The following is a 57,440-nucleotide window of genomic DNA, read 5'->3' on the forward strand; positions in this document are numbered from 1 at the left end:
GGCGCTTGGTATGAAATTCGATAAAATTTAATTTTAATCTGCACGCTAATTCATTAACTATAAAACTAGCCTTTTTTATGTTTTTTCCCTCTGCACAAACTACGGTTAACACATCACCGTCAACCCTAAGTACAAAGTATGTATCGAATATTTTAACGAACCGTGACACGCCTTTTTCAAGCTCGGTTTTAATTTGTTTAAAATCAGCGGGTGAACCAGCCGCCCGCTTGATTTTGTGAAGCTCTACAAACCTGCAAAATTCAATCATTTTTTAAGTAAGTACAGGGCAACCAGTGCCACCGCGCCGATAATTAAAATTTGATTGTTGTTGCTTTGGCCGAAGTTAATCGAACCACCTGTAAAGCCTATGCTGCTTTTTTGCTCGCCTGTTTGGGCTGCGGCTGAACTCGAACTACTTAAGCCGCCGCCACCCGTTAGACTGGTAAGCCCGCCAAGCATTACTTGGCCGCCTTTTTATCATCACGTAAAAAATCGCGTATGTACTCGGCCGCAATGGCTGCAACAATTGCAACTCCCACGCCTTTTGCAAACGCTTTTAAGCCTTTTGAACTCATGACTTAGCCACCTTTAGAAGTACGCCGACAACCAGTAAGCCACCAAAGGCCATGATTACCTGCTTTTGTGGAAAACCGAAAACCATTGTTTCAGTCGCTTTTGCTTGTGTTGGCTGTGTTTTTGGAACGTCAACAACCACCGCCGCGCCGTTTTCAAGCTCGGTTGTGTTGCTTTGCTCTTCACGCGCTACACCTGCGGCGTTTTTCATTGCCTGAATGCCCTCATATTGAGCGTAAACATTCATTGCATTGCCAAGCGCCGAATTAACAAAGCCGCCAAAATTACCCCACGCCGATTGCGTAGGCTGCCCCTCTGGTAATACCTGCGGCGCTGGTAGCGCCGTGGCATTACTTAAGCCCGATGGTAAATTAAACATAATTCACCCCCTTAGAATGAGCTGTTTGCGTAGCTATCAAAGTAATGAACAACAATTTCGCACTGACCTTCACTTTCACAGTCAATACGTAAGCGCATATCATTGATAGCAGGGTCAAGCATTAGCGCGCCGAAAACATCACCGTCAAGCATTAAATCTACTGCGTGAATATCTGCAATTGGTGTACGGTCGTTTTGTTTTAAAATTTGATTGTGTAGCGTTTTTGGGATGTGTTCTCGCCATTTAACGTTATTTACTAAAAATTCGGCCGATGTAACGCCCGCTTTTTTAATTTCAATCATGGCAATGTAAGCGCCGTTTGGTTTTGGTAGGTTTTCAACTTCATTCACACCCGCTGAAAAGTTGTAGCGGTATGAGCGGCGCTTGAATAACCAGCCCGGTGCGCTCGCTGCTGATTTTTCAGCGTAAGCCTTAATAGCTGGTGCAGTTGCTGCTGCGTCAATATCAAATTTAATTTGTGCAAGCGATAAGCCCGCAGTACCTAAGCCAAAAAAACGTTGCTCAACTAATTGCGGCTGCTTTGAACTTTTAACTTCTGAGCGCACAAAGTGCATAGTTGCTAAACCTGCAACCACTTCTCGGTTGTAGTATTTATTTTCATTAAGCAAGTCTTGCAGTGTTGCGTACTCGGTTAACGTGCGGCCGTTAAGCTCAACTTTTAAATTTTTAATTTGCGATGGTGTTACACCTGAATACTCAAAGTGTATTTTGTCGTATGTAAGGTTTACGGGTAGTGTTAGCGATACCGTACCGCCAGCATCAACACCTGTAATTTTATTTAGTGGGGCAATATTTCGCATTACAACCCCCTTAACCTAAAACAATACGTTTAACAGGACGTGCGGCGCGAACGTTTGTAAGAACGGCCAAAATTGCAAGCGTAACGCCTACAGAGATTAAAACTTTTTTATCTAACATAATTGATTACCCAATTTAAATGAGGGCGTTATTGCCCGTTAAAATTCGATATTCAATAAATCAAGCGTTTCGCTCTACGGTCGAGCGGGTTTCGCTCCCTAGATAGCGAAAAAGAGCGAAATTCGCTCTTTTTTGTTTCTTTATTCTAAAAAATCCTCATATAACATCTCAGTTAAAATGAACTCAGAAACCGCTTTTACCTTTGTTTTTATTCTTGGCCACCCCTTACCCTCGACACTCACGTCACGACCGTAAAAATAGGTTAAATTTCCAAAGCCGTCATTTTTTACCATTACAACAACAAATTCGCATTGTGATTTTTTAATAACGAACTTTATTGAAAAACCATCTACAGCAACTAACTGCTTGAAGTCAAAGCACTCTCTCGTCTTTATTTTTCCCGCTTCATTTTTTATATCGGAAATTACCCTTAATGCTCTCTGCCATTCTTTTGATAATGTCTTTCGTCTATAAACCGTATCGTAGCCCATCAGTCACACCTCAAGTCTTTAAATCGCATTTTAAAGCACTTACCAAAACCAGCTGATGCCTTGCATGTGCTTATATAATACGGCTCGATATTTCCTATTCCGCCGCGTGATTTCACCAAATAATGCAGTCGCTTTTTGTGGTGTTGGCTATTCTTTTTACTTAGTTGAATAACATCATTTAAATCAGCGTCTAACTCTACAGCAATGAGCTTTGCATCGTGCCGTGACTCTTGAGCGCCCAGCACTTTTCGCGGGCTGTTATTCCAAATTGTTTTTGGTACTTCCTGCGAACGCTGAAAAATAGTGTGAAGCACTAGGCCGTATTTTCGCCCACCCGTTGCCATTTCTCCCACTATTGAATTGTCTTTGCCTATTGCGGTTGATAGCTTTGCCAATTCTTCAATAATTACATCTAAGCGCCTGTTTCCGTCTGCGGCCATCCACATTAAACGCCCAAACCAGTGCAATTCTTTTTGCTTTGCTTCAACTGCTTGTTTTTGGCTTAGCGAGTCACTAAATTGCGGCGAATAAGCAACAACAAAACGCTGACCACTTCGCCACGCATCAGCGAAAGCCTGAGCGAATTTTGCTCGCGTTTGGTAGTGATAAACAGGCCGATTATTTAAACCATTAAAAGGGCTTTTTTTGCGTGCATCGAATTTGTAATCGTTATACAAATCAAAAATTGCAACTTGCTCACCCATTAGGCCGTCTATTAATTTTACTGCAGTTGTTTTACCGCCACCCGTGCCCGCCAAATAACAAACGTGTAACGGGTCTAGTTCGTTGTTTTCGTTAATAGCCAATTGTTACCTCCCCGCTTTTATCGTATTGCTTTTCGCTTTTTTGCTCTGATTTTTGGGCGTTTAATTCTTCTTTTGCTGCTTTTATTTGACCTCGAATAGATAACCCCGCCATTGCGAGCACGCCAAGTAACTTCATTTCTTCTTTGTATTTTACAAATAAAGCCTGTACCCACGGCGGCAAATTTGCACCCTTTGCATTTTTCAGCAATACAGGTGCGGCGGCTTCTGCTATTGCAACCCTTGTATCATTATCAATTGTTACAGGGTAATCAAATTGAGACTCAATAAAGCCCGCACCCGTATCAACAAAAAAACCCGCTGCTATTGCGGCGTCTTGCTCGCTCATTTCTTCGCTTTCGGTTTCGTTGGTTTCGCCATCCGTTTCGCTATCGTCACCATTAATAAAGCTATCTAATTCGCTATATCTTCTTTCTGGCTCGCTATCGTCTAAGCCCTGCGATTGCTGCGAGTCCGGCGAATGCGCCGCAGATGAAGAAACCGAACCCATTCGCAGCCCCTCCATTGCTTGTGCTAATACTGTTTTGCTCGTTGTTAATTCGCTTTGCTGGTTCGTTTGGTTCTCTTGTTCTTGCATTTGCTTTCTCCAATTCGGTTGTTTTACTTTCATTGTTAATTCGCTCGATTTCGTATTTTACTTCTGGCGGTATCCACTCACCGCCAGCGCTTAAATTTTGCGGGGCTGGCTCGCTATTTAAAGCGGGTAATTCTGGCGGTTTTTCGCCGATAGCTTTTCGCCATTTCGCTTGTAACTTTTCGCCGCTGCGCTTATCCATTCCGCAGTTTTTACAGTGAAGATATAAATATTTTCTGCCCGTTTTTTGCTGGCGAACTGCGGCAAAGCCACCGCAACCGTCACACTCAACCGCCCCCAAATCTGGATTGTTTGATTTAGTATTCATCATCACCCCCGTTAATTAATTGCTCCAAATTACTTAAGCTTAAAACCTGCTCTACTTGCTCCAAGCGATAATCAATATCAGCCACAAGCTCTATGGCATCATTCAAAATATTTTCAGCGGCGGCTATTTTTTTACCTGCTTGCAGTGGGCTTAACTTACTTGCATCTGCAATTTTTTCTTTAATCACTAATAATTTTTTATTCAAAATCTAATACCCCGTAATTATTTACAGGCTCAAAGCGACTGTAAAAATCACAAAGAGCACTCATTGAATTGTCATAAAATCGCCTTGTTTGTTTTAGCAATTTATTAACTGTGGATTCTTCTGTTTTTTCTTTTTCAACGTCTGCGGTTGTTGAATTTAAAAACGATGTTTTTAGTTGCCAACCTCTCACACCGATAGCCCAATCAATAAAGCCAACAAAGGCCGATTCACTGGCAAACTTGGCAACACCACCGCGTGCGAAATTCCCGTTTAATTCGGTCGATATTTCGCTAATTTTTTCGCTAACGTTTTCTAATTTTTGTTCAAGCTTTTCAACAAATTGCGCCCGCTTTTCGCTAAAGTCTTTTTTATTAACGTTTTTTAGCTTTTCGATAGTGCCTAATGTGTTTTTTAACTCTAATTGCTTGAATAGCTTTCGCTCTTTTTTCGCTTCAAGCCCTTGCATGTATTCTTGTATTAACCCGTACATGTGTTGCGCTTCATGGGTTGCGCAGTTTTCCCAACTTTCAGCGCGTGCGTGCTTTGATATGTTGTATCGGTTGCCGCGTATTTCACCCTGCGAACCCTCGCCACCTTTCACCATATAGCCAAGCGCTTTAAGCAAATAGCTTGCAGCCGCTTTAGCGTTTTTAATTCGCTCGATTGTTACAAAACCCTGCCCCCATAAACTTTCGATACGCGCCGCCCACTCATGAAAAAATACGGGCTCAACATTCCAGCGCATTAAAACGTGCGCGTGGTAGTTTTGTTCGCCAATACATTCAACCTCGTATTTTTCACCGTTAAATTCATATTCCTTTGAACCTAATTTTTTTACTGGCGCTTCAGCTACCCATAAGTAATCGAATACAGGTTTTTTTGTTGCTGATTGCTCGCACTCTATGGCGGTCACTTCCATTTTATTATTGGTAATTGCGCGTTTTTCGCATTGCTCTATGCACTCAACCGCACCCCATGGGTATAGCCTTTCGTTGTCGTGCATCAAATCAGATTCTACGCGGCCACTTGCGCCAACACTTGAAACTTTACCCCATGGATAAAGACGGTCATTTCTGCCAATGCACTCAATAAGCCCATACCTGTATTTTTTCGCTTTTGGGGTTTTTGAAATATCGCCAGTAGCAACAAAACCGCGCTTGTGCATTTTGCCAAGTGAGTCAAAAAAGCGGCTTAATTCTTGGCCTATGGTTGAACGCTCAAACGTGACAGCGGTAAACGGCGCAACTGAAACAATTTCAGGGTGAACCAATTCACCATTTGCCGTGTAAATTGCATTTAATTTTGTGCCCGCTGGGCGTTTTGCTACTTTCTGGTAATGGTTGTTATCAATGCGCCAACGTGCTTTAGCGTCTAGCGTTACAGTGGTAAAACAATTAAACCCACCTTTCACAGCTTGCATGTATAAGCCGCTATCGATAATTTTACCGCGTGCGCGGCTGGTTACTGTTTGAGTTATGCGCTCACCTGTGTTTGCGTCCGGCGCATCACTTGCGCGGGTATTTTGAGTGCAAACAACACGGAAACCATCACACCAATTGCGGCTTTGAAAATGCACCTTTGCGGTTTTATCTGCTTCAAGTGGTTTGCTGGCAAAATGTCCGCGTTCAATTTCTGCGGTTTTTTTCGGGGTGATTTCGCCCGTTTCAAGATTTAAAATCTCGTCACTATCAACACCTAGGCGCTCAGCGCGTTTCTTAGGCGTTAAATTATTAAGGGCATTGCGATATAAACTATCAAGGCGTTGCGCCTTATCAGCCAAAAGAGACTGTTTAGAACGCGGATTATCTTCGCGTTTTGGCTGTGTCGGACTTTTGCGCCTTTTGACAAGCCTATCTTTTTCCGCTTTCGCGGCCGCTTCGCGGATTTGTTTAGAGTGTGACTCGATATACTCAAGCCATGTCAATGACTCTTCAATATCACGCTCGGTTGCTGGCTGAACTGCAAACGCAGAAAAAGCGCCACTTTGGGCGCTTTGAATTGCATCTTCAATAATGCGTTCGGGTATCAATATATTCATATCTGTCCCGCCTTTAAATTTAGCGGTAGATACCCAACACCACAGTTAGTAACAACATGGCTAAGCCTTAAATCTAAAAGCATGTGCTGAGCTTGTAACCCTAGCTTTCTAAGAATATAAAGAAGTTTACACACTACAATAAAACCCATTAAAGGCAGCTCTTCGTTATTCTCGTTAAGTCTGTAAAGCTCGTTGATAGCCTGATACGCAAAGCCAGAAACTAAAAGTTGTTGATTCGTTCTCATAACTGTCCCGCCTTTGAATGATACGCGGCAGCATGTAAGGCATCGTAACGAATAGCAGAATCTGAACACTGATAATTGCGTTCGCGCTCTTGCTGTATTTGAATTTGTTGTTCGCGGCGCATTGCTGCCATTTTATTTTTAAATGCAAGTTTGAGTTGCGCTGCTTTTCCGCGTGCATAGTTCCAGTGCTGCTCATCATCGTGCAGCTCCTGAATATCTTGGTGAAATTGGCTCATAACGGCAACCCCGCAATTCTTGCTCTGCGGTAAATTAATTTTGCAAACACCAGTTCATCACGCCCAATGGCTGAGATAATATTTTGCTTAACACCGCTATTTATATGACTTACTAACCTGCATTGCTCTGTTACGCCTGAGTCTCTAAAAAGCCTTATTTTATGAAATAAAACCTCAAATTTTTTTACTTTTTCGCGCTTAAGTTTAAATAACTCACCACTTTTGAATTGACACATAATTATCCCCTTGGCGAAGGCCTTACAATTTTTTACGTTTTGTTCATGCTTGGTTTTGTGTGCGGCGGTTACTCTTTAAATTAAGTAACCGCCACCCGCCGCCAAGCGAATAAAGCAGTCGTGCGACTGCTTCGTAAGGGATGATAGTCAAGTGCGCATTACTAGGTCAAGTACTCAGGACTAATGCAATAGTGATTGACTACGACTATAATCAAAATACCGACACGCCAAGACGGACACAAAACGTATGAAAATAACCAACTCACTTGAGCTTTTAGAATGGTTTAAGAGCACCGCAGATATTGACTCTGACTATATGGTTAGCAAACTGACTGGTATATCAAAACAAGCAGTTAGCAATGTTAGAACGGGGAAAGGTGAATTTAAGGACTATACTTCACTAAAGCTTTTATTAATCGCAGACCACCCTAAACCATTGGAAACAATGGCCTTATTGGAGGCTTATAAGGCTGAATTTAAAGGTGATAATGACCTCGCTGAAATTTGGCGTAAAAGCGTTGCTTAAGTGATTTTTACCCCCGTCAAAATGTCGTTACTATTATCGGTAAATGTAGGGCCCTTGCGGCCTACATTAAAATCAAAGGCTTACGATTTATATTATGTTAAATAAGATAAGAGTGTACTTTATCAAACCAACTATTGGCAATTAGGTCACTTATAAACACGGTATTTTAGCCCTTTTATCGCATAATATTTATATTCAATAAAATGCTCTACTTTATTAAATATAAAAACTCTGTAATGACATTTTAATTAACCAAACTATTTAGCTCATCAATTAATTGCTTAAGCTGTTTAGTTTCGTCGCTTAGCTTTTGCTGATACTTTTCAACTTTGCCATGCTTACCTTGGCGCTTAGCTTTTTTAAGATCGATTTTATATTCTTCAATTTCTGAATTTGTATCATCTATTTTTTGTTGTAACTCTGCTTTTAATCCATCATTGGTACAATATGCGTTTATGTTATTAAGTGCTTTATTAAGACCTGCAACTTTGTGTGAATTACCTTGGCGTTTTGAAGCTAATAACTCGAGGTTAACTTCACAGGCTTTTTCGCACATCCCGTTAAATCTGCACAATCATCTTTGGCCAATACGACTGTTGAACCGGCTAATAAAAAACTTATTGTAATACCTTTAATAATTGTCATTTTATAATTTTTATTATCTCGCATTGTTCATTATTCCCATTTAATTAGTCGTTAGCGACAAAATACAGATAACAGCCCTTGCAGCTCTTCATTTATAACATGTTGTTTTACAACACCTTGAATAGGAGTATTTGAAGCTGTGTTATTTAAAATACCCACCATTTTAGCGCTTTCTCCAGCACATAAAGCCTTAACACTGTGTACGCCTAATCTTATTGCTAACATACGATCCGCAGCCGATGGGTTTCCGCCGCGCTGTAAGTGCCCTAGCTTGGTTACACGTAAATCTATACTTGGATTTACGGCAGTTATTTTTTCACATACATATTCAACACCATTTTCATCGCCCTCAGATACCACCACGATAAATGCGTGTTCGCTATGATAATCGCTAATCTTTAGCAATAAATCATCGATATCTTTGTCATTTTCAGGGATCAATACTGAATCTGCACCAGAGGTTAAACCGGCATAAGTGCCAATATATCCGGAATCACGCCCCATAACTTCAATAACAAACACCCTATTATGTGATTCTGCAGTATCTCTAATATTATCAATACATTGCATTGATGTGTTTACTGCCGTATCAAATCCTAAGGTGTAATCTGTGCCTGCAATATCGTTATCTATGGTGCCAGGAATGCCAATATAAGGGATATTGGTTATGTGTGATAACCATAAACAGCCTCTAAAAGAGCCATCGCCACCTATGACAATTAAGGCATCAATATTATTATGTTCAATTGTAGCTAAAGCTTGCTGTCTACCTGCCTCCGTTCTAAATCTTTCACTGCGTGCGGTTTTTAAAACGGTACCACCCAAGTGCATACTCTGTTGCAGGTTTTTACAATCAAGTGTCACTAAATCATTATCAATTAAACCCTCATATCCTTTTCGAACTCCTGACACTTTTATGCCTTGTTGTTGAGCGGTTTTTACGATGGCAAATAAAGCGGTGTTCATTCCCGGAGCATCACCTCCAGAGGTAAGCACGGCAATATGATGAATTGGTTGCATCGGTTCACGTCCTTAAAGCAAGCTATACATTAAAATGATAATAGCTGTTTATTGTTAGGCAGTGTTAACTAAGTGCAGTTAAGTTGATCTAGTTATGCGTTATTAAACAATATTTTTCATAACAATAGAGGGAAGTATTTATATTGGCATGCTAACTTGCTATCAACATGCCGTGGTTAACTATTAATGTAGAGCAGCAGTAAACGGTATATTTTTACAAATTTCTGCTTCTATTATTAATAACTCTTCTAAACGATCATCAACTTCTTGTTTATCAAAGTATTCGTAAGCAAGTTCAACAAATAGATTTTTATGTTTTTCTTCAGACTTGGCTATCGCAACATAAAAATCTTTTTCTTTTCCTTCAGGTAAAGCTTCAGCAACTAAAGAAAAACGTTCGTGTCCCCTCGCCTCAATTACACCGCCAACAAGTAGCCTGTCCATTAAAAAACCATCGCGACCATGTCTAAAGTGTGCGCGAATTTGTTTAATGTAAGGGTCTTTTTTATCGTCACCTAAATTAGTATCACGCTCAATGAGTAATTTCAGCACTTGCTTGAAATGAATTAACTCTTCTAAGGCTAAGTCAGTCATGGCTTTAACTAATTTACGCTTATCAGGGTAATGTGAAAGCATAGACATAGCCATGCCCGATGCTTTTTTTTCAGCAGCAGCGTGGTCTTGTAAAAAAGTTTCAAAGTCGGCTAAAACAACTTCGGTCCATTCAAATGGCGTGTGGTATTTTAATTCAAACATATGGATACAACTTATAAAATAATGCGTGGATTTTAGCGTATTTAAAAATAAAAATCTTTGCTCGCGGTTTAAATTTGTCTCTCATAAGGTAAAAATTTATCTATCCGCCCTTTCGCTGTCGATTCAATTTTTAATGGATGTTTTATATCATTCCACGCGGTGACCTTACCCCCCATATTCATTTTTTCAAAACCATTTAACTCAGAGGTAATATTTAAAAAATCACAAAGCTGACTAAAACTGTTAGGGTTGGCAATATCTATCGCTAAAAAATCATCTTCTCGATTACTAAAATAAGCCTTAGCATTATTAATGTGTACGTTATAACAATCAGTTAAATACTGGTCGTTATTTATATTCTCTAGTGAAAAGTCTTTAAATGTATTTAAATAACAGCGCTTTAAATGAATGTTAAAGCCACCATCTGCACGGGTTAAATTAGTGTGCATTCGCTGTAAAAGCTGTCTTATTGATGGTATCCATGCAGTAAGCTCTCGCTCTAAATATATAAATTTTGCGCCAGGATAGTATTTATCTAATACTTTAAAATCGTTAAATATGGGAGTGTCTGCAATTGCGACCGCATTATCAAAACAGGCGGTAGTGTATGCAGTATGAGCAGTTGGTATACCAAAATGTAAAAATGCATTGCATACACTGGTGGTACCGGTTCGCGGTAAGCCAATAATAAATATTTTTTGTTTCATGGGGTTTTACATGTCTTTTTCTGAAAACCAAAGTGAAGTATTATCAAGTGGTGTTAGTAATGGTAAGTTTTTGTTTTCTAATCTAATAATAATCTTATTTTTGATATCTGCGTGCTCAATGGCACTGCGATGATACGCATTAAATAAGCGATCAAACTCGCCATTTTTACGCATGACCGCTAAGCCATTTTCAACAGCATAGGCCAACTCGGGCGTATCTTTACTAAAAAAGAAGTAAATTGCACTTGGGTATTGCAGTATTAACTGAGGAAGAGTTGTAAGTTTTGCATCACCTTTAAAGGTATTTAGCTCCGTTTCAACCTCAAGCAACGAACGAGGAAATACATCGCCCCTGCCTTTAATTAACATATTAAACAAAGAGCTGTATTCAATTGATGTTACTACAGGTAAACCGCTATCTAATAATATTTGTGTATCAGGCCAATCATGTCCCTGTATAAAATGTACTTGTTTGAAATCGCTCAGACTATTCATGCTTGAAAAACTATTGAGCTTATTTTGTGTGGTTACCAATAAGCGCCACCCGTATAAACCTTTAAAAATAGGCACTCTTACGGGCAATAGCTCTTTTTCTCGCTGCTGTGAAGTCATGGTCCATGCAACGTTGACTTCATCATTATGTATAATTTGTTTTAATGAGCGGCTTTGAGGCATAGAAATACTCGATGCTTTTAATGTATATTTTGCGCCGCTGTATTGTAAGGCCGTTCTCAATAAAACTAACGGATAAAGAATTTCATCTTCACCAACTCGCATCGTTTTTGGATAAACATAATTTAAACAATCAATACTTTGATTGCTATTGTCATTTTCTATTGCCCATACAAATGACGCCAACGAAGTGGCAAAACATAAGCTTATAAAAACAATAGCGAATCGCATCTTTATTTATCGACTTAACAATAAAATTAAGGAACTTACAAAAAGAATAGCAAAAGTCATCATCATACTTAATACACGTGCTTTTAGATTGTTAGTACTAATAGCTGAGCCATGAAGTGCACGGCTTATAAATAGCAAACCGCCAAGTGCATGCATATAATGACTTGCTAAGCCTTGATACTCTAATAAGAAGAGTAAAATTAGGCTAATTGGTACATACTCAATAAAATTCCCATGAGCTCGAGTTGCACGTTCAAGCTCAGGATGACTCCCATTACCAAGTGAAATGCCTTCAGACTTGCGTATTTTTACAACATTAATACTCAGGTAAATATAATATAGTGCCAGTAAAGCCGCATAACTCGATATAATCACAGTATTTTTCCATTTAATTTTTAAGCAATAATAACACATAACTTAAGCTGTAAAATCACTTACTTTAGTATCAAATATGCTAGAGTGATTTATAGATTGGTATCGTAATAAGTAAGGATAATATGTATTTAAGAACAAAAATAACCAATAGCTACCGCGAAATAATTAACAGTATTGGGTTTTATCCCTCATTATTATCTGTTGCTTTTTTATTTTTTGCCGTACTGACAATGTCAGTCGAGTACTTAGCCCCCATCGGAAAACTTAAATCACTAATTTCATTTATATTAGTTGATAGCGCAGAAAACGCACGTACCATTTTAAGCACCCTCGCTGGCAGCATTATTTCGTTAACCGTATTTAGTTTTTCTATGGTGATGGTGGTATTAAATTCAGCCAGTGCTAGCTTATCCCCCCGAGTTGTTCCTGGGCTCATTACCCGTAAATCACACCAAATGGTATTAGGGTTTTATTTGGGTAGTATTATTTATTCAATAATAATGCTGATAAATATCAACAAACTCGATAATGGTAATACCGCGATTCCCTCACTTGGCGTATTGTTTGCGCTTGTTTTTGGGTTAATATCTTTAGGATTATTTGTATTTTTTATTCATTCTATTTCAAAAGCAATACAAGTAGATAACGTATTAAATGGCTTGTTTAGGCAAACAAAAAAAGAAATTCAAGACATTATCAATATGCAAGACGAAAACCCCGTTGATAACTTTCCCGAGTTTTCAAACTGGCATTCAATAAACAGTACAACCGAGGGTTACTACAAAGGGGTTCATTCTAATAAATTATGTGCCCTACTAGCAGATGAAAATATTGAGCTGTTTATTACGGTTAAGCAAGGTTATTTTACAGTTAAAGGTTACCCGTTTTTAAAGTGTAATAAGGACATATCTGAGAACGAAGAGTTAATTGAGAAAATTTTAGATTGTTTTATTTTTTATATAGAAGAATACATTAGCGACCATTACCGCTATGGGTTAACACAAATATCAGAAATTGCCGTAAAAGCTATGAGCCCAGGAATAAACGATCCGGGTACTGCCGTTAAATCTATTGATATGCTCAGTATATTATTAATAGAACGACTAAAGATTAATGCAATAAATTATTCATGCTATCAAAAAGATGAGCAACCATTGTTGTACTTTCATGAAACCAGTTTTGATGAACTGCTTCATGATAACTTCACCCCTTTACGCAATTATGCAAAAGCCGATGCCTATGTAATGACTAACGTTATTGAAGCATTTAAAAATATTTTATTTATTGCTAATGAGAATGTGGATGCACGAAACAGTGTGTTTAATTATTTAAATGCCATTGTTGATGATATTAATCAGCACATAGTTAACGAATACGATCGTCAAGAGATTAGTAATATGCTGTATGCCATTGTGCGTATTAGTGAATCACAAGGAAAGCAGTTGGTGGCACGATTTGAGCGCCACCCATCTATAAGCGCTTAATCAATATAATAAATTGCGTAACTTGATGCGCTTATTGTAATTTCACCAGCATGATATGCATCGGGTACATAGTTACTCGGTGCACCATCAGCCATCATTACTTTTTCACTGCGCATGTAAGGTACTGATGGCATATCAAGCGGACTTAAAGACGCACTATATAAGCCTTTCAATTCAACATCAAAATCAGCACTTAACTCTTTTGCCGCTGCTTTAGCTTGTTTAATAGCTAATTTTTGTGCTTTTTTGTGCAGCTCATCATAGTTGCTCGCTAAAAACTGCGTTTGTCTAATTTCATTAATACCGTTATTAACTAAACTTTGTAAAAGCTCAGGGTATTTATTAATCGCTGAGAGTTTAATTGTAAGCGTTCTGGATACTTTAAACCCGGTAAACTCTTGCTTACCTGTTTCGCGGTTATATTGATTATCACGATAGATTGAGATTTGACCAGCATTAATATCTGCATCAGCTACGCCTAGTTTTTTTACTAAACTAATTGCACTGGCCATAGTCGTATCAGTTTGTTTTTTTGCGGCAATTAAGTTTTTATCTATTTCCGTAATACCCACTGTTAATAAAACATGATCTGGCATAGTCGTTACCGATGCTTCACCTTTTACATAGATATGAGGCTCTTCAGGGGCATTAGTTGCATAGGCTGACGTGCTTAGCAAAGCAGCCGTTAAAATCGAAAGTGTTTTCATAGTTCTATCCTTTTAAATTGATTGCCTTAGTTAACACCTTATGTGGTTAATTGCAGATGAACAAGCATAAAAAAACAGGCAAAAGCCTGTTTTTTAGTAATGAAGCATTAAATGCTGCAACGCTTGTAGTTACGATACTTTGGTAACCAGTAGTTTCTGTCGATGGCTGCCCACAGAGCATCATCTGAAATCTCAAGCGCAACGCCCTCTTCAATTGCTTTTTTAGCGACTGCAAATGCAATACGTTTACTTAGTGTTTCAATTTCTGTTAGCGCAGGTAATAAGCTACCTTTGCCCGTATTAGCTAATGGTGATGACTCTGCCAACATTTCACTCGACATTATTAGCATCGCATCGGTAATACGCGTTGCTTTAGCAGCAATTACACCTAAGCCAATACCTGGGAAAATGTAGCTGTTATTACATTGAGGAATTGGGTAAGTAACGCCGTTATAAACAACAGGCTCAAATGGGCTACCTGTAGCTACAATCGCTTTACCATCAGTCCATTTAATAACATCTTTTGGGTAAGCTTCTACCTGTTTAGATGGATTACTTAACGGGAAAATAATAGGTGCTTCACAGTTTGCGTGCATAGCGCGAATAACTTGCTCAGTGAATAAGCCCGGTTGACCTGATACACCAATTAAAATATCTGGTTCTGCACAGTGCATTACATCTAATAATGACGCGTATTCGCCGCTGTAAGTCCAATCGGCTAGGCAGCTCGTTGGTTGCGCTAACATTTGTTGGAAGTCGCGTAAGCCTTCCATGCCATCAGTTAATAAACCAAAACGGTCAACCATAAATACTTGGCTGCGAGCTTGTGCTTCACTGATACCTTCGGCCACCATAGTGCTAACAATTTGTTCAGCAATACCACAGCCTGCAGATCCTGCGCCTACAAACACAACTTTTTGAGTCGAAAGTTTAGCGCCTTTAACACGACACGCTGCTAATAAAGACCCCACAGTAACCGATGCAGTACCTTGAATGTCATCATTAAAGCTACAAATTTCATTACGGTAACGCTTTAATAATGGCATAGCATTTGGTTGTGCAAAGTCTTCAAATTGCAGTAACACGCTTGGCCAACGACGCTTAACCGCTTTAATGAATAAATCTAAAAACTCATCGTACTCATCTTGCGCAATACGCTTATGGCGTGCACCCATGTACATTGGGTCGTTTAATAGTTTTTCGTTATTCGTGCCTACATCAAGCATAACCGGTAATGTATACGCTGGGCTAATACCACCACAGGCGGTATATAAAGAGAGCTTACCAATTGGAATACCCATACCGCCAATACCTTGGTCACCTAAACCTAAAATACGTTCGCCATCGGTAACCACGATAACTTTAACTTTACCTTTAGTGGCATTACGTAAAATATCGTCGATTTGGAAACGATCTTCATAGGAAATAAACAAACCACGTGCACTGCGGTAAATATCAGAAAATTTTTCACAGGCATCACCCACAGTTGGGGTGTAAATAATAGGCATCATTTCTTCAATATGATCACGCACTAAACGATAGTAAAGCGTTTCGTTATTGTCTTGAATAGCGCGTAAATAAATGTGCTTATTTAAATTGTCATTAAAACTTGAGTATTGTTGGTAACAACGCTCAACTTGTTCTTCTATTGTTTCGTAACGAGGAGGAAGTAAACCTGCAAGATTAAAGTTTTCACGTTCTTTTTGGCTAAAAGCACTTCCTTTATTCAATAATGGGGTTTCAATTAGGCCTGGGCCAGAATAAGGAATATAAAGATAATTAGGATCGGTATTTGTAGTCATATTTCCAAGCTTTACTGAATCTTAAATAATGATCTGCCATTATCATTGTTAAAGGCTAAATTGCAATGACATTTAAGCTTGTCAGACCATTGAAAATGTTCAAATACAAGCGCTACTTTAGTATAAAGCCACTCATATTTGGTGAATATGTTAGCTGCCGATTGTGGATTTAAAAATTAAACGCACATTAAACAAACGATTTCTTTTTTAATGGTAACAACACTGACGGCTATTTTTAGATTTGCTAATTTTTTACGTTAGTTAACATGCTATTTTCAATCAAATAGTTATTAACTATTAATCTGTTATATTTAAAACAGCAGGCAGCAAACCTGCTGTTTATTATACATGTTTTAAAATTTAAATGAGGCTTTATTATTACTTAAATCAGATAACGCCATCCCTTCTCTGCGCGGATCGGCGGCGCCATACAAGCGGTTGTTTTTAACTTCTACCGCATGCAGCCCTGAGTTTAAGTCAATGACACGCACATCATGGCCGCGCTTTTTAAGCTTAGGTACAAGCGCTTCAAGTTCAGTACCTTTTTCAAGGCTAGTATAATCATTACGATTAGTTGTACGCGGTAAATTAATGGCCTGTTGTGCATTTAAATCCCAATCTAAAACGCCAATAACAACTTGCGCTACATAATCAATAATACGACTCCCACCAGGAGAACCCACTACTAAACGTAAACTGCCATCTTGGTTAAAAACCATCACCGGAGACATTGAGCTGCGCGGACGTTTATGTGCTTCGACCCTGTTAGCCACCAATTTGCCATTTTTACGTGGCGAAAGTGAAAAATCAGTCAGCTGATTATTTAAAATATAACCATTAACCATCACTGTTGAGCCAAACGCCATTTCAATAGAGCTGGTCATTGAAACAGCGTTTCCTTTGCTATCCACAATTGATACATGCGAGGTAGAGGGCAGCTCAAAAGAATCATCGTTTGCATAGCTTAAGTGATCAACAGGGTTACCTGGCAATGCTTTTTGATCTTTTTCAGTAATTAATTTCGCGCGGGTGGCAATATAGTCTTTATTTAATAATTCTTGAGTAGGTACTTGGGTAAAGTCAGGATCGCCAATATATTTATTACGATCGGCAAACGCAATACGTGACGCTTGGCTAAAGTAATGAATTGCCTCGGCGCTATTGGCTTTAATATTTGCCATGTTTTTGTGTTCAAGCAAGCCTAAAATTTGTAGTACTGAGATACCGCCACTACTAGGCGGCGCCATCGAGCACACATTATACACTCGATATTTTATACAAACGGGTGCACGCTCTTTACTGCTGTAATTAGCAAGATCTTGCTCAGATAATTTACCAGGCGCAATTTTTGACTGCTGTACTGCTTTTACCATAGCTTTGGCATTATCGCCTTTATAAAACGCATCTATCCCTTTTGAAGCAATGTCTTTATATAAATTAGCTAATGGCTGATTTTTTTTAATACTGCCGACTTCAATTACTTTGCCATTAGGAAAAAAATACTCATTAATCACCGGCATACTCATTACGCCTGGGTTTAATTGTCTAACCAGTAAACCATGTAACCGAGGCGATACTTCAAACCCTTGTTCAGCAAGTTTAATCGCAGGTTCAAATAAGCTAGCCCAAGGTAAAGAACCGTACTGTTTATGGGCGCTGGCAAATGCATGTAAAATACCGGGTACGCCTACAGAGCGTCCACCTACAACCGCTTCAATCCATTTTACTGCGTTGCCGTGTTTATTTAAAAACAGGTTTTCATCGGCATTACTCGGCGCGGTTTCACGGCCATCAAAGCTGGTGAGTTTATTATTCGCTTTATTGTAATACATCATAAAGGTACCACCGCCAATACCTGATGATTGCGGCTCAACTAATGTAAGTACTAATTGGGTGGCAATAGCGGCATCAACCGCACTGCCGCCTTGCGCTAAAATGGCTTTACCAGCTTGTGAAGCATACGGGTTAGCGGCGGCTACCATGTACTTATCGCCAGCCACTAATTTCTTATGTACAACACCTGTGGCCGCTTCAGGTTCACGTGTTTCAATTGTGCTAGCGTTTTGTGCAAACAAAGGAAAAGACAAGGCACTTAGAGTCAGTGCGAATAAACAGTTGAGCTTAAAATTCATAATCACTTAATAAACTTAAATTGCATGGAAGATAATTGGCATCTTAAAGTTAAACAGGCACAATATGCAAAAATAAATATAAAAATGATCGCTAAATGCTTAATTTACCTCTTCAGCCGCGCTATGTTTTCCCTCCCTTATGTTTAATCGTATTAAGTACGTTCTTAGCATGGCTGGGGATAAACAACGAACTTGAATTTAATCGTCAACTGATTGAACAAGGCCAACTGTGGCGTTTGTTTACCAGCCAATTTGTACACGCCAATTGGGTGCACTTAGGGCTGAATTGTGCCGGTATAGCGCTTATTTGGTTATTGCATGGTGAGTATACTTCGCCAAGCAGATATAGTTTTAATATTGCCACATTGGCTATGTGGTGTGGCTTAGGTGTTTTTTGGTTTTGTCCCGCAATTACAATTTACACAGGGCTTAGTGCCCTATTGCATGGCGTGATCATTTGGGGAGCCATAAAAGATGTCACTGTTGGACTTAAATCAGGTTATGTGTTGTTTATTGGTGTTTGGGTAAAATTAATTGCAGAGCAAATAAATGGCCCTAGTGCTGATATAGGCGCATTGATCAACTCAACGGTGGCCGTTGATGCTCATTTAATTGGCGCGATTGGCGGCGCATTGTTGGGCGTTCCTTTAATTATTAAATTAATCAGCAAAAATAAAGAATAAAAAAACGCCACATTGTGGCGTTTTTTACTAATTTACCGCTATTTATAGTGTTTCTTTAAACAACTTATAAATACGACGGTATTCGTCTAACCAGCTCGAAGGCTGCACAAAACCATGCGGCTCTACTGGGAAGATTGCTGTTTCAAAGTTTTCTTTCTCAAGTTCTATTAAACGCTGCACTAAACGCACTGAATCTTGAAAGAACACATTATCATCAACCATAGGCGCATTAATTAATAAATGCTTTTTAAGCCCTTCAGCATAGTAAATAGGTGAACTACGCTCATAAGCTATTGGGTCAACATCTGGGTGATTCAAAATGTTAGCGGTATAGCCTGTGTTGTAATGTGCCCAATCAGTCACAGGGCGAAGCGCCGCTCCTGATTGAAACAAATCTGGCGCGGTAAATAACGCCATAAAGGTCATAAATCCACCGTATGAGCCACCATAAGTACCTACCGCTTGGGTATCAACGTTGGCATTTTCAGCCATCCATTTTACGCCGTCAGCTAAATCTTGTGTTTCAGGTGTTCCCATTTGACGGTAAATAGCAGTACGCCAATCACGGCCATAACCTTTAGAAGCACGGTAATCCATATCCATCACTACGTAACCTTCATCGGCAAGTAATGAATGAAACATAAATTCGCGAAAGTAACCAGACCAACCCATGTGTGAATTTTGCAGGTAACCGGCACCGTGGTTAAAAATAACCGCTTTACGGTTTTTACCTGTTTCACCTTCTTGGTAATCAGCCGGGTAATAAACTTTGGCGTATATTGGCTGATCTGTATGGCTTGAAGGCACAGCAACAATTTTAGGCGCCGTGAGTTTTTTAGCTAAGAACGCGTCAGATACCGTGTTAGTTAAACGAGTTGCGGTTGTGTTTGCTTTAGCCTCAGCCACATAAAGCTCAGTGGGTATAGTGATTTTAGAGTGTCTTAATAATAACTTAGACTGATCAGGGCTTAAGGTGTAATCCGTCATGCCGTTTAAGTCTGTTACTTGCTCGCTATCACCTGTTTGTAGATTAACGCGGTATATTTCGTAAAGGCCTGGATGCTCAATATTCGCTTTATAGTAAATAGCGCTATTGTCATCAGTAAGGGTTAAATTAGATACTTCAAATTTACCCATGGTAAGCGCAGTGGCTTTACCATCAAGTGGCTTTTTATAAAGTTGACTATAGCCCGACTCTTCTGATAAGTAATACAAGGTAGTGGAATTATTTAACCAACCAAAGTCGTTAAAGGCATAAGCAATCCACGCATCGTCATGTAAACGATGTTGAGACACAAGTTTGTTATTTTCAAAATCTACAGTGGCTAACCAACGATCTTTGTTATCCCATGCTTCAAGCATAATCGCTACTTGGCTACCATCATCGTTCCAGCTGATGGGTGATTGATTCCAACCCCAATCTGAAATAACGTTTATACCACGAGGTTGTTTTTTAGATTTATAGGTTTTACCTTCACGGGCGAAGTTTTCTTTTTTAACCTCAGCAAGTACATCTTCATCAAAACCAGGTAAAGTATTGAACCCTAATGTGGTTTGGCTTTGATCTGCAAGGTTAATATAAACAAGCTCAGAAGTTTGCTCTTTAGAATCAGCTACGCGGCGGCGAACTTTTTTAGGCTCTATCGTCGCATCATCAGTGATGTAATTAGGCATAATATCGCCTTCACCACGCCATGAGCTTTTTTCTTGTACGACTACAATTAACGCATCGCCATTTGGAGAAAGCTCTGCTTCATCAACCGTGTTGCCATCGCCTAAATAATAATGAGTGTTAGCAATTGAGCTGTTATTAGCTTTTACTTGCTCTTTACGCTCATGCTTATCTTGTTTATTTTTGTGCTGCAGTGCAATGTAATCAATAAGCTTATGTTGCTCTTTGGCAATATAAGTTGATGGTTCTTTTACGCCTTGTGGTTTGTCAGCGAGTTTTAAATTGGCTATTTCGCGGGTTAAACCTGTGGTTAAATCCACTTTGAAAAAGATATTACCCTGACGATACGCTAAGTTACCATCGTTTAAAAACTGTGGTTTTGACTCAGTAGCAGAGCTTTGCGTAATTTGTTTAATTACGCCTGACTTTACGTTTTTGATAAATACGTTACCCTCAAACACATAAGCTTGAAGTGATTTATCGTTAGAAAAAACAGCTTTACTTGAACCAACACGGTGTAATTTTTCTAGTGCCACTTGCTCTGCTGTTTGTGAGTTTACAGCTTGAGTGAATAAATCTCTTAGCTCACTACCTTGCTGCTTACGCGCATAAATAATGGTACTTGAATCTGCACTCCAAAATGCGCTTTGCGGTTGGCGTCCAATCCAATCAGGGTGAGCCATCGCTTGTTCAAGGGTAATTTTTGAATCGCCCAAATCTGCGGGCGTGTTAACAACACTAGCAACGGTGGTATTTGTTTGAATAGATGAGTCAGTAGAAGTTGTAGCGGTTGCTGTACAACCCGCTAACATAACACTTGATGCAACAGCGATTGCAACAAGTGTTTTAGAAGATGAGAATTTAAAAATCATAGTGCTTCTTGACGGTTATTATAATTAACCATATTTAAGCAGAAGCACCTTTATAATTGCAATTATTTAAGATAAACAACGCTGATATCGGGGTGAGTAACCCGTTTATTCAACCGTTAAATCAAGCCAGACTAATCGGTGGTCGCTTGATGCATTTCTATCTTTAATTAAACGATATAATTCGCTTTGTTTTTTCGGCCAAAAAACTCCACCATCTTTTATGGTTAAGCCATAATTTGAAGGGAGTACGTAATCAACGCGTGCTTGCCAATTAGCGGTATAGTTTTTAGCATAAGCTTGCGGGTATTGCTCTTTTGCGCCCTCACTGGTTGGAATAAAACCGGCGTTAATCAATGGGCTTTTAAGTATTTGGTCAGTAGTATTAGTACGCTTTTTATCACCTTCAGGTGCGGCATTTAGATCACCTAAAATCACAAATCGCGATTTTGCTGCAAGCCCACCCTTTTTACCATTATCATCATAAAGGTAACTTTCGTTATTAACGTAATCGGCAATAAGCCTAATTTCATCATGGTTACGAATGCCATTTCTGTCTTCATCGCCATCAAACACAGGCGGTGTTGGATGCGACGCTAACATATGGACTACTTTATCGTTTACTTTTACGGGTATATCCCAAAAAGATTTAGAGCTTAAACGTAAAGCATTCCACTCTTCATCGTTATACCAATTGGTATTGGTTTTTGGGTCAACTGGCATTTTTACATTAGGTAAATCTTTGTGCTTGAAGGTTTGTAATGTTCTGATGTTGTCAAAATCAATCGGGTAGCGAGATAAAAACGCCATTGCGTAATGGCCTTCAAAAAAACCAAAGCCCTGTGCATCACCCATTACCCCAGTTTTTTTGCCGTTATTGTCTAAGTCAAACTCAGTTGCTAAGCCGGTATTAACGGGGGCAATGTAAACGTATGGGTAATCAATTGCTGCTTGATTATTTTGCCCTACATTTAAGTAGTGGCTTTTAAAATACTCAATACCTTGCTCTTTTGGAATGTAGTCAAACTCATTGAGTAGTACTACATCTGGGCGGACGCGCTGGATTATTTCAGCAATATTTTTAATTTGCTGGTGGTTTGAACGCAGTGCATTTACCAGTGCATCACTTTTTACTTGTTCATTTTTAGCGGTGTAATTAGTGGCATCCATACTGACATTAAAGGTTGCTACGCGTAGCGATTCAGCCAATACAGGGCTGCTAGAAAAAACAGCAAATAACACACTACTGATTGCTGTAATACTAAGATTACGTTTCATTATATGAATCCATCTATAATTAATAATAAAATTGTGCTGCTGACTATAACCCACAAAGTAATTGCCATCAAAAATGGCTTTATACCTGCTTGCTTAAGAACCGATAGTGACAAACCACTGCCAATTAAAAACAGTGTAACCACTAATAATTGCTTAGCTGCACTATTAATAAGTTCCCATGTGGATGAAAACGACGGCATATAAGTATTTATTAATGCGGCTAATAAAAAGCCCACAATAAATAAAGGAATACTTGCCTTTTCATCAGAGCGCATAAACACTCCCGCAACCGCTGTATAAGGAATAATCCACATCGCACGGGTCAATTTCACCGTAGTGGCAATACTCAGTGCCACAGCACCATAAGTAGCCGATGCCCCTACTACGCTGCTAGTATCGTGAATGGCTAATGCGGCCCACAAACCAAATTGCTGTTGGGTTAACTCAAAATAATGCCCAATTGCGGGAAATAATAATAATCCCACGCCATTAAGTAAAAATACAATCCCTAAGGCAACAGCGACTTCGTGATCTTTAGCTTTTATAACCGGTGCCATAGCGGCAATGGCGCTGCCACCGCAAATAGCGGTACCAAATGAAATTAGCACGCCTGTATTACGATTAAGCTTAAAAACTTGGGTTAAAATCTCTCCAAACCCGATTATGGCAGTAATACTAACAATTGTTAATACTAAAGAGCTGCGTCCTACCTCAATTACTTCATTAAAATCAACAGCAAAGCCTAAGCCCACAACGGCAAGCTTAAGCATCACTTTACTGGCCTGTTGAGAAAGCTCACTAAACGGGTTGCCTAAGGTAATAGCAAATATAGCGCCTAAAACCAATGCACTTCCAGCACCTAAAAAAGGAGTCATACACAAAGCGAGTAAGAGTATAAATATTGGCTTATGCAATTTAGTGATAATCATCACTTTAAGGCCGAATAAGTTTATTTGTCAGTTTATGTACGACGGGAGCAACAAATATAACTGTAGGAAAAGCAATGCAAAAGGCAAATAACCAGGCTTTAAGCCATATAGCTACAATATTTTCGACCATTCCTACATTAAAAATTGAAATAACAAACGACATAAAGCCTGACATGAAAAGTGCCATAAAAAAAGCGAACACAATAGTACGAAACTTTGGGTGGATCATTGAAAAGAAACCTTTAGAAGGTAAAGCGATAAATTGAATTCAACTTACCGCTTGATTTTTTAACTTATAATAGCGATTTGCTAGTAGCTAATACGCCTGGGTAATCCTGCTCTGGCAAGCATGATGTAAGTTCAGCTAGGCGGTTACCTAATTGCTGTAAACTCTCACCCGAAACATTAATATGCCCCATTTTACGACCGGGCTTAACGCCTTTACCATACCAGTGACTGGTTACATCCGCCGTTTTTAAAACATCAGCAGGGATATGTGCTTGGCCTAATACATTGATCATAGCAGTAGGTTGCTTAATTTGCGTATTACCCAAAGGTAACCCTGCAACAGCACGCATATGGTTTTCAAATTGCGAGCAGTGAGCACCTTGCTGTGTCCAGTGTCCTGAGTTATGCACTCGAGGAGCTATTTCGTTAACTAATAACGTACCCTGTACATCAAAAAACTCTATGGCCAATACACCTACATAATTAAGCTCATTTGCAATACGGGTAAATGCTGAGGTTGCTTGGCTCTCTACTAAGCTATTATCTTTACCGGCTAGTGAAAGCGTTAATACACCATTGGTATGTTGGTTTTCAGTAAGTGGATAAATTGCAACGTTACCCTCTTTGTCGCGCGCGCCAATAATAGAGACTTCACGATCAAACGGGATCATTTTCTCAGCAATAATTGAATGAGGTGCATGCTCTGTACCTGAGGCAATAAAGTCAGCCATTTCAGCCCAAATAGTGTCTATTTCATCATCAGATTTTAAACGCCATTGGCCTTTGCCGTCATACCCAGCTTGGCAGGTTTTTATAACTAACGGCTTACCTAATATTTTAGCTGCTTGTTCAAGATGCGCTTTTTCAGTAATAAGTTGGTATGGTGCACAAGCTACTTCGGTTTTATCTAACAAGGCTTTTTCAAGCGAACGGTCACCACCGGTTTTTATTGCTTGTTTACCTGGATAAAACTTATTGCTATTGCAGCAAAGCGTTAATACATCATCGGGAATATGCTCAAACTCAGCGGTAATCGCATCTGCATCATTGATAGCTTGCTCAAGTGTGGTTGAATACACTTGGTTGGTTAGCGGGTGCACAATTTTTTGGCTGCCAACATCATAAGCAATCACATTTAAATTAAGCGGTGCGCCAGCAAGGCTCATCATTCGCGCAAGCTGCCCAGCACCTAAAATTAATATAGTCATTATTACTCTGCAGGATTTGGGTTAGCTAGAATAGTGTCGGTTTGCTCTTTACGAAACGCTTCAATTTTGGCGAAAATTTCAGGATTTTGACAGCCTAATATTTGTGCAGCCAATAAACCAGCATTAGCTGCACCTGGCTCACCAATAGCCAAAGTGCCTACAGCAACGCCCTTAGGCATCTGGCAAATAGACAATAATGAATCAACACCATTTAATGCTTTTGACTTAACTGGAACGCCTAAAACTGGCAATGATGTAAACGCTGCAGCCATACCCGGTAAGTGAGCCGCCCCACCTGCGCCTGCAATAATTACTTTAATGCCACGCTCGCTTGCTGAACTTGCATAATCAGCAAGTAATTGAGGAGTGCGGTGAGCAGAAACCACTTTAGTTTCATAAGCAATGCCAAATTTTTCTAGCATCAACGCAGCGTGTTCCATGGTTGGCCAATCTGATTTAGAACCCATAATAATGCCAACAGTCATAAATACTCCTCAGTAATGTATTTTAAAAATAGCGGACTTATGTCCGGTTTTATGGCGGGTATTATATACTTAAATACCGCAGTAATGCGACCAGCAGGCAATAAAAAAGCCATGTTAAACATGGCTTTTTTTAAATGCTGAAAATACTTGCTGTTATGCTTCTTTACTCGCCAAGTATTCGCTGTAGTTTCCTCTAAAGTCGATAATTTTACCGTCTTTAATTTCCCAAATACGGGTAGCAACTGATGATACAAACTGACGGTCGTGTGACACAAACATCAAAGTACCTTCATACGCTTCAAGTGCTAAGTTAAGCGCTTCTATAGATTCCATATCCATGTGGTTAGTCGGCTCATCCATTAATAAGATATTTGGTTTATGCATCATGATTTTACCAAACAGCATACGACCTTGCTCACCACCTGAGATAACTTTTACAGATTTTTTAATATCGTTTTGTGAAAACAACATACGACCTAAGAAGCTGCGAACAACTTGCTCGTCATCGCCCTCTTGCTGCCATTGTTCCATCCACTCAAATAAGTTCATGTCTTTTTCAAACTCATCGGCATGGTCTTGCGCATAATAGCCAATATTAGCATTTTCAGACCATTTAAACTCACCGCTTTTAGGCGCTAAACGCCCTGCTAAGGTGTTTAGTAGTGTTGTTTTACCGACACCATTCTCACCAATAATAGCAATGCGTTCACCTACTTCAACTAGGCCTTCTAAACCTGAAAATAAAGTTTCTTCAAAGCCTTGCGATAAGCTAGTCATTTCAAGCGCGTTACGGAATAACTGCTTTTCTTGTTCAAAACGGATAAATGGCGACTGACGTGACGAAGCTTTCACTTCATCTAATTGAATTTTATCAATACGTTTTGCACGTGAAGTTGCTTGCTTTGCTTTTGAAGCATTAGCAGAAAAGCGCGATACAAACTGTTGTAGTTCAGCTATTTGGCTTTTCTTTTTGGCGTTTTCACTCAATAAACGCTCGCGAGCTTGGGTCGCTGCAAACATATATTCATCGTAGTTACCCGGGTAAATACGTAATTCACCGTAGTCAATATCGGCCATATGCGTACATACTGAGTTTAAAAAATGACGGTCATGCGAGATGATAATCATAGTACAGTCACGTTGATTTAGAACATCTTCTAACCACTTAATTGTGTAAATGTCCAAGTTATTGGTAGGCTCATCAAGCAACATGATATCAGGCTCTGAAAACAATACTTGCGCTAATAGCACACGAAGTTTAAAACCTGGTGCGATTTCAGACATAGGACCGTAATGTTGTTCAGTAGCAATACCAACGCCCAGTAATAGCTCACCCGCTTTAGACTCAGCAGAATAGCCGTCCATTTCAGCAAACTCAGTTTCAAGGTCGGCTACCTTCATGCCATCCTCTTCACTCATCTCTGGTAGGCTATAAATACGATCGCGTTCTTGTTTTATATCCCAAAGTTCTTTGTGACCCATTATTACAGTGTCGATCACAGAGTATTCTTCGTAAGCGAACTGATCTTGATTTAGTTTAGCAACACGCTCATTAGGATCTGTGCTTACATTACCCGATGATGGTTCAAGTTCACCGCTTAGAATCTTCATAAACGTTGATTTACCACAGCCATTGGCGCCAATTAAACCATAGCGGTTTGATTCACCAAATTTAGCTGAGATATTTTCAAATAATGGTTTAGCACCAAATTGCATGGTGATGTTAGCTGTACTAATAATAGCGCTACCCTCCAAGGGAGACTGAAGTATTTAAATTGCGCGCAGTTTAAACCAAATCAGCGTTTTTTTCTATGAAAGTTTATAGCATACCCTAAAGTAAACAGTGGCTATTTTTTTGCTAAATAAGGATTGGAATAGCCACAGTGGTAGACCGTGTTAAAGTAAAAAAAGCTATGTAAAGTTCACTATTATTCTGTAAATGCGGTAAAAAAATGTTTAATAAAAAAACAATTACAGTCATTGCTAATAAATAAAATTTAACGTGCTAAAACGCTATTTGGTCGCATTTTACTTTTATTAACATTTAATACGGCTATATTAACGTTTTTTATAGTATTAGAGTTTTAGCTCTACCTATGCCGATAGTAGCAACTATGAAAAAAACTCAACACTTTCTCTCCTGCATTTAAGCCTAATGTCTTATTCCAAAATTAAATAGCAGTTTATACGGCTACAAAATAAAAACAGTATTAACTTAAAGTGAACAAGCAGCGCATTTCGTATTAATTATCGTTGATAATTTTTCACTTTTGAGCCTTTTATTGCTTTGCTAGTCTGCACGACTTCGAATTTAGTAATTATAAAAACGTCTTTTTTAGGCAAGGCACACACAATGAAAATAAAATTAGTATCGCTCGCGATTGCAGGTGTTTTAACAACACCGAGTGTTTCAGCAATCGAAGTATTTAAGGATGAAAAAAATACAGTCGCAATTGGCGGTTATATAGATGCGCGAGTAATTAATACTCAAGGTCAAAATGAAGTGGTTAATGGTGCCTCACGAATTAATTTTGATTTTAAACGCCAACTAAAGAATGGCTGGGAAGCAATGGCTTTAGTTGAATGGGGTGTAAACCCTGTTGGCAGTAGCGATATTGTATACAACAACCGTTTTGAATCGATTCAAGACGAATTTTTGTATAACCGGTTAGGCTATGCTGGTTTAAAACACGATAAATACGGCCAAATTACTATTGGTAAACAATGGGGTGCGTGGTTTGACGTAGTATATGCAACTAACTACAGCTATGTTTGGGATGGCAACGCCGCAGGTGTCTATACCTACAACAAAGACGATGGTGCTGTAAATGGTACTGGTCGTGGCGATAAAACATTGCAATACCGTAATAGTTACAGTGATTTTGATTTTAGTGTGCAAACTCAGTTAAAAAACAGCGCTTTTTATACCTGTGATGTAAGTGATATTACAGAATCACAATGCCGGGCTAATTTTGAGTCAGGCGATACTGCTGCGCAACAAGTTGAATTTAACTATACATTTGGCGGTGCAGTAACCTATAACGTGACTAATAAGCTAAAACTGACCGCGGGTATTAACCGCGGCGAGTTTGAATTAACTTATGGCGACGGAACAACCCGCTCTGTTGACGATTTAATTTATGGTGCAGGTGTTATTTGGGGCAATATTGATGCGCCAGGTTTATATGTAGCCGCTAATATCAACAAAAACGAAAACCACGACACAGATAACATTGGTCGCTTAATTGAAGATGCAATTGGTATTGAAACGTTCGTATCGTATCGTTTTGAAAACGACTTTAGACCATTTATTGCCTACAACTTGTTTGATGCAGGTGATGACTACGTAATTCAACCAAACTTTAACGCCGATCCTAATGATGTTTTTAAACGTCAGTTTGCAGTTATGGGTGTTCATTATTTAATTGATGAAAACACCCAGCTGTATCTAGAAGCACGAAAAGATTTTGGTGATTTTGAAAGTGATAATAAACAGCAGCAAGCACAAATGGAACAATCGGAAGATGACGGTATTGCTTTTGGTTTTAGATACGTTCTTTAATGGCCTGTTAAGCTTTCAAGTTTAAATTTGCAAAGTTAAACTGACTAAAGCCCTGCAAAATAGCAGGGCTTTTTTATTGTTCTTGCAGAAGGTTTAACTACTTTTTCTTAAATGCTTTTTTTAACGCACGTGTTCCCTCTTGTGGCCCTAAAATAAGCCACAAAAAGGTAACCCCACCTGGGACTAAAACGGCTTTTAGGATTGGGCCGAGAATAAAAGAATAAAAATAAATAAGTGGAATAAAAAGTACATAACCAATAACACGTTTGATAAACTCCATGTATCACCTTTTGATTAATTGAGCATGCTCATAAATTTAATTGAGCGCGCTCAATCAATCAAGTGCTGATTTAAGCTCAACATCCAACAAAATTATAAAGCATTGAATACTATGAGTAAAAAAGAAAAAACACGGGATAAAGTTTTAGCTTCAGCATGGGAGCTTTTCTTACTACAAGGTTATGACCACACATCGACAAGAGAAATTGCTGTTGCAGCTAATGTGGCAGTTGGTACTGTGTTTAGTCATTTTGAAAATAAAATTGATCTGCTTATGGCAGGTATGCAGCAACAAATTAAAGTTATTATCGAGCAAGCAAAGCAATCAGATACTCAGCGCCCTCCTCGATTGAAATTACGCCACTACGCTCACCCTCTATATTCCTTTTATTGTGAAAACAGTGAATTTAGTAAATTACTAATTAGCGACATTATTTGGCGTGCTGATTTTTTTAAAGCACAAATGGATGAATTTAAAAAACTGCTATTTAGTGAACAACCAGATTTTGATGAAACAAAAGCAAGTGTGATGATGGACTGCTATTTTATGACCCTGATCACAGGCTTAAACGACGAGATACCAAATGCAGAAGCCATGCTGAGACAACTGAGCAACAAAATTGCATTGTTGTAACGTCAATTATAAAAAGCTGGAGTTTAAGTCTGTGTATTACTGAACCATTGATGGAAAACCCGATGTTAGCTGCAATTAAAATGTCTAACTTAGAACATCTAAACAATTACATTGTTGCTTTGTTTAATTTGGTTTTCCTGTTCCTACACAACTCACTTAATAAAACGCGTAGATATAAGTTAAAAAAAACGCCCAATACACGCCAACAATTTCCCCCCTCCCTGATTATATTTTTAAAAAATTCACCTATTGCTAAGACTTGTTTTAAATTAAACAAAGTATGATGTGTTCTTTAGAGTGGATGCTCCACCAGCAGTAAAGCAATAAAAATCAATGCAAACTATATTTAATTGATCACCGTCATTAATTAATCAGAAGGCGTGTTAATTTGCGAGCTCAAGAACGCCGTATAATTTAACAGTGCTTTATCGACACTCAGTGCAGGGTTTTGATTATGTTCAGCATTACTATTAATTGTACTTCCCCACTTAAGCCAGTCGTTTGGATGTTTTGCTAAACTAGTAACTAAATTATTGTATGCACCTAACATTAAAGAGTGCTCTGCCCCACCGACAGTGATATATAAAAATGTCGGTTGTTTTATACAATTTATATTTGTTTTTAAAAATGCATCAAACCGCTTAGTCACTGTCATATCGTCATACCAAGCGGCTGGGCTAAATGCAAAGTAACCATTGAATAACTTTGGTTTAGTATGCAGCGTGTATAAAGTAAAGCTGCCCCCAGCTGAAAATCCGGTCAAAATTCGATTTTCAGTTAATGTGTAGTTGGCCTCTAAATAAGTAAGTAACTCTTGCTCTAGAAAAGCTAAAAACAAATCAGCTTTACCAAAAATTTCAGGCGAACTTTCATGTTTAGGTCGAGGATTTGTATTAACGTCCTTCCTTGCATAAGGTGGCACAAGATCACGATTTCTAGTATCAGTAAAAAACTGATTTGGTATAGCAACTAAAATAGCCTCATTTAATGTACTTTCATGATTTAATGCTTTTAAGGCTTTATCCCAATTAGCTAGATTAAAATTACCATCTGTTTTTATAATAAGTGGATACGCTTTATTTTTGTCAAAACTATCGGGTAACCTTATAAATACTTTTCGTGACTCTTTAAGCACTTTCGAATCTAGGGTTACATCAACAAACTCTGAAACATCATTTTGATAATAGCTAAATCCAGTTATTGCAAGCCCAAATACACTAGCCGTAAGCAACATATTTAAAATAATCGCTTTTTTAATTCTCATGCGCCATCCATTTTAGTTAATTGCTTATGCCATACACCGTTATTAAGTTGCTGGTTAAATACAAAGCCAAGCTTAGTGAGTAAGTTATAACAGCGTACATTTTTACCATGAATTTCTGCGTATAGATGTTCAATGTTTAAAGAGCGATGTATCTCACTGACAAAACCTTTAAGTACTTCATGCATTAAGCCTTGTTGCCAATAAAAAGGATCAAGCTCAAAGCCCAAATAAGCAGTTTTAGTTTGGTTATTAATGTTATACAAACCACAAGTACCAATTAAGTCGCCAGACATATTATGTTCAATCGCAAGCCGAACACCTTCCCCTTGATAATAACTCGATATATCATCTTGAATTAATTGCTTAACATGCTCTTTATTTAGCGGCGTTTTATAATCGTTAAACTCATAAACGAGGGGATTATTTAAAATTGTTAATAGCGCTGCGCCATGTTTGTGGGTAATTAAACGCAAGGTAACGCGGGGTAATTTTATCGTTTTAAACATGCCTATGCCAAATAAAGTAAACGCGCTTTAAATAGCACTTTATAGAACGTCATTATTAACTTACCATATCGTATTCACAAGCATTAATTAAGATAAACTATGAGCGACAATTTTAAAGTAATACAGCCAACTACTACTGTTTACTGCCCAAAACGTGGTGAAGGTTGGACCCTTACCGGCATTACTAATATTGATGAGTTCACATCGGTTATGTTTGATGGCGTACGTTACACCTTACCAGCGAGAGAAATTGTGGAGGAGTTGCTGCCTAACCAATTAGCGCGTGAACAGCAGCAAAGCTAGTCAAGTTGGATGTTATCTTAAGGCTGAAAGTATTTACAGCCTTCTGACTATTATCGCCCAAGTTTTCATTAAAACTAGAACCACTCATTTGCTAATCAATTACTATTCCTTTTTTTTAATTTCCAAATCATCTTTTACACTTAACTGGTGTTGTCCAGGTATTAAGATCATGATTATTATAGCAACAGAAATTAACAAAATTACTCTTAGTAGAGCTGAAGTTATAAAACCTTCTAGCATAATAACTAAAAAAACTAGCGGTACCGCGAAAAATACGCCTAAGTAGCGGTGACGATTTGTGAATTCATATAATGAGCCACATCGAATACATCTATTACGAGTCGACATTAAAGATAGAATAAACCACGATAATGAAATTTTAGCATGGCATTTAAAACACTTTGGTAACATATACAACCAATATTATTAAGAAAAATTAAAGTTACTGAATTTTCAGCTTAGATTTGTGTAAAAGTTCGGTTCACCAACTTTCACTAAAAATTCAAAACGCCTCATCTTCACTGTATACATTTACATTAAGTTCATCGTTATCTTCAAATACGACAAACGAAATAGGCCTGCAACACACTTGGCAGTCTTCTATGTATTGCTCATCAATATCAGCCACATCAATTAATACTTCTATAGATTCGCCACAGTAAGGGCAACTAATTGACTTTTCGGTTAACTGGTTCATATCTTACCTACTATTCGTATGACTGTATGATCTCACTTTAGTAAATAACCCTATATAAAACAATGCTGGTAAAGTGACTTAATAATTCAAATTTAAACAGCATTAGCTAAAATTTTGTTTAACTTAATTAAATCAACTAAGCCATATTGGTCCTGCTGTAAAAAATAATCACATTGCCAACGCTGTGTGCTTTTAGCTGCGTTACTAAATACGCCTGAACCACTCAGAGCCCTACTTTCACTCCAAGGTGGAAACACCCTAAAAGCGGTTTTTCCCTTACGGTTCGTACCTGTAACTATGCCTTTTTTAACTAACAACTCAACCGGAAATATAAATAAACCACTTTGTAAATTTGCTACTTGGTTGTTACTAGAGGTTAATCCATCACTTGAAACCGCCACTAATAAGTAGTCAAACTCATTGGTAAAAGGAATTGGCTTAGAATTACTACAATCCGCTGGGCGTTTCCATAGTGCTAAAAAAGCACCTGGTCTGTCTGGTGTAACTTTAGCTTTTCTGTAAATTATTCGATTATGGTTTATAGTGAATGCATACCCATGGTACTGAGCATTTTGATTATGAGGTATTAACTCATCAGCGTTTGGAAGTTTATACTCTGAGGAAACAAAGTTGTTTTGTAGAACGACTAGCAATTCATCATGCAAATTATCAGTCGTCATTAAACTTTTCATACATAGCATCCGTTTTATATAAAGTAAGTTCAACCCCCCCAGCCACATTGTAATGAAAGAGTTTTTAAAGTTAGCGGGTCTTACTATACAAGTATTTATTCATAACTACAGGTGATAAATTTTATGAAACACACATTAGCGCTAGCATTAACCTCTGTGGGGCTTTTGTTTAGCTCATTAACGTACGCTAAAACCGAACAAGCTATTTTAGCAGGAGGCTGTTTTTGGTGTATGGAAAGTGACTTTGAAAAACTCGAAGGTGTAACCGATGTGATCTCAGGTTTTACTGGCGGTGAAATTAAAAATCCTACTTACAATGGTAATCATCGCGGCCATTACGAAGCCGTTCTGGTTACCTACAACACTGACGTATTAAGCTATCAAGATATTTTAAACCATTACTGGGTTAACATTGATCCTTTTGACGCCAAAGGTCAGTTTTGTGATAAAGGCCCAAGCTACCGTAGCGCAATTTTTGTAGCTAATGAGCAACAACGAAAGCTAGCTCAAAAATCTAAACAAGCTGTTATTAGTGAGTTTACTAAGCAAACAGTGATAACCCCTATTCTTGATGCGAAAACCTTTTACCCGATAAAGGGCAAAGAAAGTTATCATCAAGATTACTATAAAAATAACCCTATTCGTTATAATACCTATCGCTGGCGCTGTGGCCGTGATAGCCGCCTAGAAGACATTTGGGGCGATAGAGTTACCCATTAAGTTTATTAAACCAAAAAGGCTGTAAAAAATGCAGCCTTTTTATTTATTCCCTTATCTCGCTAACTAAAAAAATTAATTTTTCAAGACGGTTAAATAGCTTTCTACAATGACGATTTCTTTTTTATAGGAAATACCATAAACGCCATTTCAAAAACAAAGCCCGCAATAATAAAAATAAATAAGCCAGTAGTGCTACCATACGAATAACACGTAATAGCGGCAATAATTAATGCAGCTAAAATCAACCATTTTATAAATATATTCATCTTTAATACCTTCGGTTCTGTTGATTTATCATGGCAAATTCCATTTAGGTAATCAGATCCTATGCATCATGATTATTCACCAAAAAAGTGTGTCTAGCGTAATTACTAGCTTATTGTTTGTCTATTAAAACGTTATAGTAAAATGTTACGGATTGTTTCTACTGAGTTTTTATTTTCAAAAACGCGCTATTTGTAGAATCTTTAATTACTAATACCTCAAGTAAGTACACCTTCGCTCACAATAATTTATTAAACATTCTAATACAAAGGTAAAATTTTTGTTGCCACAAAAGGGACTAATGGGTACTTTAAATAAATGATTAGTTTTATGAATCTAACCAATAATTAAGTACTAAATACGATTTTATACCTCAAATTTATACAGGAGATTTACCTTGCTTGATATCATCGCGCTTTTTATAAAAGTAAATGATTACAAAACATTTAATGAAGCGTCAGTAAAGTTAAATATTCCTTTGCCCACCTTACAAAGAAAAATAAAAAAACTTGAAGAAGACTTATCTTTAGCGTTGTTTTATCGTGAAAAAGGAAGTTTGCGATTAACTGAGCCTGGAAAAAGCTTTTATAGCCATTGCTTAGCTCACGTAGAGGGTTTACAAAGTACGCTGTGCAATTTTAAGAACTCTAGTGAAAATGAAGTGAGTAAAATTAAATTAATAGCGCCGCAAAACTTTATAAAGAGCGTGTACTTCTCAGGCGTTATAAATCAATTCACCCTACTTTATCCAAATATTAAGATTCATATGATGCTATCAGATGAACGTCTTGATTTAAAAGCCACCGAGTTTGATTTAGCTATTAGAATTGGAAAATTAGATAGCTCACAAAATATATGTAAAGTCATTAACCAAATGAGCTTTGTTTTAGCTTGCTCATCGAGTTTAATTAAGCAATATGGTATGCCAAGTAATTTTAACGATTTGGCTGAACTCCCCCACATATCGTGCTCGCCATTCGAAAATTGGTCTTTTAAAGCAAATAAAAATGAGAAGGTTATTTTTAAACCTCAACCTAACTTTATTTCTAACGATATAGAAATGTGTGCCTTAGCTGCTATTGAAGGAAGAGGTGTTTATTATGGCCCAAAATATTGTTTATTACCTTATATAAAAGATGAAAGCTTGGTTGAAGTATTAACACAGTACACACCCGTTAAGCGAGATGTAAACCTAATATGGCCTGATAAACTAATCCCAAAAAGTACACGCTATCTAATCGATTTTTTAGAGTACTCTCTCAAGGGGATAAAAATGTAGCTACAACAGCACTATTGCCTTAATGATTTTTTGTAATATTTAAGCAACTAATATTTTTGAAAAATCAACTTTCATTTAACACTCTATAAAAATATAGCGAGTTCTTTAGAATCAAAATCGGTCCAAAATTAGATTATTTAATTAGGGCCTAATTAAAATATGATTTTAAAGGATGTAACTTAATGAAAAAAATAATACCTCTATTGCTGTTGTCACACACAAGTTTTGTAAATGCTAATACAACTGCAATTTATCCAGATCAACTTAAAAATGAAAGCTTAGGTGCAGGAGTATGCTCAGCTGATAATAGATTAATTACAAAAGCTGAATCGCAAACTTACAGAAACGACCTTGTAAACAAAATGGGGAAGTGGCAAATAACGGGATTGGCTAACGGCTGGGTCATTATGGGCTCTGGTTACGCAGGTGAAATCAAACAAGGGACTGCTGCAAATTCTTGGTGCTACCCTACCGATCCCATTAATGAAATTCCTACTTTAAGCCCCGTAAAAGTATCGCCTGGCAGTCAAAGCCAAATTGAATGGGACTTAGTAAATCAAAAAGAGGGTTTTATAAAACCCCTTTCATACCTTGCCCATACAATGGGATTTGCGTGGGTTGGTGGAAATCGCTCAAGCTATGTTGGTGAGGACATGGAGGTGTCCAAAACGGGCTCAGGATGGAAAATACAAGGTTACAATGGTGGAAGTTGTGATGGTTACCGATGTGATGAAAAGTCAGCTATTACTGTATCTAACTTTGAATATGTGATGGATAACGAATCATATAAAATAACTGGTGATATTGTTGCTGCTGACAAAGAACTCATTAAAACGCTAACAGTCCCTGCAGTGAATGACACGTCAGCAGCTCAAATGTCAGTCGTTACCATTGAATACGATGCGGCAACCAACTGGTCTAAAACCAATGATTACAGTATTTCTGAGTCTGTTACATTATCTAATACATGGAAGTCTCCCTCTGTTACTGGTGGCTCAGACACTTCGTTATCTGTCACAATAGCAGCAGAGCAAGCATGGGGAACAAGTAATGGCGGCTCTGAAGCTGAGCGAGTTGTGGTACAAGCAAGAACCAATGTGCCAGCATTCACGAAGCTTAATGCAAAGGTCGATTTGTTTAAATCATCAATATCGTATCCTTATTCATTCGATGCTGATATTACCTACGATCTATCTATAAATGGCTTTATGCGGTGGGGAGGCAATGCTTTATTAAGCCACCCAGAAAACAGACCTAATGACACCGCTAATTTTGTGATTGGCCGCTGGGCAGGTCAAGATAAGAGCATTGAATATCAATGGGAACACCGTTACATACCAGGTGAGAATAAAAAATGGGATTGGCCTTGGATGATACAACAAACAAGCTTATCAACAATGCAATACTATTTAAGCCATGTTTTAAGACCTAAGAAAACAACCCTAACAGGTCACTTTTATGCACAAAGCCAATTTGCTGGTAGCGTTTATTTTGGTGATGAAACCCCACTTGTTACTAACCAAAGAAGTAAACGAAGTGTTTCAGCTAGTGATTACTCAAGTGCAGAAAAGTTAAAAAAAGAGTTTGAAGATGCTGGTTTTAAAAATGTAGTTGTTAATATTGAAATGATTGATTTATAACCCCCAAGGGCTTTCATACTGAGAGCCCTATTTCATACATTAAAACTAAAAGTATCATTGCCACACACCTATTTTACTCATCACTTTATTAAATAACACATACAGCTTAAACAACCTCGCCTTTAGTTTATTTAAAAATTATGCTTTGATGCATTAATAAAACTATTAATCTCTTTGGCTCTACTCAACACAAGCTCAGCACAAAGTGGTTATAAACATAAAAATAATAAGAGAAAACAATGACAAAACTTAATAACAATAGCGTAGTTATATTAAGCGCAGTGCGTACCGCTATCGGCAGCTTTGGTGGCAGCCTTAAACATTTCACGCCCGCCGAGCTAGGCACTCTATGTGCGAAAGAAGCACTAGCCAGAGCCAAGCTATCACCCAACCAAGTTGGCTCAACTGTAGTTGGTAAAGTAATTCATAACGGCTCTAAAGACGCATACCTTTCAAGAATCATTGGGCTAGATGCGGGTTTACCTATAAGCAGCCACGCTGTAACGCTTAATCGTTTATGTGGTTCTGGGCTTGAAGCAATCATACAAGCGGCACAACAAATTCAATTAGGTGATGTAGATGCAGCCCTTGCTGGCGGAGCAGAAAGCATGAGTAGCTCTGCCTACACCCTCGAAAGTAACCGCTGGGGGCAAAAAATGGGTAATAGCACTATGGTTGATGAGCTCACCACGACCTTACAAGACCCATGGGATAATAACCCGATGGGAATAACAGCTGAAAACATTGCAGAAAAATATTCAATTAGCCGTCAGCAGCAAGACGAGTACGCAGCAAAAAGCCATCATAAAGCTGCAAAAGCCATTGCTGCAGGTCATTTTAAACAGCAGATTGTGCCAATAGAAATCAAGTCGCGAAAAGGGACGCATATTTTTGACACCGACGAACATGTTCGCGCCGATACCACAGCCGATAAACTTGCATCTTTAAAGCCCTACTTTAAAAAAGATGGCACCGTTACCGCAGCAAGCTCATCAGGTATAAACGATGGTGCAGCCATGTTGGTACTTATGTCAGAGCAAAAAGCAAATGAGCAAGGCTTAAAACCGCTCGCTCGTTTAGTGGGTTATGCCAGAGCAGGCGTTGATCCTACTTTAATGGGTATCGGCCCTATTCCTGCAGTACAACAGGTATTTGAAAAAACCGACTTAACCATCGACGATATGGATGTGATTGAGTCTAACGAGGCCTTTGCAGTACAAGCACTGTGCGTTGCTAACGAGTTAAATTTCCCTGCCCATAAGGTAAACCCGAATGGTGGTGCAATTGCCTTAGGCCACCCTGTTGGCGCAACGGGTGCAATTTTATCAACTAAATGCTTGTACGAACTCAAACGAACTCAAGGCAAATATGGGCTAGTCACAATGTGTATTGGTGGCGGGCAAGGCATAGCAGCCATTTTTGAAGCGCTTTAATGAGTAAAGCTAAATCATTTTTGTAGTAATAAAGTTGATAATTGAATTGGCTAGTCACATAACTAGCCAATTCAATATTTACACCAATTAACTAAAAACGCCAAATAAGTTAAGTACAACGAGTAAAGCGCCAAATAGACCCGAAAGTGTTAATAACCAATAAAAGATACATCCAAGAAATCTATCGAATTTGGTTGTATTTTCAAATAACAACGAAGAGTGCGCATACATAAAAGAAAACTTACTTTTTTCAATTTTAAGTAACCAACGCCTTGGCAAGGAGAATGCTTGAGCAACATTTATAATATCCCAACCACTAATAACCTCTAGACCGAGTATATCTTTTGTTTTAGGGTTTTTTCTTAATTTACGTACGGTCATTTGGCCAAAAACCACATAAAGGATCCCAGAAATAATAGATGACATAATTAATATAGCGACCCAAATTTCTCTATCACTCATAATTTATTAACCTGCTCCATAATATAATCATATATCCCTTCGGCATCTTCTTTTACAATTTCGTTAACTTTCTTACGCCTAATAAAACACCACCAAATGAGATTAAAAATAATATTGGTAAAAACAGTAATGTTTGGGTGTTGTCTATATCTGTAGCTGGGCTGCCAATAACTGCAAGCGTATTAATTAACAGCAGTATTAAGCTTGATTGCAGATAGCCCTTGTAACCTATAGCCCCTGCAAACAACAGCATAATAAATGAACCTGATATTGCAGGCGTAAAAGGTGCCGCAGCGAGTAACATACAAACAAACGAAAATATAACAGCACATCCAATTATTACTTTAAACATAACAACTTCCTTGATAAATGGCTTTAAATCCACCAGCTATTTATAACTGTATTACTAAAAATTGTATTCCCCCTAAGGGCCCAAAACTAATTTTTAGTTTATTAATAACCTCAATATAAAAACTACCTATTCCCAAACTGCCGTTCACAGGGCTCTCCGTCTTTATCACCGTCCATTTTAGTATTTGGGCAATGTTGAATAAAAAATAATGCCTCTGCATACGAGGTCATTTGGCTACAATGTTGGCGGCCATCACAGCGAAATGCTTGCTGTGTTTTAGTAAGTGAGTTTGAACTAGCGGGCATAAATGACTCTAAATTAGCGTTAGTCACTACAGGTGTTTGCTTGGTATTTAAAAAACCGGTTTTATACACGCTAAAGCCAATACTAACAATAATACCAAACGTTATGAGTTTCATTAAAGGTGAGTTCTTACCTGAGGTTTTGCTTAATCTAACCGGCCTTGTTAAAGCTTTTATGTGTGGTTGTGCTAGTACGCCCTCAATACGGCAATTTACAGCTTTAGTTTTACCGTTAGGCTCAGTCGCAACCTCAAAATAGATAATGTCACCCACTTTAGGTTTACGACTCATATGTTTGAGCGACGATATGTGTATAAAGGTATCGTGTTGCAGTGTGCTTGATTTAATAAAGCCAAAGCCTTTATCGTCATTCCACGATTTTAATATTCCTTTGTTCATCCTTGAGTCGTCCATATAAGTATTGTTAATTTTACAGCCAGTACTTTTATCATGATAAAGAAAAATACTCTTTGTGTATGTTTCTTATTTCAAAAAACGATACCACTGTATATAAAAACAGTAGCCACTATTAACCTTACTCTTTATTCAACTATAAGTTACTTGTAAGTGCAAATACGCGTAATGCCGAGCCAGTGCCACCACGTATTTTAAGCGGCGGCACAATGGCAATAAACTCATAGACTTTTTCTTTAGCTAGCTCCTCAAGGAACAAGTTTTCTATTATGTAAATACCGTTATCTGCTAATAACATCATATGTACCGGAAAAACCTGAAATGAGGGTTCTGTAGCAATAGGTGGGCGTTTTTCAAAAGTAAGGGTGTCATTACCCACAACACTTGCACCAGCCTTTATTAAAAACTGTGCACCACTTACACCAACGCCTGCAGCATGTTCTGCAATATATTGCAGTGGGTTATTAGCAAAATATTGCCCCCACCCCGTTCTAATAAACACAGTATCGCCTTTTTTAATTTTTACACCTTGCGATTTTGCTGTTCTTTTTAAATGTGACGCTGTTATGTCAAAATCTGCAGCCAATGGGGTATCGTCACCGTTAATAAAGCGAGCCACATCAAGTAATACCGTTCGGTTACTCAATAAGTTTACAGGATAATGATCAATTCCTAAGTCACTCCCTACACCACTGCGTCCTATTCCTCTACGATCATTGGTCGCTTGCGCCGCATCTACTCCACCATACAGTAAACCATCTCGACCAATATGACCTAACGCATCAATAGTTGGACCTCCATGGTGACCACTCCATTGCATTATTTCGGAGGTGAATGAGAGCTGATTGTTATCACCAAATGTACCACGTGTATCAGCATGGGTTGCATTAAGTGCCATTGAGTATTTTGGGTTAACGGACGCTATTGGGGAATTTTCATCCCAATTATGAGACAGGTCATAGGTTTTGGCATGACTGACAAGAGTAATAAACTCTTCAGTTTGCTTAGATTTACTTAATTCTTTGCTATTGGTCGCTAAGCTCGAACAACTAATTAAAAAAAACATAAACGACATCAACATTGCCAGTCTCATCGTATCTCCTTATCTGTATATGTTTAACACGCTATCCAAAAAAATAGCGACTAAAATAAGCCGCTACATGCATTCTCACAATAAATACTGATCTATATTGTTCTTCTATTATAAGCGATGATTACTAATGGCCTGTTTCATAGCTCATACGAGACGTATTTGTCGTTTCATAGGTCCCATCTTTATACAAAATTAAAGCAGATGCACTATAGCTTCTGTAAGCTCTTACAGTCATATTACACGATGTACCGCCTGTGCAAGATGCATCGCCTTGCCAAATAACTTTGTTAATCGGTTTTGAAATATTCTGTAAATAGTACTTCCCTGTTGTTTGGTTACCAAAACTAAAATCTATGGTAAAGCAGTTTGATCTTCCGTTCATCGAGTTTCCACCTGAACCATTTGGATATACATCGCAAACTAGATCAGTTGCAAAAGCAGAGTTAGCTGTAAGCGCAGCACCACAAATAAATAGTGTTTTTAGTATGTTTTTCATTTTTAATCCTTAAATTTGATTATTATTCGCTCAACCGAGCATTTAAAAATTAGCATATGAAATTAAAAAGTAAACAAAAAAGGTACAAATATTTACAAAAAATTAACCGTTAGAAGTTTTATAAATTTTCGTTAAATCGCTATGGCAGTATAAAACTGGGTTTATGCCTTACATTTAGTTTTGTAAGTCATAGCTATAGTTAATTACTATTCTATTGGTTCTTTTATAACCTATGTATAAAAAACTGTGTATCCGTATATCTCACCTTTCCAAAAGCTAAACAGTCAGTTAGGCAACCTCTTTATTTTCCATCTAAAAAATGAAGTTAATAAAGCCCCCGTTTTTCCTCTCGCACTATTAGTTCTGTTTATTTAACAAGTTCAGGTGTCTAATTTATTTCAACTTAAGTGAAATAATTAAATAGTTTCACCTGTCTTGTATCTTGAGGACCTGTTGATCTTTCAGACTTAAAATTTGTTCAATCTAAGGGGGATTTAATCGCGGTGTGAGATTGTAACCTAGTGGGCTAAGTATAAACCGAGTAACAATGAATAAATTTCCCAGAGGAAGACCCCTTCGGGCAACGCTTGTTTGGTATTTATACTAGGTTATCGCCAATTTATGGGGAATAACCACACCACATAGGCCTTGCTAAAAGATCAAATAGACTGTTGCAAATTTAACCTTTAAAGATAAACAGGCCCAAGAGTGAACGCTAGTTATATAAAGTTTCATATGTTTTGTATTTTCAAAGCTACTGCATCTTTTTAAAGCGTTAAATATAAAATTATAAGAGGTATATAATGGAGTTTACGAATAAACGCACCATCCTAATTTCAGCATCTTTATTGTTGGTATTGGCTATATCACAGGCTATTTTTTCAGCCCTTTACAGTGCTGAAATTAGCTTTTCAAGGCAGTTTGCTTGGGGACTAGAAGCTCTGGTATTTACTTTGCTCGTTGCTTTTGCAGGCTCAGCTATGGTGCAAGCAAAAAACGCTCAACTAGGATGGTCGGCTATTACGTTTAGCGCGGTACTTAACATAGTTCAAGTGAGTATTGGCCTTACGTTATTTTCAACATTTGGCAAAGTTGCAGGCTCAGTAGAAGGAGCACAACCTTTAATTAATGGCGTGGTTGCTTTGTCATTCATGATTTACTACGCAGCCAAAGTATTATTAGGATTAGCGGCACTTGTTTTTGGACTGTCTTATATAGCCAGAGGCGGTAAAGCATTAGGAGGGCTTACAGCTTTTGTAGGCGTGGTTGCAATGTTAGCCAATGCCATTTTAATTACTTTTGGACGTGATGGATTTCTGCCATCAGGTGTTGCAGGTGCCTCTGGTATGATTGCAACATTACTTTTAGCGATATGTTTGATAAGTCTTAACCGTAGAAAAGGTTAAGCCTGACTATCACAAATTGATGTACTCCTTTAAATAAAGTGTAAACATTGGCGGATATTAAATGTTAATCCGTCAGTGTTTTACTTTTTAAGCATTGCAAATAATACATATACTCCCCTAATAACGGTGCAAAGGTAGCTACACCTAAAATAATTAACATTGGGCACACAACTAGCATGAACCAAATACGTTTAATTCCTTTTACAATTAATGCCTTTCATAAAAACTTTCTTTTCCTTAATTTAACTTAGAGATTAGTTAGCTAGTGAGCCACCAGCATTTTATTTCAAAAACAGCTTATAAGATTGCCGCATGAATTTGATGTCTGAAGTCAAGATTTGATCCCTTTGGTTAATATTCATTAAATCTCAAACTTCACTGTTGCACCTCAAGGCTGAGGTTTAATACGACGGCGACTAAAGCAGTCGTATAGTTAAGCGTTAAAATTGTTTCATGTTGAATATCAATTTGAATATACAACATGACCTTCTTTAATGCTTTGCACTATTTTTATATCCTTAATAGTAAGTGGTTCCACTTTTAAAGGGTTGTTACTTAAAATGACGAAATCCGCGAGCTTTCCCTCAGCTAGCGTACCTTTACTTGTTTCTTCAAAGTATTGAATAGCAGCCCATTGCGTTAATGTTTTTAACCCTTCATAAGGCGTTAAACGTTGATCCGGCCCCAATACTTTACCCGAACGCGTAATACGATTAACCGTTGCATCGAGCACTCGCATTGAGTTTGGAAATGTCACAGGGGCATCATGGTGAGAAGTAACCGTTAAACCAGCCTCAACTACATCTCGTGATGGCGAAATATAATCTGCCCTTGGGTGCCCCAAAACAGACTCTACATGCCAATCGCCCCAGTAAAAAGTGTGCATAGGAAACAACGATGGGAGGATCCCTAAATCGACTAAATCCGGGATTTGATCTTTACGTAAAGTCTGGCCGTGAATCATCACGCTACGGTGATCATCATACCCATAACTTTTTTTAGCCACTTTAATAGCTTTAATATATTGGTCAATCGCTGCATCACCATTGGTGTGAGCAATAATCTGCCATTTGTTTTTAAACGCCGTGTTTATATGTTTAATGGCCACCTCATCACTCATGATAGGATAACCTTTATAGTCCAGCGGTTTACCCTCAGGCGGCGTATGATAATGTGATGATAACCAAGCCGTTTTTCCTTGTGGTGAACCATCTAAAGTTAATTTAACACCCCCTATTCGGTATCGATTAACATAACTGCGATCTGAATTATAAAATTCGGGTTTAACAGCTGACTTATTCCAAACAATGTCAGGGTATGAAACAACATCAATGAATAGCGATTTTTCACGAGCTGCTCTTTCTAATGCCGCAGTCGCATCCGCTGTGGTGCGGCCATCTTGAGCTGTTAAATATCCATTTTTAGCATACTCCAGCTGAGCAAGCTCAATGGACCTTTGCTGTACTTCAGCATCAGATTTAGTGGCAACAATAGGCAATAATAGATTAAAAAAAGCCGCTTCTTCAAGCACGCCATTAGGACTATTGTCGGCCAAGCGCCTAATTACACCGCCTTTGGGGTCTTTGGTATCCTTTGTGTAGCCACCCACTTCTAGAGCTTTTGAATTGACACTTGCTAGATGACCCGATTGATGCATTATAAGCACTGGGTATTTAGACGAAATTTTATCTAGAACATCTTTAGTTGGATGTTGTTTTTCGCTAAGCTGCGAATCGTCATACCCATTAGCTAACACCCAACCAAATTTTCCGATAATGAATTTCCCTTCAGCAGACTCCATCCACTTTTTAGTTGTTGTCACTAAACTATTAAAATTTGCACCGGGGCCATCGGGAGGAGGTAATAAATTTGCCAATTGCGCAATTAAACCCGTATTGTACATATGGCTATGGGCATCCAAAAAACCAGGTAAAAGTGTTCTCCCTTGAAGGTCTTTGTTTTGTAGATTGTCAAACTTTTCTCTGGCCTTCGCTAAGCTGCCAAGGTAAACAATCCGCCCTTCTGACTCAACTAAAGCTTCCTCATAATGCGGCTTTTCTCCTTCCATAGTGAGGATATCTCCGCCGTAATATAAAACCGGCTCAGCTGCTAGCGCGCTTGTTCCAAAACAAAATAATACTGATGGTAATAAAAAACGTAATCGCTTTGTCATTTTATCTTCCCTGTAAATATAGCTGTAATAAATTTAGCACATGATGTTTTAAACAAAAACATAAAGTGACACCCATAATTAATATATTAAAATTGTGTCACATAGTTTACTAATCAGCTCGGGAGTAGGCTTCTCATGACTATTAAAACAAGTTTCAGCCTTAACTAAGTAAATATCGTTGTAAAACTTAAATCTCACGCACAGAAATACCCGCTCTATGTAGTTAAAGTAATTATTAGATAAATTAGACTCTATGCGAGTAGTTCTTGCAGTAGTTGATGTTTGCTCGGCGCTGCCAAGCACAAAAAGCGATTACTGAAATACTGGAACCAGCCTAATGCACTTCTACCGATTGATTTAGCCCACCATGTAGAAAAGAAAGCAAATAGAATCAAAGTGAGTGCATTATCTTTGGCTGCTTTTTCTAAGCCTTTTATATCTGAATTGCTTGCTGAATCCATTTGCTCGACGAAATCCAGCCTATTCCGAATCAGTTTAATTTAGTTTTCTAAATCAGTTTAATAGGCTTAGCGTCACTATTTGCAAGTGCATTAAAACTTAAAAATAGTAACAATATCTAAATAAATTTCATGTCCATAATCTTCCTTCAAAACCTAACGCTCTTATTAATTAGCTTGAACATGATATCTATTTGTCATCTTTTTTAGAGTCTTCTTTTTTTTGCATACTAACCCCAAATACTTTTCATAAAAACTTCCTTTTACTTTAAATTTAACTTAGAGATTAATTAGCTAGTGAGCCACCAGCATTTTATTTTAAAGCAGCTTGTAAGATTGCCGCATGAATTTGATGTCTGAAGTCAAGATTTGACCCCTTTGGTTATGTAGGCTGTCCGGCGCCAAAGGCGCGTAGTTGATTGACTTGTTAAGGTTAATCTCCGCAGCCTCTAATTGAAAATTCAGGAGAATCGAAGTCTACGTTCATCAGTAATTCCGTCCCGTACTTTTCTTTAAGGTGATGAAGCATGGGGTTATAAAGCGGTGTCAAGTAACTCTCATTCGGCTTTGAACGTGGAATATTAATGTCTGGAATATAGGCTTTCTGATTTTCTTCTTCACTAATAGGATCTACTAACGCAGCGCCAAATTCACTTACAAGTAAACTGCCCTTAATTTTGCTGTAGTTATCTGAGTAGGTGTTCAGGCAAAGCTGAAAATTAGCATTACCTTGCAGATCTTCGTAGCCAATAACAACACCGTCAATATCATCTTTTCTTCGGTATAGATCTGCATGCCTAAAAAAATAGCATGGTTTTAGAACAGGGTTGGGCTTGTTCATTTCAATAATTTGGGTTCTTCCATACAACGTGTCGATGACTTTATCTGATTTTGTCTTTGTGTTGATATCAACGCAAAATATAAAAATCAATTTATAATTATGATCATGAAAGCTTGAGGATGACCTGAGCTGTTTAGAAGCATGTCTAATTATTGTAGAAATTGTTTCATCCCTTCCTAGCGAAGCTTCTGATATAAACACGTCGCCCCTTGAAAGAGTATCCTCCTTCTTATTTATTTCACTCTCTGAGTCTGATTTTACTTTAGCCTCAATTAGAAAATTATCGCCACCAAATTTAGCCAAGAAATCTGCTTCTTTCCTGTCATTGTTTTCTGGAATTTTCGTGACACTAAAGCCCAATCCCTCCAGCAATTTCTTTGACGTGTCATCTGAATTCAAGGCCATCCTCCTAAGAAACCCTAACGCCGCCATAAGCGGCTATGTAATAGCTTGCTAAAATGTGAAGCAAAGCGGAACCGAGCAAGCTGTTACGTGTCCGTTCTTAATGGCCTTGTTATACCTTTTTAGTGAAAATATCTGCGATTTTTTTAAAGTTTATTCTCACCGCGCCCCATTTAAGCTCTCCTACACTAATTGCACCATTGAGAACTTTCAATTCATCTTGGTTTTTAATACTTTTTAATAACAATAATTCATTATCTTTTTTCTGGTTCTCAAACGCCAAGGAAGATATCGTTGCGTCTTTAAATTGAATCATTGACTCTTTCATTTGAATTTGTAATTTAAAGTTCTCTACTTGATTGGCTAAAAGCTGAAATGTAGCTTCATCAATATGCGAAGTAGTATCCGTTTCACAAGGTAAGTACTCAGAGTATGGAAGAGCAAGGTACTGATAAAAGAGCCTTTCAATTTCCTCTAATAATTCAGGAGCATCAGTTGGAGATACAATTATTGATGTTTTACCTTCTTTAATTTCAGTAGTCACATTTGCGTTTATATTTAATGTGTTAAGTAGCTCACCAAACCAAAGGATATATTGGCTACAGATTACTTCATACTCTTTTGGAAAATTAAATATTTTAACGAACGAGCTTTGCGCATCATTTTTTATTATATTTATGAGCAATTGCTCATAAATATCTTTAGCTTTGCGACTGCTAGATATTACATAGTCTATTAAGCAACCTGCTTCGATATAGATAATAACATTTACCGATGCCCAAGCGTCCGTGGTTTCTTTAAGTATCCTAGTTTTAAACCCAAAAGCTTCCAATTCAGTGCTGTATAGTTCCAAGAACTTGCCTATGACAATAGGTTTATCCCATTTTTCCCAGTCAAATGTTATTGATAACTCGATTTCGACAGGTTCACCATCACGTTGTATATCAACCCAATTTATGATTTCGAAATCATTATTAGTGTAACTAGAAAAAAACTGGAGCCCCATAGGAATTTCAGTTGCGTCACAATGTAAAACCTTGACTGCAAGTTCATCAGTAAAATCTTCAGAATAGTACGCTAATACAGATGAATCTTTATCTTGCTTTTCAATTGTTAGTAATTCAACCCCATCTTCAGAAATGGTTAGGTTATTATTTTCTTCTTTGAATTCAACTTTCACCTAAACCTCCGAAAGGTATAACGCCCTAATAATGGGCAAAAAATTGTTGGCTAAAATGTTGAGGAACGAAAACAGCCAACTGTTTTTTGTCCTTATTAATTAGCTTGTTATATGCCGTTTTATAACTTAACCAAGCAGTTTTTAAGCAAGGTTGCTGCATGAGTAAAGTTATTTAGCTGACCTTTTATTCCATATGCCCATTTGACGCCATGGAAAAAGTTATTTCTAAACCTGTACACAATTGTTAGACACGTTATTAATTGATCTTTTGCATCAGAATTTTCACCTTTAAGTACAGATAGGACTCTTTTAGGATTATCGTTAGGCCGTAAGTGCAAATTATCATAGTGATGATTTGAATTACCCTCATCGATATAGCGATTCTTAAAATAATCTAATTGCTCTTTAAACCAATCTAGCTCTACATCTAAAAGATCTATTTTTTCTGATATTTTTCTAACGGAAGCTCTTTCATCTAATTTTTGTGCTTCAAATAAAGACCATAACAAAGTAAAACGCTGCAATGCCTCATGTTCATTTTGTGATAAATCAGAAACCCCTGGTGCAACCAATTCAATATCGTCTAGATTCATAGTGAGACTCTTCTATGGCATATAGACATAATGACTCCCACACGGTGTTAGCCTCCGCTTTTCGTGGGTTAGCTTAATTCAAAGCCAGAGCCATAATTAGTTTGTCAAATAACTATACAGCAGAGGCTAACATGAATAAACATAGCATACTTTTTATCGGTCTTGATACACATAAAGAATTCAATGAAGTCGCCTATATTGAAGAACATAGAGGCGCTCAACCTGTTCATCTTGGCCAAATTCCCTCTTCAAAAGTGGCCGTTCAAAAGCTTGTTCGTCAGTTCGAATCTAAATACCCTGGCGCAACGCTACACTTTGTTTATGAAGCAGGTCCCTGTGGTTATTGGATTTATCGATTGATTACCAGCCTTGGCCATTGCTGTTATGTGGTTGCCCCGTCTCTTATTCCTAAAAAACCAGGCGAGAAGATTAAAACCGATAAACGTGATGCCCTTAAGCTCACTAAATTACTTAAATCTGAAGATTTAACACCTATTTATGTTCCCGAGCCTGAAGATGAAGCTGTACGTGATTTATCTCGCGCACGCGAAGTAGCCATGAAAGATTTAAAAGATGCTAAATATCAATTAAAAGCACTGCTGCTTCGTAATAATATTAATTACAAAGGCACTGCAAATTGGTCACAAAAGCATTTACGTTGGCTCACTGAGCTTGTGTTGCCACATCCCGCGCAGCACATCGTTTTACAAGAGTTTTTTCACACGATTAATGAACGAATAAGCCGACTTGAACGGCTAGACAATGAGCTAACACATCACGTCCATCAATGGCGATATTACCCTGTAGTAAAAGCAATACAAGCTATGCGTGGTGTTCGTTTGTTGGTCGCCACTGGCGTTGTGGCTGAGCTTGGCGATTTATCGCGATTCGACCATCCCCGCAAATTAATGAGTTACCTCGGTCTTGTACCCAGTGAACACTCGAGTGGTGGCAAACGCCATATTGGCGCCATCACAAAATGCGGGAACGGCCGAGCAAGGCGCCTTCTTGTGGAAGGTGCACATACTTATCGCTATGCAGCAAATATATCCACAGATATGCAAAAACGACAAGAAGGTTTACCAAAGGACATTATTGATATTGCGTGGAAAGCACAGCTTAGGCTCTGCAAGCGATATAAAAAAATGATAGCCAAAGGGAAACACTACAACCTTGTTGTCACTGCAATTGCCCGAGAAATGATTGCGTACATATGGGCCATTGCTAAAGAAGTGGTGCTTACGCCAGTGAATACAAAACTGAGATTGGCAAGAGTACCCGCATGATAAACGAATTAGAGTTAATGCATGGGATCAAGCATCGGGTGTGGCACAACCACCGACGGCGTTAGGATGGCAATGCAGCTAACGCTGCATTGAACCACGAACATAGACTGAAGACAGGTGCCACGACGAAATAAGTAAGGTCTGCTCTGTTACTAGAAATAGTAATAACCAACGAATATCAGCAAGATAACCGACGACATTACTTGCTTCATCCTATGTATTAACTCGCTCTAATTCGAGCTAAAGTAATTATGGCTTAAAAAGTTAGGCAAGGATCAGTGTGCTTAACTTGACAGTGGGAGTCATACCAACGCCTCGTTAAGAGGCAATAAAATAGTTGGCTAAAATTAGCGACGAAGGAGCAAAAGCCAACTGTTTTTTGTGATCTTCACCCGATAAAGTGGACACCGTCCACGTTTCAATTAACTGCCAATTCAAACTCGGCAGGTGATTTATATCCTAAACTCGAATGCAATCTCTGTCTATTGTAAAAATAATTTAGGTAAACCTTTAATTTTGATAATAGTTTACCGCTGCTCTCAAATTTATTTCCTCGAATTAAATCTGCTTTAAGCGAATGAAAGAACGACTCGACTTCTGCGTTGTCAGTACAGCACCCAGGCCTATTCATACTGGCTTTGATGTTTTTGCTAGCCAAATACTTTTGTACAACGTGAGCACGGTATTCTGCGCCTCGGTCAGTGTGAAATAATACACTCTCTGTTGGCTGTCGTTTCTTTATCGCAAGCCTTAGCGCCTTTAACGTAAGGTCTGTTGTTTTGTTTTTACCAAACGCCCAGCCGATTACTCGACGTGAATATAAGTCGATAACCACAGCAAGGTAATGCCAACGAGCGCCGACTTTTAAATACGTAATATCGCCAGACCATTGCTGATTGATCCCCGTGGCCTTTTCACTATCTTTGCGTTTGTTTTCTATCTCTTTATAAAAGAACTTCACCTTCGCCGGTTTGCTGTAAGTCTTAAGGGCTCTGGCTCTTAAACCGTTTTCTCGCATTAAGCGGGCAACACGTTTTTGGCTTGTGTTTATACCTTCTTTTTTTAGCGCATGAAATACGCGTGGGCTACCATAGGTTTGATGATTTACATTGAAAACGTGCTTTATCTTCAACAACATATTAGCATCTGACAGCGCTCTAGCTGACACTGTTCTGTCACGCCAAGCATAAAACCCACTACGCGAAACATTAAGCCAAGAACACAAGTATTTTACACCTAAGGCTTGTCCGAATTTTTGGATGAATCCAAATCGTTCTGATGTACTTCCGCCAGATACCGTTGCCACTTTTTTAGCAGGTCATTCTCCTGCTTAAGACGCTCATTTTCTTTCTTAAGCTTTTGAATGTTATCCAGCTCTTTTTTTGTTGGGAATTTACTCATTGTTTCATTGTTGCTTTGATAGCGCGGTACGTTTTTAAACTTACCTTCTCGATACTCTTTTCGCCAACGACTCAGCATTAACGGATGAATATTTAGCGCCTCGGCAACGTCCTTTGACATGACATCGTCTCGTAAGCTTAGTTCGACTGCTTTGATTTTAAAATTAACTGGGTAAAACCATGTCTTTCTAGGTTGGGTATATCTAGGCATTTTAGCCTCCTCAAAGTAATGAGGAGGTGTCCACTAAAACGGGTGAGGAGCATTGTCCTTTTAAACGACTTGTTAGGTGCTATTTATGATTACCTATAAACAAGCTATAACTCCGACTCCTGATGCAATACCTACGCATAAAAGCACAAAGCCAATTACACCCAGCCAAAACCGTCTATTTATTTGTTTTTCTATAGCATTTTCAATGGCATCGGGAAGCTCTAGAGAAACAAGTTTTCTTACAGGTAAGTACCCAAAAACGAATATAGATGCGGATAGAATAAATAATAAAATAGGAAGTAGCCAAATTGGGCTTACAATACTAGATATTAACGTATCTTTAGGTATGAATAACTTGAGTAAGCCAATATATGCTGGAATAGCAGCAATTGAAAAGCTAATCATAGATTTACAAAATTCACGACCTGTTTCTATTGATTCGCTTAATAATCGACTTCCAGCGTTCAAAATAGCTTCAGTGTGTGGAGTAATAGGTTTTACGTCTTCTACTTCAAAACTTGCCATTAATTAACCACACTTTCTCTAACTATTACATCATTGATTATTTCACCAAACCCATATTCCATTTTGATGACAGCTTGAAATTTAGTTTTCTTATCAGGGCAAACAAAAGCTCGTTTAAATTGCTTTATTTCTCGCAAAGATGTACCCATATCTGACGTCATTTGATAGAGAACAAAAGACCTATCTACATTTATAGAGTACTCGTGTTTTTCCCTGCATAAAGGGCAAGTTATTTTTAGTTTTTCGTCTTCCATTACTACTCCAAAATAATAATTGGCTGCTAAATTGATTTAGCACCTAACAACTTTGTCTACGACATTTGTCGTTTTATAAACCGACAAATGTCCGTATATTACATTGCATTTATCTTAGCCCTCAAATAAACACCTGTAAACAACTAGTTAACTACAGCTCATACTTCATAAATGAAGAGATACCCCAAAATGGTGGAGATCAGTAATATTAGACAAAACACCACTACTGTATAAACAAACAGTATCGCTAAATATGCCATTTTTCGCTTATAAAACATTCAGCTCACTGGCTGGTAATTTAGCTAGGTGGTTTTAATTTTTGCTGCTGTTGATTATGATGTGCGTATTCCCTGCCTTTTTAAATCCATTAAGGTTTTTCAGTCATTTTATTAAGGATTATTTCATGTCTAGCTATAACGAATCTCCAGAGCAAATTGCACAGGCCACTGAGGGTTATGTGATGCAGCAAACCATGTTGCGTATTAAAGATCCAAAACCGTCGCTGGCATTTTATGAAAATGTATTGGGTATGAAGCTGTTAGGAAAGTACGACTTTCCTGGTATGGAGTTTACTTTGTACTTTTTAGGCTATGAGCAAGATATGCCTAAAGGCGATGATAAAGAAAAAACTCAATGGGTGTTTCGCCGCCCTGCGCTGATTGAACTTACCCATAACTGGGGTACTGAAAACGACGACAGCTTTAGCGGTTATCACAGTGGTAATGAAGAACCAAAAGGATTTGGCCATATTGGTATAAGCGTGCCCGATGTATACGCTGCCTGTGAGCGCTTTGCTAAGTACGATGTGGAGTTTGTAAAACAGCCAGATGGCGGCTCAATGAAGGGTCTTGCCTTTATTAAAGACCCTGATGGTTACTGGATTGAAATACTTTCGCCAGAGGGCATTACAGACATTATTCAATCGCAATAAAACCTATTAAACATAAAAAAGCCTGCAAATGCAGGCTTTTTGTTTACAAGTACTGTGAAAAACTTGAATTTTTTAACGTCGTAGTGCATCTATACGTGCATCAAGCGGTGGGTGAGATGAAAACAACTCAGCCATGCCTTTACCACTTGCGATACCAAAGGCCATCATTGAGCCTTCTAATTGCGATGGGTGGTTTTGCTTTAATCGCTCAAGGGCTGAACGCATTTTGTCTGCGCCTACTAACTGAGCTGCACCGTTGTCGGCTGCAAATTCACGTTTGCGGCTGTAATGGGCAACCACCACACTTGCTAGTACACCAAATAATACTTGGAATAACATATCGAATAAGAAGTAAGTCCAGCTGCTGCCGCCCTCTTCTTCATCGCTATTTATAAAATTATCTACAATGCCCGCCAACACTTTTGCGGCAAAAATAACAAAGGTATTAACGACACCTTGAATAAGCGTTAGCGTTACCATGTCGCCATTAGCCACATGCGATACTTCGTGCGCAAGCACAGCTTCGGCTTGATCTTGGCTCATGTTATGTAATAAACCCGTGCTTACCGCCACCAGCGAGTTATTTTTACTCGGGCCGGTTGCAAAAGCGTTCATTTCTGGGCTGTCGTAAATAGCCACTTCAGGCATATTAATACCGGCTTTTTTAGCTTGCGCGGCAACCGTGTTCATTAACCACTGCTCGGTTTCGTTACTTGGTTTTGTAATAACCTGCGCACCGGTTGATTTTTTCGCCATCCATTTCGACATATACAAAGAAATAAATGACCCACCAAAACCAAATACAGCAGCTATTAATAAAATACCACCCAGGCTACGATGGCTTAAGCCCAGCGCACTCATTATGATTGAAAGCACAACACCTAATACCAACATAACCGCGAGGTTAGTTAATAAAAACAAAAATACACGTTTCATACATGGTCTCCAAAAATAACATTTATTGCTGAGCGATTTCTTTTTGTTGATCGGCCATAGCAATTACTGCGTCATGACACACTATGTCATAACGTCAACGCTATTTTGTGACAAACTATGTCATAACGCAAGGGATATTTTTAAAGTTTTATATATATTTAATTAAGTTAAGCTTTTTAGGTTTTTTCTGTTTAACAGTAAAAATGCACTTATAAAAACAATATAATTCAATACGTTATTTTATTTTTATACTATACGCTTTTATATATACCGTGATTCACATTTGCCATATCTGTGGGGAAGCCTCGCTCTTTTGCAAGTACTTGTGCAATTTTACTTATATCTTCATTACAACTGTTCTTAAGGTAGGCCCATTGGTGATGCTTAAGGTGGTTATTACTGTCGTGTTCTGTGCAAATTAAACCAAGCTTTATAAATTCAGCTACTATTTCGTCAGCAGCGATCAAAGTTGATGACGCTTTTACATTTTCGGCTCGTGCGTAGCTAATATGCGAATATAAGCTTACGTCTGCAACGCGCAAGGTGTCGTCTTCGCCTGGGATCTGTTGGCCGCCAAACAAGGCATTGTTTTGCGTATTAGCGTTTTTAAATGCTGGTACAAACTCAGCCACATAATCAATCGCTTTTTGACCACGTGCTTTTAGCACCTGCCGATCCCAACCATTATTTATATAATTCAAGTACTTAGTAGGCAGTTGTGGCTGTGCCGTTTGCTCGACTGTATCTGCTAGGCCATCGTTAAACAAGGTAATTGAGTTAGTCATACCATGAATTTGATAATAGCCATTAGTGTACGGCGTTAATTGTGCCATGCCCTCGGGTGTGCCTCGGTTACCATAAATAATAATTTCGGGTATTTTCCCGCCAGCGCCTTGCCAGTGTGCAATGTATGAGGCTTTAAATTCGACCATACGCTTGGGCTTTACGCCTACCATGTCATCAACAATACCGGTTTGAAAGCCACAGGCGTTTATAAGGTAATCTACTTCTGCTGTTTGGGTCTTGTTGCTTTGGTTGTTTTGATATTCAATTTTCCATTTTGGCATTTGATTTTTAGCACTACTTTGCTCAACTTTGCTGACTTGCTTTACCTCTGTGCTGGTAAGCACGTTAGCGTGTTCGTACTGGGCAAGCGCAAGCTGTGCACTTGCTGATAATCTAAATATATTCCAACCGTATTCTTGAACAACAATAAGTGGGTATTTTACTTTGTTTAAGTTTAAATGCTTAGCAACGGGGATCATCCACTCATCTAGCGTTTTAGGCTCAGTAACCTGCTCTTTTTTACTCAAGGTTATCATTTGCTCATGGCTATAAAGCTGATAGTAATTATCAGGCTCGCCAAGAACTTTATTATTATGATCTTGTTCAATTAAGTCTTTATATGCGTTAGTAAGCTTGTCTAACCTTGGCAGTAAATCATCCGGTGAATCATCATCACGCGTTGGCACAGCAAATACAGTTGGGCGTACATCTATGCTGTAAGGATATAGTCGTAAAATATCAATACATTGTTTAAGTAAATCTATACAGTCTTGATCTGGAATTTCACGGTATAAATTACCACCGGCGTGCAGATGACACATAGGAGGGCCGTCAATAAGTGACTTTTTTTTCTCAAATATAGTCGTTTTTATGCCCAATGCCGCAAGGCGAATCGCAATTGTTGCCCCTGCAGTTCCCCCACCTAAAATACCTACATGGGTTTTAGGCAGAGCACTTTTTGCTAGATCTGATTCGGCCTTAACCTGCGTACTATAAGCGTAGTTCTTAATAAATGGGTGGGTCATGGTATTTGTTATTTCCTTAGTAACAATAGCACTGTGTAATTAGCGTTATATATGCATACAAGGTGTGTATTTCAAGGCGCTAAACATATTTATTAAACCGGTGTATTTAATATATAAACTGCTTTGTATATTTATAAAATTACAAAGCAGTATAGTTTAGGCATTTATAGCAAGTGCAGTAAGCAGGGTTTTATAAATTTGTAATTTAGGGGTTTGCTCGGTATAGGGGCTTATAGCAAGCAACGGGAATGGTAAACGTGTTTTAAGCGAATCTAGATTTGCTTGGTATTCATCCATGGTGAAATCAACTTGGTTAGCAATCCAGCCAATGCAATTAACACCCATACTTTGCATATGTGCTGCAGTGAGTAATGCATGATTAATACAGCCTAGTTTCATCCCTACCACTAATATTACCGGTAGTTGCTCTGCTTTTACCCAGTCGTATAAATATTCGTTATTATTAATTGGCAATGCCCAGCCGCCCGCACCTTCTGTTAGCAGGTAGTCTGCACCTTGTTGCTTCACATTTTTATAAGCGGTACGTAGCTTTTCAACGCTTAGGGTTACTCCCACTTGCTCTGCTGCAATGTGCGGAGCTATGGCGGGCTCAAAAGCAAACGGATTAATTATGTCGTATTTAGCACTCACAGTTGCGCTTTCCATTAGCATTAAGGCATCGGCATTCACAAGCTGTTCAAACGCAAGTTCACACCCTGATGCAATCGGTTTAAAACCTATTGCACGCTGCTTATGTTGGGCGAGTAATTTTAATAGCAAACTAGTTACGTGGGTTTTACCAGCGTCGGTATCGGTACCGGTAATAAAAAATTGCTGCATTGCCTTACCTTTAAATTTTTGCTTTTTCTAATGATAACAATACCACATGGTAAGATACATGGGCTTGGTTGTTTATAAGCGGATACGCCGCACATACTTTTTGTAGCGCCGATTTAGTTAATAGACCAGGGCGTTGGCTTGCTTTATTTTTCGACGTTGCACCAATGGCTTTAATTGAACTAATCGCTTTAAGGGGGCTGGTAAACTCATCGGTATAAATAACCTCTGTCGCGTTATTAATAATAAACCCAGCCCTTTTGACCGATTGGTTTATATTATCGCTACTTAAAAAGTTATTAATGTGGCTATGCGAATCGAGCGTGG

64 protein-coding genes (1 of these 64 running past the window's edge) are annotated in these 57,440 nt (G+C 38.3%); 13 read left to right on the forward strand and 51 right to left on the reverse strand.

The genetic code is table 11. The features are described 5' to 3' along the window. Nucleotides 1–264: 264 nt before the first annotated feature. The 12 genes from FLM47_RS07735 to FLM47_RS07790 form a co-directional block, all read right to left on the reverse strand. Nucleotides 265–459: a hypothetical protein gene (locus FLM47_RS07735; protein WP_178956069.1), complete on the reverse strand. Its 195-nt coding sequence runs from the start codon at nt 457–459 to the stop codon at nt 265–267. A gap of 112 nt (nt 460–571) precedes the next feature. Further along, the gene (locus tag FLM47_RS07740) at nt 572–952 is read right to left on the reverse strand and encodes a hypothetical protein (RefSeq protein WP_178956070.1); all 381 of its coding nucleotides are present in this window, start codon (nt 950–952) and stop codon (nt 572–574) included. Between the two features lie 11 nt (nt 953–963). Continuing rightward, nucleotides 964–1,773, reverse strand: coding sequence for a major capsid protein P2 (locus FLM47_RS07745; RefSeq protein ID WP_178956071.1), 810 nt, complete (start codon nt 1,771–1,773; stop codon nt 964–966). Nucleotides 1,774–2,031: 258 nt separating this feature from the next. After that, the gene (locus tag FLM47_RS07750; RefSeq protein WP_178956072.1) at nt 2,032–2,382 is read right to left on the reverse strand and encodes a hypothetical protein; all 351 of its coding nucleotides are present in this window, start codon (nt 2,380–2,382) and stop codon (nt 2,032–2,034) included. After that, on the reverse strand, nt 2,382–3,188 hold the full coding sequence (locus FLM47_RS07755; protein WP_178956073.1) for a hypothetical protein: 807 nt from the start codon (nt 3,186–3,188) through the stop codon (nt 2,382–2,384). The genes FLM47_RS07750 and FLM47_RS07755 overlap by 1 nt, the downstream gene beginning before the upstream one ends. Beyond that, entirely contained in the window at nt 3,178–3,696 is a 519-nt protein-coding gene (locus FLM47_RS07760; RefSeq protein WP_178956074.1) for a hypothetical protein, read from the reverse strand. The genes FLM47_RS07755 and FLM47_RS07760 overlap by 11 nt, the downstream gene beginning before the upstream one ends. Beyond that, nucleotides 3,629–4,108, reverse strand: a complete 480-nt coding sequence (locus FLM47_RS07765) for a hypothetical protein (protein ID WP_178956075.1) — start codon at nt 4,106–4,108, stop codon at nt 3,629–3,631. The genes FLM47_RS07760 and FLM47_RS07765 overlap by 68 nt, the downstream gene beginning before the upstream one ends. Continuing rightward, on the reverse strand, nt 4,098–4,313 hold the full coding sequence (locus FLM47_RS07770; RefSeq protein WP_178956076.1) for a hypothetical protein: 216 nt from the start codon (nt 4,311–4,313) through the stop codon (nt 4,098–4,100). Before FLM47_RS07770 ends, FLM47_RS07765 begins: the two co-directional genes overlap by 11 nt. Continuing rightward, nucleotides 4,306–6,351, reverse strand: a complete 2,046-nt coding sequence (locus tag FLM47_RS07775) for a hypothetical protein (protein ID WP_178956077.1) — start codon at nt 6,349–6,351, stop codon at nt 4,306–4,308. The genes FLM47_RS07770 and FLM47_RS07775 overlap by 8 nt, the downstream gene beginning before the upstream one ends. Next, nucleotides 6,348–6,596 carry a hypothetical protein gene (locus FLM47_RS07780; protein WP_178956078.1) on the reverse strand — a complete coding sequence of 83 codons (249 nt, stop codon included), beginning with the start codon at nt 6,594–6,596 and terminating at the stop codon, nt 6,348–6,350. Before FLM47_RS07780 ends, FLM47_RS07775 begins: the two co-directional genes overlap by 4 nt. Next, on the reverse strand, nt 6,593–6,832 hold the full coding sequence (locus tag FLM47_RS07785) for a hypothetical protein (protein WP_178956079.1): 240 nt from the start codon (nt 6,830–6,832) through the stop codon (nt 6,593–6,595). Before FLM47_RS07785 ends, FLM47_RS07780 begins: the two co-directional genes overlap by 4 nt. Then, entirely contained in the window at nt 6,829–7,068 is a 240-nt protein-coding gene (locus FLM47_RS07790) for a hypothetical protein (RefSeq protein ID WP_178956080.1), read from the reverse strand. The genes FLM47_RS07785 and FLM47_RS07790 overlap by 4 nt, the downstream gene beginning before the upstream one ends. A gap of 247 nt (nt 7,069–7,315) precedes the next feature. Here FLM47_RS07790 and FLM47_RS07795 point away from each other — a divergent pair, with 247 nt between their 5' ends. Next, nucleotides 7,316–7,594 (forward strand): hypothetical protein, encoded by a 279-nt coding sequence (locus tag FLM47_RS07795; protein WP_178956081.1) that lies wholly within the window; start codon nt 7,316–7,318, stop codon nt 7,592–7,594. A 244-nt stretch (nt 7,595–7,838) separates the two neighbouring features. Here FLM47_RS07795 and FLM47_RS07800 read toward each other — a convergent pair whose 3' ends face one another. The 6 genes from FLM47_RS07800 to FLM47_RS07825 all read right to left on the reverse strand — a co-directional run bounded on the left by FLM47_RS07800 (nt 7,839) and on the right by FLM47_RS07825 (nt 12,000). Then, nucleotides 7,839–8,150, reverse strand: a complete 312-nt coding sequence (locus tag FLM47_RS07800) for a DUF1090 domain-containing protein (protein WP_256729697.1) — start codon at nt 8,148–8,150, stop codon at nt 7,839–7,841. 140 nt (nt 8,151–8,290) lie between these two features. Next, nucleotides 8,291–9,259 carry an ATP-dependent 6-phosphofructokinase gene (locus tag FLM47_RS07805; protein ID WP_178956082.1) on the reverse strand — a complete coding sequence of 323 codons (969 nt, stop codon included), beginning with the start codon at nt 9,257–9,259 and terminating at the stop codon, nt 8,291–8,293. A gap of 183 nt (nt 9,260–9,442) precedes the next feature. Next, nucleotides 9,443–10,015 (reverse strand): tRNA-(ms[2]io[6]A)-hydroxylase, encoded by a 573-nt coding sequence (locus tag FLM47_RS07810; protein WP_008114635.1) that lies wholly within the window; start codon nt 10,013–10,015, stop codon nt 9,443–9,445. A 68-nt stretch (nt 10,016–10,083) separates the two neighbouring features. Continuing rightward, nucleotides 10,084–10,722, reverse strand: a complete 639-nt coding sequence (locus tag FLM47_RS07815; protein ID WP_178956083.1) for a sulfotransferase — start codon at nt 10,720–10,722, stop codon at nt 10,084–10,086. 6 nt (nt 10,723–10,728) lie between these two features. Continuing rightward, nucleotides 10,729–11,625 carry a transporter substrate-binding domain-containing protein gene (locus FLM47_RS07820; protein WP_178956084.1) on the reverse strand — a complete coding sequence of 299 codons (897 nt, stop codon included), beginning with the start codon at nt 11,623–11,625 and terminating at the stop codon, nt 10,729–10,731. 6 nt (nt 11,626–11,631) lie between these two features. After that, complete coding sequence (locus FLM47_RS07825) at nt 11,632–12,000, reverse strand: MAPEG family protein (protein WP_138607320.1); 369 nt, start codon at nt 11,998–12,000, stop codon at nt 11,632–11,634. A gap of 122 nt (nt 12,001–12,122) precedes the next feature. Here FLM47_RS07825 and FLM47_RS07830 point away from each other — a divergent pair, with 122 nt between their 5' ends. Then, nucleotides 12,123–13,484 carry a DUF2254 domain-containing protein gene (locus FLM47_RS07830; RefSeq protein WP_178956085.1) on the forward strand — a complete coding sequence of 454 codons (1,362 nt, stop codon included), beginning with the start codon at nt 12,123–12,125 and terminating at the stop codon, nt 13,482–13,484. Here FLM47_RS07830 and FLM47_RS07835 read toward each other — a convergent pair. From FLM47_RS07835 to ggt, 3 genes are all read right to left on the reverse strand, one after another. Next, nucleotides 13,481–14,191 carry an SIMPL domain-containing protein gene (locus FLM47_RS07835; RefSeq protein ID WP_138607324.1) on the reverse strand — a complete coding sequence of 237 codons (711 nt, stop codon included), beginning with the start codon at nt 14,189–14,191 and terminating at the stop codon, nt 13,481–13,483. The genes FLM47_RS07830 and FLM47_RS07835 overlap by 4 nt on opposite strands. 107 nt (nt 14,192–14,298) lie before the next feature. Further along, on the reverse strand, nt 14,299–15,993 hold the full coding sequence (locus FLM47_RS07840; RefSeq protein ID WP_178956086.1) for an NAD-dependent malic enzyme: 1,695 nt from the start codon (nt 15,991–15,993) through the stop codon (nt 14,299–14,301). A 353-nt stretch (nt 15,994–16,346) separates the two neighbouring features. Further along, nucleotides 16,347–18,125, reverse strand: coding sequence for a gamma-glutamyltransferase (ggt, locus tag FLM47_RS07845; protein WP_178956087.1), 1,779 nt, complete (start codon nt 18,123–18,125; stop codon nt 16,347–16,349). Between the two features lie 95 nt (nt 18,126–18,220). Between ggt and rrtA the strand changes: the two genes are divergently transcribed. Beyond that, the gene (rrtA, locus tag FLM47_RS07850; RefSeq protein WP_178956088.1) at nt 18,221–18,808 is read left to right on the forward strand and encodes a rhombosortase; all 588 of its coding nucleotides are present in this window, start codon (nt 18,221–18,223) and stop codon (nt 18,806–18,808) included. A gap of 42 nt (nt 18,809–18,850) precedes the next feature. Here the strand turns inward: rrtA and FLM47_RS07855 are convergent, their stop codons facing one another. From FLM47_RS07855 to FLM47_RS07885, 7 genes are all read right to left on the reverse strand, one after another. After that, entirely contained in the window at nt 18,851–21,352 is a 2,502-nt protein-coding gene (locus FLM47_RS07855) for a prolyl oligopeptidase family serine peptidase (protein ID WP_178956089.1), read from the reverse strand. Between the two features lie 105 nt (nt 21,353–21,457). Continuing rightward, nucleotides 21,458–22,627 carry an endonuclease/exonuclease/phosphatase family protein gene (locus FLM47_RS07860; protein ID WP_178956090.1) on the reverse strand — a complete coding sequence of 390 codons (1,170 nt, stop codon included), beginning with the start codon at nt 22,625–22,627 and terminating at the stop codon, nt 21,458–21,460. Next, nucleotides 22,627–23,556: a YeiH family protein gene (locus tag FLM47_RS07865; protein WP_138607334.1), complete on the reverse strand. Its 930-nt coding sequence runs from the start codon at nt 23,554–23,556 to the stop codon at nt 22,627–22,629. Before FLM47_RS07865 ends, FLM47_RS07860 begins: the two co-directional genes overlap by 1 nt. Nucleotides 23,557–23,560: 4 nt before the next feature. After that, a complete protein-coding gene (locus tag FLM47_RS07870; RefSeq protein ID WP_075169227.1) occupies nt 23,561–23,785 on the reverse strand; it encodes a DUF2798 domain-containing protein in 225 nt (74 codons plus the stop codon). Nucleotides 23,786–23,849: 64 nt separating this feature from the next. Beyond that, a complete protein-coding gene (locus FLM47_RS07875; RefSeq protein ID WP_178956091.1) occupies nt 23,850–24,992 on the reverse strand; it encodes a 5-(carboxyamino)imidazole ribonucleotide synthase in 1,143 nt (380 codons plus the stop codon). A gap of 2 nt (nt 24,993–24,994) precedes the next feature. Then, nucleotides 24,995–25,477, reverse strand: a complete 483-nt coding sequence (gene purE, locus FLM47_RS07880) for a 5-(carboxyamino)imidazole ribonucleotide mutase (RefSeq protein ID WP_008114610.1) — start codon at nt 25,475–25,477, stop codon at nt 24,995–24,997. 153 nt (nt 25,478–25,630) lie between these two features. Then, nucleotides 25,631–27,217, reverse strand: a complete 1,587-nt coding sequence (locus FLM47_RS07885; RefSeq protein ID WP_138607347.1) for an ABC-F family ATPase — start codon at nt 27,215–27,217, stop codon at nt 25,631–25,633. Nucleotides 27,218–27,830: 613 nt separating this feature from the next. On the opposite strand from FLM47_RS07885, the gene FLM47_RS07890 reads away from it, so the two are divergent. Next, nucleotides 27,831–29,039: a porin gene (locus FLM47_RS07890; RefSeq protein WP_138607340.1), complete on the forward strand. Its 1,209-nt coding sequence runs from the start codon at nt 27,831–27,833 to the stop codon at nt 29,037–29,039. Nucleotides 29,040–29,136: 97 nt separating this feature from the next. Here the strand turns inward: FLM47_RS07890 and FLM47_RS07895 are convergent, their stop codons facing one another. After that, nucleotides 29,137–29,319: a hypothetical protein gene (locus FLM47_RS07895; RefSeq protein WP_138606183.1), complete on the reverse strand. Its 183-nt coding sequence runs from the start codon at nt 29,317–29,319 to the stop codon at nt 29,137–29,139. Between the two features lie 111 nt (nt 29,320–29,430). Here FLM47_RS07895 and FLM47_RS07900 point away from each other — a divergent pair, with 111 nt between their 5' ends. Beyond that, nucleotides 29,431–29,952, forward strand: a complete 522-nt coding sequence (locus FLM47_RS07900; protein WP_178956092.1) for a TetR/AcrR family transcriptional regulator — start codon at nt 29,431–29,433, stop codon at nt 29,950–29,952. A 367-nt stretch (nt 29,953–30,319) separates the two neighbouring features. On the opposite strand, the gene FLM47_RS07905 is transcribed toward FLM47_RS07900, so the two are convergent. Together FLM47_RS07905 and FLM47_RS07910 are read right to left on the reverse strand one after the other, a co-directional pair. Beyond that, nucleotides 30,320–31,216 carry an alpha/beta hydrolase gene (locus FLM47_RS07905; protein WP_138594951.1) on the reverse strand — a complete coding sequence of 299 codons (897 nt, stop codon included), beginning with the start codon at nt 31,214–31,216 and terminating at the stop codon, nt 30,320–30,322. Beyond that, nucleotides 31,213–31,722 carry a GNAT family N-acetyltransferase gene (locus tag FLM47_RS07910; protein WP_054200947.1) on the reverse strand — a complete coding sequence of 170 codons (510 nt, stop codon included), beginning with the start codon at nt 31,720–31,722 and terminating at the stop codon, nt 31,213–31,215. Before FLM47_RS07910 ends, FLM47_RS07905 begins: the two co-directional genes overlap by 4 nt. A 99-nt stretch (nt 31,723–31,821) precedes the next feature. Here FLM47_RS07910 and FLM47_RS07915 point away from each other — a divergent pair, with 99 nt between their 5' ends. Next, a complete protein-coding gene (locus FLM47_RS07915) occupies nt 31,822–32,025 on the forward strand; it encodes a hypothetical protein (protein ID WP_010390026.1) in 204 nt (67 codons plus the stop codon). Between the two features lie 502 nt (nt 32,026–32,527). Here FLM47_RS07915 and FLM47_RS07920 read toward each other — a convergent pair. Together FLM47_RS07920 and FLM47_RS07925 are read right to left on the reverse strand one after the other, a co-directional pair. Further along, entirely contained in the window at nt 32,528–32,722 is a 195-nt protein-coding gene (locus FLM47_RS07920; protein WP_054200950.1) for a CPXCG motif-containing cysteine-rich protein, read from the reverse strand. A gap of 92 nt (nt 32,723–32,814) precedes the next feature. Continuing rightward, entirely contained in the window at nt 32,815–33,414 is a 600-nt protein-coding gene (locus FLM47_RS07925) for a MepB family protein (protein ID WP_178956093.1), read from the reverse strand. Nucleotides 33,415–33,537: 123 nt separating this feature from the next. Between FLM47_RS07925 and msrA the strand changes: the two genes are divergently transcribed. After that, on the forward strand, nt 33,538–34,134 hold the full coding sequence (msrA, locus tag FLM47_RS07930; protein ID WP_178956094.1) for a peptide-methionine (S)-S-oxide reductase MsrA: 597 nt from the start codon (nt 33,538–33,540) through the stop codon (nt 34,132–34,134). Between the two features lie 101 nt (nt 34,135–34,235). On the opposite strand, the gene FLM47_RS07935 is transcribed toward msrA, so the two are convergent. Continuing rightward, nucleotides 34,236–34,400, reverse strand: coding sequence for a hypothetical protein (locus FLM47_RS07935; RefSeq protein WP_171039595.1), 165 nt, complete (start codon nt 34,398–34,400; stop codon nt 34,236–34,238). A 395-nt stretch (nt 34,401–34,795) separates the two neighbouring features. On the opposite strand from FLM47_RS07935, the gene FLM47_RS07940 reads away from it, so the two are divergent. The 3 genes from FLM47_RS07940 to bktB all read left to right on the forward strand — a co-directional run bounded on the left by FLM47_RS07940 (nt 34,796) and on the right by bktB (nt 38,750). Beyond that, nucleotides 34,796–35,677 (forward strand): LysR family transcriptional regulator, encoded by an 882-nt coding sequence (locus FLM47_RS07940; RefSeq protein ID WP_138606173.1) that lies wholly within the window; start codon nt 34,796–34,798, stop codon nt 35,675–35,677. A gap of 182 nt (nt 35,678–35,859) precedes the next feature. Further along, nucleotides 35,860–37,317, forward strand: coding sequence for an aerolysin family beta-barrel pore-forming toxin (locus FLM47_RS07945; protein WP_178956095.1), 1,458 nt, complete (start codon nt 35,860–35,862; stop codon nt 37,315–37,317). A 239-nt stretch (nt 37,318–37,556) separates the two neighbouring features. Continuing rightward, nucleotides 37,557–38,750, forward strand: a complete 1,194-nt coding sequence (gene bktB, locus FLM47_RS07950) for a beta-ketothiolase BktB (RefSeq protein ID WP_178956096.1) — start codon at nt 37,557–37,559, stop codon at nt 38,748–38,750. An 87-nt stretch (nt 38,751–38,837) separates the two neighbouring features. On the opposite strand, the gene FLM47_RS07955 is transcribed toward bktB, so the two are convergent. The 5 genes from FLM47_RS07955 to FLM47_RS07975 form a co-directional block, all read right to left on the reverse strand. Further along, nucleotides 38,838–39,212, reverse strand: coding sequence for a hypothetical protein (locus FLM47_RS07955; protein WP_008113868.1), 375 nt, complete (start codon nt 39,210–39,212; stop codon nt 38,838–38,840). Between the two features lie 52 nt (nt 39,213–39,264). Further along, entirely contained in the window at nt 39,265–39,564 is a 300-nt protein-coding gene (locus FLM47_RS07960; protein WP_178956097.1) for a DUF6419 family natural product biosynthesis protein, read from the reverse strand. A 122-nt stretch (nt 39,565–39,686) separates the two neighbouring features. After that, nucleotides 39,687–40,265: a cold shock domain-containing protein gene (locus FLM47_RS07965; RefSeq protein WP_178956098.1), complete on the reverse strand. Its 579-nt coding sequence runs from the start codon at nt 40,263–40,265 to the stop codon at nt 39,687–39,689. Between the two features lie 151 nt (nt 40,266–40,416). After that, nucleotides 40,417–41,373 carry a cyclase family protein gene (locus tag FLM47_RS07970; RefSeq protein WP_178956099.1) on the reverse strand — a complete coding sequence of 319 codons (957 nt, stop codon included), beginning with the start codon at nt 41,371–41,373 and terminating at the stop codon, nt 40,417–40,419. Between the two features lie 124 nt (nt 41,374–41,497). Further along, nucleotides 41,498–41,869: a hypothetical protein gene (locus tag FLM47_RS07975; RefSeq protein WP_138606163.1), complete on the reverse strand. Its 372-nt coding sequence runs from the start codon at nt 41,867–41,869 to the stop codon at nt 41,498–41,500. 803 nt (nt 41,870–42,672) lie between these two features. Here FLM47_RS07975 and FLM47_RS07980 point away from each other — a divergent pair. Beyond that, entirely contained in the window at nt 42,673–43,275 is a 603-nt protein-coding gene (locus tag FLM47_RS07980; RefSeq protein ID WP_178956100.1) for a thiamine biosynthesis protein ThiC, read from the forward strand. 463 nt (nt 43,276–43,738) lie between these two features. Here FLM47_RS07980 and FLM47_RS07985 read toward each other — a convergent pair whose 3' ends face one another. The 5 genes from FLM47_RS07985 to FLM47_RS08005 form a co-directional block, all read right to left on the reverse strand. Next, nucleotides 43,739–45,448, reverse strand: a complete 1,710-nt coding sequence (locus FLM47_RS07985) for an amidohydrolase (RefSeq protein ID WP_178956101.1) — start codon at nt 45,446–45,448, stop codon at nt 43,739–43,741. 251 nt (nt 45,449–45,699) lie between these two features. Then, on the reverse strand, nt 45,700–45,909 hold the full coding sequence (locus tag FLM47_RS07990; protein WP_178956102.1) for a hypothetical protein: 210 nt from the start codon (nt 45,907–45,909) through the stop codon (nt 45,700–45,702). A 430-nt stretch (nt 45,910–46,339) separates the two neighbouring features. Next, on the reverse strand, nt 46,340–47,146 hold the full coding sequence (locus FLM47_RS07995) for a hypothetical protein (protein WP_178956103.1): 807 nt from the start codon (nt 47,144–47,146) through the stop codon (nt 46,340–46,342). Nucleotides 47,147–47,261: 115 nt separating this feature from the next. Then, nucleotides 47,262–48,329 (reverse strand): hypothetical protein, encoded by a 1,068-nt coding sequence (locus tag FLM47_RS08000; RefSeq protein WP_178956104.1) that lies wholly within the window; start codon nt 48,327–48,329, stop codon nt 47,262–47,264. A gap of 119 nt (nt 48,330–48,448) precedes the next feature. Next, a complete protein-coding gene (locus FLM47_RS08005) occupies nt 48,449–48,922 on the reverse strand; it encodes a hypothetical protein (protein ID WP_178954436.1) in 474 nt (157 codons plus the stop codon). 131 nt (nt 48,923–49,053) lie between these two features. On the opposite strand from FLM47_RS08005, the gene FLM47_RS08010 reads away from it, so the two are divergent. Then, on the forward strand, nt 49,054–50,208 hold the full coding sequence (locus FLM47_RS08010) for an IS110 family transposase (protein ID WP_178956105.1): 1,155 nt from the start codon (nt 49,054–49,056) through the stop codon (nt 50,206–50,208). Nucleotides 50,209–50,626: 418 nt separating this feature from the next. Here the strand turns inward: FLM47_RS08010 and FLM47_RS08015 are convergent. The 3 genes from FLM47_RS08015 to FLM47_RS08025 form a co-directional block, all read right to left on the reverse strand. Next, a protein-coding gene (locus tag FLM47_RS08015; RefSeq protein ID WP_178956106.1) for an IS3 family transposase occupies nt 50,627–51,819 on the reverse strand; the annotation gives its coding sequence in 2 pieces (ribosomal slippage) (nt 50,627–51,511 and nt 51,514–51,819; 1,191 coding nt in all). 93 nt (nt 51,820–51,912) lie between these two features. Continuing rightward, nucleotides 51,913–52,344: a hypothetical protein gene (locus FLM47_RS08020; RefSeq protein WP_178956107.1), complete on the reverse strand. Its 432-nt coding sequence runs from the start codon at nt 52,342–52,344 to the stop codon at nt 51,913–51,915. After that, nucleotides 52,344–52,598 (reverse strand): hypothetical protein, encoded by a 255-nt coding sequence (locus FLM47_RS08025; RefSeq protein WP_178956108.1) that lies wholly within the window; start codon nt 52,596–52,598, stop codon nt 52,344–52,346. Before FLM47_RS08025 ends, FLM47_RS08020 begins: the two co-directional genes overlap by 1 nt. 403 nt (nt 52,599–53,001) lie before the next feature. On the opposite strand from FLM47_RS08025, the gene gloA reads away from it, so the two are divergent. After that, entirely contained in the window at nt 53,002–53,529 is a 528-nt protein-coding gene (gene gloA, locus FLM47_RS08030; RefSeq protein ID WP_076918687.1) for a lactoylglutathione lyase, read from the forward strand. Nucleotides 53,530–53,601: 72 nt separating this feature from the next. Here gloA and htpX read toward each other — a convergent pair whose 3' ends face one another. The 4 genes from htpX to FLM47_RS08050 all read right to left on the reverse strand — a co-directional run. Continuing rightward, a complete protein-coding gene (gene htpX, locus FLM47_RS08035; RefSeq protein ID WP_178956109.1) occupies nt 53,602–54,465 on the reverse strand; it encodes a protease HtpX in 864 nt (287 codons plus the stop codon). 251 nt (nt 54,466–54,716) lie between these two features. Beyond that, on the reverse strand, nt 54,717–56,276 hold the full coding sequence (locus tag FLM47_RS08040; RefSeq protein ID WP_178956110.1) for an FAD-dependent oxidoreductase: 1,560 nt from the start codon (nt 56,274–56,276) through the stop codon (nt 54,717–54,719). Between the two features lie 156 nt (nt 56,277–56,432). Beyond that, on the reverse strand, nt 56,433–57,116 hold the full coding sequence (bioD, locus tag FLM47_RS08045) for a dethiobiotin synthase (protein WP_178956111.1): 684 nt from the start codon (nt 57,114–57,116) through the stop codon (nt 56,433–56,435). Between the two features lie 10 nt (nt 57,117–57,126). Continuing rightward, on the reverse strand, nt 57,127–57,440 hold the end of the coding sequence (locus tag FLM47_RS08050; protein WP_178956112.1) for a methyltransferase domain-containing protein. It continues 520 nt past the right edge of the window; the window shows 314 of its 834 coding nt (coding positions 521–834); the start codon falls outside the window, past its right edge; the stop codon is at nt 57,127–57,129.

Source organism: Pseudoalteromonas sp. Scap06, from assembly GCF_013394165.1.
Lineage (GTDB): Bacteria > Pseudomonadota > Gammaproteobacteria > Enterobacterales > Alteromonadaceae > Pseudoalteromonas.

Coding starts and splice junctions, on each gene's coding strand:
- FLM47_RS07735 (WP_178956069.1), bottom strand. CDS start 459: ATGCTTGGCGGGCTTACCAGTCTAACGGGTGGCGGCGGCTTAAGTAGT.
- FLM47_RS07740 (WP_178956070.1), bottom strand. CDS start 952: ATGTTTAATTTACCATCGGGCTTAAGTAATGCCACGGCGCTACCAGCG.
- FLM47_RS07745 (WP_178956071.1), bottom strand. CDS start 1,773: ATGCGAAATATTGCCCCACTAAATAAAATTACAGGTGTTGATGCTGGC.
- FLM47_RS07750 (WP_178956072.1), bottom strand. CDS start 2,382: ATGGGCTACGATACGGTTTATAGACGAAAGACATTATCAAAAGAATGG.
- FLM47_RS07760 (WP_178956074.1), bottom strand. CDS start 3,696: ATGGGTTCGGTTTCTTCATCTGCGGCGCATTCGCCGGACTCGCAGCAA.
- FLM47_RS07765 (WP_178956075.1), bottom strand. CDS start 4,108: ATGAATACTAAATCAAACAATCCAGATTTGGGGGCGGTTGAGTGTGAC.
- FLM47_RS07775 (WP_178956077.1), bottom strand. CDS start 6,351: ATGAATATATTGATACCCGAACGCATTATTGAAGATGCAATTCAAAGC.
- FLM47_RS07780 (WP_178956078.1), bottom strand. CDS start 6,596: ATGAGAACGAATCAACAACTTTTAGTTTCTGGCTTTGCGTATCAGGCT.
- FLM47_RS07785 (WP_178956079.1), bottom strand. CDS start 6,832: ATGAGCCAATTTCACCAAGATATTCAGGAGCTGCACGATGATGAGCAG.
- FLM47_RS07790 (WP_178956080.1), bottom strand. CDS start 7,068: ATGTGTCAATTCAAAAGTGGTGAGTTATTTAAACTTAAGCGCGAAAAA.
- FLM47_RS07795 (WP_178956081.1), top strand. CDS start 7,316: ATGAAAATAACCAACTCACTTGAGCTTTTAGAATGGTTTAAGAGCACC.
- FLM47_RS07800 (WP_256729697.1), bottom strand. CDS start 8,150: ATGTGCGAAAAAGCCTGTGAAGTTAACCTCGAGTTATTAGCTTCAAAA.
- FLM47_RS07805 (WP_178956082.1), bottom strand. CDS start 9,259: ATGCAACCAATTCATCATATTGCCGTGCTTACCTCTGGAGGTGATGCT.
- FLM47_RS07810 (WP_008114635.1), bottom strand. CDS start 10,015: ATGTTTGAATTAAAATACCACACGCCATTTGAATGGACCGAAGTTGTT.
- FLM47_RS07815 (WP_178956083.1), bottom strand. CDS start 10,722: ATGAAACAAAAAATATTTATTATTGGCTTACCGCGAACCGGTACCACC.
- FLM47_RS07820 (WP_178956084.1), bottom strand. CDS start 11,625: ATGCGATTCGCTATTGTTTTTATAAGCTTATGTTTTGCCACTTCGTTG.
- FLM47_RS07830 (WP_178956085.1), top strand. CDS start 12,123: ATGTATTTAAGAACAAAAATAACCAATAGCTACCGCGAAATAATTAAC.
- FLM47_RS07835 (WP_138607324.1), bottom strand. CDS start 14,191: ATGAAAACACTTTCGATTTTAACGGCTGCTTTGCTAAGCACGTCAGCC.
- FLM47_RS07840 (WP_178956086.1), bottom strand. CDS start 15,993: ATGACTACAAATACCGATCCTAATTATCTTTATATTCCTTATTCTGGC.
- ggt (WP_178956087.1), bottom strand. CDS start 18,125: ATGAATTTTAAGCTCAACTGTTTATTCGCACTGACTCTAAGTGCCTTG.
- rrtA (WP_178956088.1), top strand. CDS start 18,221: ATGCTTAATTTACCTCTTCAGCCGCGCTATGTTTTCCCTCCCTTATGT.
- FLM47_RS07855 (WP_178956089.1), bottom strand. CDS start 21,352: ATGATTTTTAAATTCTCATCTTCTAAAACACTTGTTGCAATCGCTGTT.
- FLM47_RS07860 (WP_178956090.1), bottom strand. CDS start 22,627: ATGAAACGTAATCTTAGTATTACAGCAATCAGTAGTGTGTTATTTGCT.
- FLM47_RS07865 (WP_138607334.1), bottom strand. CDS start 23,556: ATGATTATCACTAAATTGCATAAGCCAATATTTATACTCTTACTCGCT.
- FLM47_RS07870 (WP_075169227.1), bottom strand. CDS start 23,785: ATGATCCACCCAAAGTTTCGTACTATTGTGTTCGCTTTTTTTATGGCA.
- FLM47_RS07875 (WP_178956091.1), bottom strand. CDS start 24,992: ATGACTATATTAATTTTAGGTGCTGGGCAGCTTGCGCGAATGATGAGC.
- purE (WP_008114610.1), bottom strand. CDS start 25,477: ATGACTGTTGGCATTATTATGGGTTCTAAATCAGATTGGCCAACCATG.
- FLM47_RS07890 (WP_138607340.1), top strand. CDS start 27,831: ATGAAAATAAAATTAGTATCGCTCGCGATTGCAGGTGTTTTAACAACA.
- FLM47_RS07895 (WP_138606183.1), bottom strand. CDS start 29,319: ATGGAGTTTATCAAACGTGTTATTGGTTATGTACTTTTTATTCCACTT.
- FLM47_RS07900 (WP_178956092.1), top strand. CDS start 29,431: ATGAGTAAAAAAGAAAAAACACGGGATAAAGTTTTAGCTTCAGCATGG.
- FLM47_RS07905 (WP_138594951.1), bottom strand. CDS start 31,216: ATGAGAATTAAAAAAGCGATTATTTTAAATATGTTGCTTACGGCTAGT.
- FLM47_RS07910 (WP_054200947.1), bottom strand. CDS start 31,722: ATGTTTAAAACGATAAAATTACCCCGCGTTACCTTGCGTTTAATTACC.
- FLM47_RS07915 (WP_010390026.1), top strand. CDS start 31,822: ATGAGCGACAATTTTAAAGTAATACAGCCAACTACTACTGTTTACTGC.
- FLM47_RS07920 (WP_054200950.1), bottom strand. CDS start 32,722: ATGAACCAGTTAACCGAAAAGTCAATTAGTTGCCCTTACTGTGGCGAA.
- FLM47_RS07925 (WP_178956093.1), bottom strand. CDS start 33,414: ATGAAAAGTTTAATGACGACTGATAATTTGCATGATGAATTGCTAGTC.
- msrA (WP_178956094.1), top strand. CDS start 33,538: ATGAAACACACATTAGCGCTAGCATTAACCTCTGTGGGGCTTTTGTTT.
- FLM47_RS07935 (WP_171039595.1), bottom strand. CDS start 34,400: ATGAATATATTTATAAAATGGTTGATTTTAGCTGCATTAATTATTGCC.
- FLM47_RS07945 (WP_178956095.1), top strand. CDS start 35,860: ATGAAAAAAATAATACCTCTATTGCTGTTGTCACACACAAGTTTTGTA.
- bktB (WP_178956096.1), top strand. CDS start 37,557: ATGACAAAACTTAATAACAATAGCGTAGTTATATTAAGCGCAGTGCGT.
- FLM47_RS07955 (WP_008113868.1), bottom strand. CDS start 39,212: ATGAGTGATAGAGAAATTTGGGTCGCTATATTAATTATGTCATCTATT.
- FLM47_RS07960 (WP_178956097.1), bottom strand. CDS start 39,564: ATGTTTAAAGTAATAATTGGATGTGCTGTTATATTTTCGTTTGTTTGT.
- FLM47_RS07965 (WP_178956098.1), bottom strand. CDS start 40,265: ATGAACAAAGGAATATTAAAATCGTGGAATGACGATAAAGGCTTTGGC.
- FLM47_RS07970 (WP_178956099.1), bottom strand. CDS start 41,373: ATGAGACTGGCAATGTTGATGTCGTTTATGTTTTTTTTAATTAGTTGT.
- FLM47_RS07975 (WP_138606163.1), bottom strand. CDS start 41,869: ATGAAAAACATACTAAAAACACTATTTATTTGTGGTGCTGCGCTTACA.
- FLM47_RS07980 (WP_178956100.1), top strand. CDS start 42,673: ATGGAGTTTACGAATAAACGCACCATCCTAATTTCAGCATCTTTATTG.
- FLM47_RS07985 (WP_178956101.1), bottom strand. CDS start 45,448: ATGACAAAGCGATTACGTTTTTTATTACCATCAGTATTATTTTGTTTT.
- FLM47_RS07990 (WP_178956102.1), bottom strand. CDS start 45,909: ATGGATTCAGCAAGCAATTCAGATATAAAAGGCTTAGAAAAAGCAGCC.
- FLM47_RS08005 (WP_178954436.1), bottom strand. CDS start 48,922: ATGAATCTAGACGATATTGAATTGGTTGCACCAGGGGTTTCTGATTTA.
- FLM47_RS08010 (WP_178956105.1), top strand. CDS start 49,054: ATGAATAAACATAGCATACTTTTTATCGGTCTTGATACACATAAAGAA.
- FLM47_RS08020 (WP_178956107.1), bottom strand. CDS start 52,344: ATGGCAAGTTTTGAAGTAGAAGACGTAAAACCTATTACTCCACACACT.
- FLM47_RS08025 (WP_178956108.1), bottom strand. CDS start 52,598: ATGGAAGACGAAAAACTAAAAATAACTTGCCCTTTATGCAGGGAAAAA.
- gloA (WP_076918687.1), top strand. CDS start 53,002: ATGTCTAGCTATAACGAATCTCCAGAGCAAATTGCACAGGCCACTGAG.
- htpX (WP_178956109.1), bottom strand. CDS start 54,465: ATGAAACGTGTATTTTTGTTTTTATTAACTAACCTCGCGGTTATGTTG.
- FLM47_RS08040 (WP_178956110.1), bottom strand. CDS start 56,276: ATGACCCACCCATTTATTAAGAACTACGCTTATAGTACGCAGGTTAAG.
- bioD (WP_178956111.1), bottom strand. CDS start 57,116: ATGCAGCAATTTTTTATTACCGGTACCGATACCGACGCTGGTAAAACC.